Source organism: Brevibacillus invocatus (assembly GCF_003710915.1).
In the GTDB taxonomy this organism is placed as follows: Bacteria; Bacillota; Bacilli; order Brevibacillales; family Brevibacillaceae; genus Brevibacillus; species Brevibacillus invocatus.
On the sequence record NZ_RHHR01000009.1, the window covers coordinates 115,343 to 172,446 of the forward strand.

General features: G+C 50.9%; 54 protein-coding genes, 1 pseudogene and 1 riboswitch (2 of these 56 running past the window's edge). Of the genes and pseudogenes, 13 read left to right on the forward strand and 42 right to left on the reverse strand.

Going from position 1 to position 57,104, the window contains the following annotated elements:
* The 10 genes from EDM52_RS05195 to EDM52_RS05235 all read right to left on the reverse strand — a co-directional run.
* Nucleotides 1-82 carry the 5' portion of an S-layer homology domain-containing protein gene (locus EDM52_RS05195; RefSeq protein ID WP_122907974.1) on the reverse strand. 809 nt of this gene lie to the left of the window's left edge, so only the first 82 of its 891 coding nucleotides appear in the window; its start codon is at nt 80-82; its stop codon lies off the left edge, out of view.
* A gap of 16 nt (nt 83-98) precedes the next feature.
* Nucleotides 99-485, reverse strand: coding sequence for a thioredoxin family protein (locus EDM52_RS05200; RefSeq protein WP_245996528.1), 387 nt, complete (start codon nt 483-485; stop codon nt 99-101).
* Nucleotides 486-635: 150 nt separating this feature from the next.
* Nucleotides 636-1,163: a YwgA family protein gene (locus EDM52_RS05205; RefSeq protein ID WP_057134147.1), complete on the reverse strand. Its 528-nt coding sequence runs from the start codon at nt 1,161-1,163 to the stop codon at nt 636-638.
* A complete protein-coding gene (locus tag EDM52_RS05210; protein WP_122907975.1) occupies nt 1,126-2,451 on the reverse strand; it encodes an HD domain-containing protein in 1,326 nt (441 codons plus the stop codon). Before EDM52_RS05210 ends, EDM52_RS05205 begins: the two co-directional genes overlap by 38 nt.
* Nucleotides 2,452-2,629: 178 nt before the next feature.
* On the reverse strand, nt 2,630-5,740 hold the full coding sequence (locus tag EDM52_RS05215) for an efflux RND transporter permease subunit (protein ID WP_122907976.1): 3,111 nt from the start codon (nt 5,738-5,740) through the stop codon (nt 2,630-2,632).
* Complete coding sequence (locus EDM52_RS05220) at nt 5,737-6,972, reverse strand: efflux RND transporter periplasmic adaptor subunit (protein ID WP_122907977.1); 1,236 nt, start codon at nt 6,970-6,972, stop codon at nt 5,737-5,739. Before EDM52_RS05220 ends, EDM52_RS05215 begins: the two co-directional genes overlap by 4 nt.
* A gap of 36 nt (nt 6,973-7,008) precedes the next feature.
* Nucleotides 7,009-7,641, reverse strand: coding sequence for a TetR/AcrR family transcriptional regulator (locus EDM52_RS05225; protein WP_245996529.1), 633 nt, complete (start codon nt 7,639-7,641; stop codon nt 7,009-7,011).
* Between the two features lie 148 nt (nt 7,642-7,789).
* On the reverse strand, nt 7,790-8,746 hold the full coding sequence (locus EDM52_RS05230) for an RluA family pseudouridine synthase (RefSeq protein ID WP_122908126.1): 957 nt from the start codon (nt 8,744-8,746) through the stop codon (nt 7,790-7,792).
* Nucleotides 8,747-8,860: 114 nt separating this feature from the next.
* Entirely contained in the window at nt 8,861-9,031 is a 171-nt protein-coding gene (locus EDM52_RS24505) for a hypothetical protein (protein WP_183184839.1), read from the reverse strand.
* A 361-nt stretch (nt 9,032-9,392) separates the two neighbouring features.
* Nucleotides 9,393-10,505: an aminopeptidase gene (locus tag EDM52_RS05235; RefSeq protein ID WP_122907978.1), complete on the reverse strand. Its 1,113-nt coding sequence runs from the start codon at nt 10,503-10,505 to the stop codon at nt 9,393-9,395.
* Nucleotides 10,506-11,106: 601 nt separating this feature from the next.
* On the opposite strand from EDM52_RS05235, the gene EDM52_RS05240 reads away from it, so the two are divergent.
* Entirely contained in the window at nt 11,107-12,345 is a 1,239-nt protein-coding gene (locus EDM52_RS05240) for an MDR family MFS transporter (protein WP_122907979.1), read from the forward strand.
* Nucleotides 12,346-12,646: 301 nt separating this feature from the next.
* Nucleotides 12,647-12,862 (forward strand): PLDc N-terminal domain-containing protein, encoded by a 216-nt coding sequence (locus EDM52_RS05250; protein ID WP_415783043.1) that lies wholly within the window; start codon nt 12,647-12,649, stop codon nt 12,860-12,862.
* Nucleotides 12,863-13,342: 480 nt separating this feature from the next.
* On the opposite strand, the gene EDM52_RS05260 is transcribed toward EDM52_RS05250, so the two are convergent.
* Nucleotides 13,343-16,000, reverse strand: a complete 2,658-nt coding sequence (locus tag EDM52_RS05260) for a DUF4855 domain-containing protein (protein ID WP_245996533.1) — start codon at nt 15,998-16,000, stop codon at nt 13,343-13,345.
* Nucleotides 16,001-16,033: 33 nt separating this feature from the next.
* Nucleotides 16,034-17,191: a THUMP domain-containing class I SAM-dependent RNA methyltransferase gene (locus EDM52_RS05265; RefSeq protein WP_122907982.1), complete on the reverse strand. Its 1,158-nt coding sequence runs from the start codon at nt 17,189-17,191 to the stop codon at nt 16,034-16,036.
* A 162-nt stretch (nt 17,192-17,353) separates the two neighbouring features.
* Between EDM52_RS05265 and EDM52_RS05270 the strand changes: the two are divergent.
* Nucleotides 17,354-18,053, forward strand: a pseudogene (locus EDM52_RS05270) (Fpg/Nei family DNA glycosylase).
* Between the two features lie 10 nt (nt 18,054-18,063).
* Here the strand turns inward: EDM52_RS05270 and EDM52_RS05275 are convergent.
* Nucleotides 18,064-18,987: a GNAT family N-acetyltransferase gene (locus tag EDM52_RS05275; RefSeq protein ID WP_245996537.1), complete on the reverse strand. Its 924-nt coding sequence runs from the start codon at nt 18,985-18,987 to the stop codon at nt 18,064-18,066.
* A 127-nt stretch (nt 18,988-19,114) separates the two neighbouring features.
* Between EDM52_RS05275 and EDM52_RS05280 the strand changes: the two genes are divergently transcribed.
* Nucleotides 19,115-19,507, forward strand: coding sequence for a 2Fe-2S iron-sulfur cluster-binding protein (locus EDM52_RS05280; RefSeq protein ID WP_122907983.1), 393 nt, complete (start codon nt 19,115-19,117; stop codon nt 19,505-19,507).
* A 13-nt stretch (nt 19,508-19,520) separates the two neighbouring features.
* A complete protein-coding gene (locus EDM52_RS05285) occupies nt 19,521-20,162 on the forward strand; it encodes a thiamine diphosphokinase (protein ID WP_122907984.1) in 642 nt (213 codons plus the stop codon).
* Between the two features lie 14 nt (nt 20,163-20,176).
* Here EDM52_RS05285 and EDM52_RS05290 read toward each other — a convergent pair whose 3' ends face one another.
* Nucleotides 20,177-20,854 carry a uracil-DNA glycosylase gene (locus EDM52_RS05290; protein WP_122907985.1) on the reverse strand — a complete coding sequence of 226 codons (678 nt, stop codon included), beginning with the start codon at nt 20,852-20,854 and terminating at the stop codon, nt 20,177-20,179.
* Nucleotides 20,855-21,113: 259 nt separating this feature from the next.
* Here EDM52_RS05290 and EDM52_RS05295 point away from each other — a divergent pair, with 259 nt between their 5' ends.
* A complete protein-coding gene (locus EDM52_RS05295; RefSeq protein WP_122907986.1) occupies nt 21,114-21,632 on the forward strand; it encodes a stalk domain-containing protein in 519 nt (172 codons plus the stop codon).
* 79 nt (nt 21,633-21,711) lie between these two features.
* On the opposite strand, the gene EDM52_RS05300 is transcribed toward EDM52_RS05295, so the two are convergent.
* Nucleotides 21,712-23,433 (reverse strand): GMC family oxidoreductase, encoded by a 1,722-nt coding sequence (locus EDM52_RS05300; protein ID WP_122907987.1) that lies wholly within the window; start codon nt 23,431-23,433, stop codon nt 21,712-21,714.
* A 12-nt stretch (nt 23,434-23,445) separates the two neighbouring features.
* Nucleotides 23,446-24,192, reverse strand: a complete 747-nt coding sequence (locus tag EDM52_RS05305) for a gluconate 2-dehydrogenase subunit 3 family protein (RefSeq protein ID WP_122907988.1) — start codon at nt 24,190-24,192, stop codon at nt 23,446-23,448.
* Nucleotides 24,193-24,344: 152 nt separating this feature from the next.
* On the opposite strand from EDM52_RS05305, the gene EDM52_RS05310 reads away from it, so the two are divergent.
* Nucleotides 24,345-25,052, forward strand: coding sequence for a hypothetical protein (locus EDM52_RS05310; RefSeq protein WP_122907989.1), 708 nt, complete (start codon nt 24,345-24,347; stop codon nt 25,050-25,052).
* Nucleotides 25,053-25,527: 475 nt separating this feature from the next.
* Here EDM52_RS05310 and EDM52_RS05315 read toward each other — a convergent pair whose 3' ends face one another.
* The 9 genes from EDM52_RS05315 to EDM52_RS05355 form a co-directional block, all read right to left on the reverse strand.
* On the reverse strand, nt 25,528-27,189 hold the full coding sequence (locus tag EDM52_RS05315; protein WP_122907990.1) for a glutamine--tRNA ligase/YqeY domain fusion protein: 1,662 nt from the start codon (nt 27,187-27,189) through the stop codon (nt 25,528-25,530).
* Between the two features lie 106 nt (nt 27,190-27,295).
* A complete protein-coding gene (locus EDM52_RS05320) occupies nt 27,296-27,895 on the reverse strand; it encodes an SET domain-containing protein (RefSeq protein WP_122907991.1) in 600 nt (199 codons plus the stop codon).
* Nucleotides 27,896-28,100: 205 nt separating this feature from the next.
* Entirely contained in the window at nt 28,101-28,820 is a 720-nt protein-coding gene (locus EDM52_RS05325) for a glycerophosphodiester phosphodiesterase (RefSeq protein WP_122907992.1), read from the reverse strand.
* A gap of 25 nt (nt 28,821-28,845) precedes the next feature.
* Nucleotides 28,846-30,186: an ABC transporter substrate-binding protein gene (locus tag EDM52_RS05330; protein WP_415783042.1), complete on the reverse strand. Its 1,341-nt coding sequence runs from the start codon at nt 30,184-30,186 to the stop codon at nt 28,846-28,848.
* Nucleotides 30,187-30,263: 77 nt separating this feature from the next.
* Nucleotides 30,264-31,091, reverse strand: a complete 828-nt coding sequence (locus EDM52_RS05335; RefSeq protein WP_122907993.1) for a carbohydrate ABC transporter permease — start codon at nt 31,089-31,091, stop codon at nt 30,264-30,266.
* 21 nt (nt 31,092-31,112) lie between these two features.
* Nucleotides 31,113-32,066: a carbohydrate ABC transporter permease gene (locus EDM52_RS05340; RefSeq protein WP_122907994.1), complete on the reverse strand. Its 954-nt coding sequence runs from the start codon at nt 32,064-32,066 to the stop codon at nt 31,113-31,115.
* On the reverse strand, nt 32,066-33,130 hold the full coding sequence (locus EDM52_RS05345; protein ID WP_122907995.1) for an ABC transporter ATP-binding protein: 1,065 nt from the start codon (nt 33,128-33,130) through the stop codon (nt 32,066-32,068). The genes EDM52_RS05340 and EDM52_RS05345 overlap by 1 nt, the downstream gene beginning before the upstream one ends.
* A 3-nt stretch (nt 33,131-33,133) precedes the next feature.
* The gene (locus tag EDM52_RS05350; protein WP_122907996.1) at nt 33,134-33,796 is read right to left on the reverse strand and encodes an HAD family hydrolase; all 663 of its coding nucleotides are present in this window, start codon (nt 33,794-33,796) and stop codon (nt 33,134-33,136) included.
* Entirely contained in the window at nt 33,774-33,989 is a 216-nt protein-coding gene (locus tag EDM52_RS05355) for a glycerol-3-phosphate responsive antiterminator (RefSeq protein ID WP_122907997.1), read from the reverse strand. The genes EDM52_RS05350 and EDM52_RS05355 overlap by 23 nt, the downstream gene beginning before the upstream one ends.
* A 240-nt stretch (nt 33,990-34,229) precedes the next feature.
* Between EDM52_RS05355 and EDM52_RS05360 the strand changes: the two genes are divergently transcribed.
* The 4 genes from EDM52_RS05360 to EDM52_RS05375 all read left to right on the forward strand — a co-directional run bounded on the left by EDM52_RS05360 (nt 34,230) and on the right by EDM52_RS05375 (nt 36,820).
* Complete coding sequence (locus tag EDM52_RS05360) at nt 34,230-34,601, forward strand: YojF family protein (protein ID WP_122907998.1); 372 nt, start codon at nt 34,230-34,232, stop codon at nt 34,599-34,601.
* Entirely contained in the window at nt 34,598-35,260 is a 663-nt protein-coding gene (bshB2, locus tag EDM52_RS05365) for a bacillithiol biosynthesis deacetylase BshB2 (protein ID WP_122907999.1), read from the forward strand. The genes EDM52_RS05360 and bshB2 overlap by 4 nt, the downstream gene beginning before the upstream one ends.
* Nucleotides 35,261-35,264: 4 nt before the next feature.
* Complete coding sequence (locus EDM52_RS05370) at nt 35,265-36,212, forward strand: helix-turn-helix transcriptional regulator (protein WP_122908000.1); 948 nt, start codon at nt 35,265-35,267, stop codon at nt 36,210-36,212.
* Between the two features lie 65 nt (nt 36,213-36,277).
* Nucleotides 36,278-36,820: a DinB family protein gene (locus tag EDM52_RS05375; RefSeq protein ID WP_122908130.1), complete on the forward strand. Its 543-nt coding sequence runs from the start codon at nt 36,278-36,280 to the stop codon at nt 36,818-36,820.
* Nucleotides 36,821-36,889: 69 nt separating this feature from the next.
* Here EDM52_RS05375 and EDM52_RS05380 read toward each other — a convergent pair whose 3' ends face one another.
* The 7 genes from EDM52_RS05380 to EDM52_RS05410 all read right to left on the reverse strand — a co-directional run bounded on the left by EDM52_RS05380 (nt 36,890) and on the right by EDM52_RS05410 (nt 44,803).
* A complete protein-coding gene (locus EDM52_RS05380) occupies nt 36,890-37,615 on the reverse strand; it encodes a nucleoside phosphorylase (protein WP_122908001.1) in 726 nt (241 codons plus the stop codon).
* Between the two features lies 1 nt (nt 37,616).
* Nucleotides 37,617-38,279, reverse strand: a complete 663-nt coding sequence (locus EDM52_RS05385) for a sulfite oxidase-like oxidoreductase (protein WP_122908002.1) — start codon at nt 38,277-38,279, stop codon at nt 37,617-37,619.
* A gap of 30 nt (nt 38,280-38,309) precedes the next feature.
* A complete protein-coding gene (locus EDM52_RS05390; protein WP_122908003.1) occupies nt 38,310-39,224 on the reverse strand; it encodes an ABC transporter permease in 915 nt (304 codons plus the stop codon).
* Nucleotides 39,211-40,281 carry an ABC transporter permease gene (locus EDM52_RS05395; RefSeq protein WP_122908004.1) on the reverse strand — a complete coding sequence of 357 codons (1,071 nt, stop codon included), beginning with the start codon at nt 40,279-40,281 and terminating at the stop codon, nt 39,211-39,213. The genes EDM52_RS05390 and EDM52_RS05395 overlap by 14 nt, the downstream gene beginning before the upstream one ends.
* A complete protein-coding gene (locus EDM52_RS05400) occupies nt 40,256-41,785 on the reverse strand; it encodes an ABC transporter ATP-binding protein (protein ID WP_122908005.1) in 1,530 nt (509 codons plus the stop codon). Before EDM52_RS05400 ends, EDM52_RS05395 begins: the two co-directional genes overlap by 26 nt.
* A 93-nt stretch (nt 41,786-41,878) precedes the next feature.
* A complete protein-coding gene (locus EDM52_RS05405) occupies nt 41,879-42,922 on the reverse strand; it encodes a BMP family protein (RefSeq protein ID WP_122908006.1) in 1,044 nt (347 codons plus the stop codon).
* Between the two features lie 201 nt (nt 42,923-43,123).
* Nucleotides 43,124-43,238, reverse strand: a riboswitch (SAM riboswitch).
* Between the two features lie 86 nt (nt 43,239-43,324).
* Nucleotides 43,325-44,803, reverse strand: coding sequence for a methyl-accepting chemotaxis protein (locus EDM52_RS05410; protein ID WP_122908007.1), 1,479 nt, complete (start codon nt 44,801-44,803; stop codon nt 43,325-43,327).
* A 215-nt stretch (nt 44,804-45,018) separates the two neighbouring features.
* Here EDM52_RS05410 and EDM52_RS05415 point away from each other — a divergent pair, with 215 nt between their 5' ends.
* Both EDM52_RS05415 and EDM52_RS05420 read left to right on the forward strand, forming a co-directional pair.
* Entirely contained in the window at nt 45,019-45,636 is a 618-nt protein-coding gene (locus EDM52_RS05415) for a DUF3298 and DUF4163 domain-containing protein (RefSeq protein ID WP_122908008.1), read from the forward strand.
* Nucleotides 45,637-45,719: 83 nt separating this feature from the next.
* The gene (locus EDM52_RS05420) at nt 45,720-47,360 is read left to right on the forward strand and encodes a M20/M25/M40 family metallo-hydrolase (RefSeq protein ID WP_122908009.1); all 1,641 of its coding nucleotides are present in this window, start codon (nt 45,720-45,722) and stop codon (nt 47,358-47,360) included.
* Between the two features lie 32 nt (nt 47,361-47,392).
* Here EDM52_RS05420 and cls read toward each other — a convergent pair whose 3' ends face one another.
* The 10 genes from cls to EDM52_RS05470 form a co-directional block, all read right to left on the reverse strand.
* Nucleotides 47,393-48,841 carry a cardiolipin synthase gene (gene cls / locus EDM52_RS05425; RefSeq protein ID WP_122908010.1) on the reverse strand — a complete coding sequence of 483 codons (1,449 nt, stop codon included), beginning with the start codon at nt 48,839-48,841 and terminating at the stop codon, nt 47,393-47,395.
* Nucleotides 48,842-49,008: 167 nt separating this feature from the next.
* Entirely contained in the window at nt 49,009-49,962 is a 954-nt protein-coding gene (locus EDM52_RS05430) for an aminopeptidase (RefSeq protein WP_122908011.1), read from the reverse strand.
* A gap of 136 nt (nt 49,963-50,098) precedes the next feature.
* A complete protein-coding gene (gene eutC / locus EDM52_RS05435; protein ID WP_122908012.1) occupies nt 50,099-50,992 on the reverse strand; it encodes an ethanolamine ammonia-lyase subunit EutC in 894 nt (297 codons plus the stop codon).
* Nucleotides 50,993-51,011: 19 nt separating this feature from the next.
* Nucleotides 51,012-52,373, reverse strand: coding sequence for an ethanolamine ammonia-lyase subunit EutB (locus tag EDM52_RS05440; RefSeq protein ID WP_122908013.1), 1,362 nt, complete (start codon nt 52,371-52,373; stop codon nt 51,012-51,014).
* Nucleotides 52,374-52,391: 18 nt separating this feature from the next.
* On the reverse strand, nt 52,392-53,852 hold the full coding sequence (locus EDM52_RS05445; protein ID WP_122908014.1) for an ethanolamine ammonia-lyase reactivating factor EutA: 1,461 nt from the start codon (nt 53,850-53,852) through the stop codon (nt 52,392-52,394).
* A gap of 134 nt (nt 53,853-53,986) precedes the next feature.
* Complete coding sequence (locus EDM52_RS05450) at nt 53,987-54,583, reverse strand: ANTAR domain-containing response regulator (protein WP_459562682.1); 597 nt, start codon at nt 54,581-54,583, stop codon at nt 53,987-53,989.
* On the reverse strand, nt 54,546-56,009 hold the full coding sequence (locus tag EDM52_RS05455) for a sensor histidine kinase (RefSeq protein WP_122908016.1): 1,464 nt from the start codon (nt 56,007-56,009) through the stop codon (nt 54,546-54,548). Before EDM52_RS05455 ends, EDM52_RS05450 begins: the two co-directional genes overlap by 38 nt.
* Nucleotides 56,010-56,084: 75 nt before the next feature.
* The gene (locus EDM52_RS05460) at nt 56,085-56,528 is read right to left on the reverse strand and encodes a EutP/PduV family microcompartment system protein (protein ID WP_122908017.1); all 444 of its coding nucleotides are present in this window, start codon (nt 56,526-56,528) and stop codon (nt 56,085-56,087) included.
* Nucleotides 56,525-56,866, reverse strand: coding sequence for an ethanolamine utilization microcompartment protein EutS (gene eutS / locus EDM52_RS05465; protein ID WP_122908018.1), 342 nt, complete (start codon nt 56,864-56,866; stop codon nt 56,525-56,527). Before eutS ends, EDM52_RS05460 begins: the two co-directional genes overlap by 4 nt.
* Before the next feature lie 3 nt (nt 56,867-56,869).
* Nucleotides 56,870-57,104, reverse strand: the 3' portion of a protein-coding gene (locus tag EDM52_RS05470; RefSeq protein ID WP_122908019.1) for a EutN/CcmL family microcompartment protein. 53 nt of this gene lie beyond the right edge of the window; only the last 235 of its 288 coding nucleotides appear in the window; its start codon lies off the right edge, out of view — the gene reads right to left on this strand; the stop codon is at nt 56,870-56,872.

Sequence of the window (57,104 nt, forward strand, 5' to 3'; positions counted from 1 at the left end):
CTTCAGAGATTGGTAGGATCATGGGTCCAACCATAAAAGCTGTGATCAGCATACTGGATAGAATGACATGCAGGCGTTTCATCTTCTGCACCTTCCTTTTAATTATTGGATACCGTCCCATTCCTCGATAAAAACGTTTCAAATGAATGCTCAGGAACATCCCCTTCCAATTTGTCAACGACCTCGCCTTCCCTCACCACAAACACCGTGGGCGTCACCACAGCCCCCATCTCCTGCGCAATCGCAAATTGATCATCCTGCAAGACATCCAATCGCTCGATCCCCCAGCCGGGATGTTCATTCAAAAATGCAGCAGACACTTTTTCAAAGGTAGGCTTGAAGCTGGAGCAATACCCGCAGCTGTCACTGTAGACATAGACGATTTTGTTCGGACTGGCGGCCCTGGCGCTCAACAGCACCGCAATCATCACACAAGCTGCTGCCAAAGAAATCACCCATAGCCACTTATGCTTGAAAATGGCCAAAACCCTTCACTCCCTCCAAAAGATAAGAACAGTGGTAGTGCCCCCTGCCTCCCTATTCTCTCTCTTTTGGTTGAGACAAAAAAAGACGTAGCAAACTGTGGTGAGTTTGTACGTCATGTATGGCAAATATTCATTTTCCTGCATTCACTTCTACATCAAAGGCGTACCAGCATCTTTGTTCATCAGAGCCTTCAGCTCTTCCACAAAATCCTGGCCTTTTGCGATTTCCTCTTCAGTATAGCGCTGCTTGCTTTTGAAGGTAAATATCTTTGCCTTCATCTCTTCATAAGGCAAGTGATGAAAATACAGAATGGTCGAAACAAGCTCCAGAAAACGGGAATTCTCCTCGTTCATCCTTTTGATCACTCGCTCCCCAAGACCAAAATCCACCTCGTGGAAGCGAAGAAACTCATGCCCGGAGTCATTCAAAGTATAGCGATACATGTGAATAGCACCCTTGCTCTCCATTTGCTCGTCCAATAGCCCCATATTGCACAGCTCGTCCACGCGCAGGGTCAATTCCTCTGAATAGGGTCCGTACATATGAAACTCGTAACGCTCGTCAAAATCCAGATTGAGATGCTTTCCTATGTACACCATCTTCTGCAATTTTTTTCGACCGCTCACTTCGCCCGCAATCTCAATCAGGCGAATAATCTTGGCGTGACGCCCCAACATTTTCCATCACTCCCAGACGTTCTCGAATCTTTTGGGAGAGGTCCCCCGGCAATGCCATCACTTTATCCATTGGAAAGTATAATTTGTAGTCAAAGCGCCGCTTTCCACTGATCGCCTGTACGATCTCCGACTTCGTAGACAGCTCTACAAGATCTCCCGAGGGCATCTGGAGCATGATCGGTATTCGCTCCTCCTCATCGCCGGCACGGTAAAAATCATAGGGCAGATCCGAGGTCGTGTCCACCTCCAAATAATAGGCAGGATCGATCCCGGCTTTCTCAAACAGCTCTTTTAATTCCGGAAGCAAATGAAAATCCCTCGAATTAAATTCGACGTATTTATACAGATTCCTGTCCAAAAATCGTGCGCAAAGATCTTTTAAAATCGGGTCCTTCTCCTTGCGCCACATCTGCATGTAAAACAGGATGACAGACTCGTCGAGGGCCAGATAGTCAGCCAATTCTACCTTGTCTTGCAGAAAGGGCAAAAGCATCAGTGGCTCTTGGTGAAACGCATAGCCTTGTTCGAACAAGACCTTGGCACGCTGAAAAATCTTGCGGAGCACGACTTCGCCGCTGCGTGTCACCGGATGAAAATAGACCTGCCAGTACATCTGGTAGCGCGACATGATGTAATCCTCAACTGCATGCATGCCGCTAAACTTGAAGACGATCCCGTCCTCTTGTGGACGCATGACGCGCAAAATCCGCTCAATCTCAAAATTCCCGTAATTGACTCCCGTATAATACGCATCCCGCAGCAAATAATCCATCCGATCGGCATCCAGCTGGCTGGAGATCAGACTGACGATCAGCTTGTTGTCATAGGTTTTCGCGATAACCTCTGCCAGCTTTTTGGGGAAGTCCTCATCGATCCGGCGCAAAATGCGATTGATCTGGGTATCCCCGAGCAAGATCGCCCGCGTCCAGTCCTCATGATGATAACGAAACACCTTTTCAAAGGAGTGAGAAAACGGCCCATGCCCTACATCGTGCAATAAAGCTGCACACAGGCAGAGCAGCTTCTCCTCGTACGTCAGATGAATGCGTCCCTCAAATGTATCGAGAATTCGACGCATCAGCTCGTAGACACCAAGAGAGTGGTTAAATCGACTGTGTTCGCCGCCGTGGAAGGTGAAAAAGCTGGTGCCCAGTTGCTTGATCCTGCGTAGCCGCTGAAACTCGGCGGAGTTGATCAAATCCCAAATATATTGATCCCTAACATGTACATAACGGTGAACAGGGTCTTTAAATACTTTCTCTTCTTCAAGTAGCAGGGGCTTTAGCATCTGGACACTCCTTTCTATTCCCTGATGTCTTACTCTTCCACTCTAGTAGATGCTCCTATCATACCACACCCCTTTCAAGTGCGAAAATGCACGGGTGAAGGAGATTCAAACAGGAAAAAAGCCCCCCATGATTGGAGGGCTCCAACAAATCTTTTACCTCTATCGGCTAACGTAAGGTCTACTCGAGCTCCATTCCCGGCCCGTATAAATCCGGACGCTTTGCCGCTTTTTTCGCCTGCCTTTTCAATTTCCGCTGCATGAGCACGGTGTAGAAAGAGGGAACGACAATCAACGTCAAAAGCGTAGAGAACAGCAGCCCTGAGATAATCGTGATAGCAAGGGGCTGGAACAGTACATCACCGGAAATGGCAAGGGGCGTCAAACCCGCAACCGCCGTCAGTGAGGTGAGCAGGATCGGACGCAGACGCGCTTCACCAGCCTGAATCACCGCTTGCTTCAATTCAGCTCCCGCATGGCGTGCTTCTTCGATGAACTCGATAAACACGATCCCGTTGCGAACCACAATTCCTGCCAGCGAGATGACTCCCATCATCGTCATAAACCCTAACGGTGTCTGGGTCACAAACAACCCGATCAGGCTGCCAGACACAGCCAGATACACCGTACTCATCACGAGAACAGGTATCGTCAGCGAGTAGAATTGCATCGCGATCAAAATGAGGATCAAAAACACGACCAAGACGGAGAGTTTGCCCATACTGATAAAAATATCCGTCTGCTCCGAGGTTTCTCCGCCGATCTCATAGCGGTAGCCCTCCGGCATTTCCAGTGATTGCAGAATCGGGGTAAGCTCTGTCATCACCTCTGTTGCCGTACGCCCCTTCAGCTCACTGGAAATCGTCACGCTGCGCGACAAATTACGATGAGGAATAGCCTGTGTGCTAAACGTTGGTTTCACTTCCGCCAATTGCGCGAGCGGGATCAATTCTCCGCGAGCATTGGCCACGCTTAGGCGCTGGAATAACAACGACGGGTCCTCTTCCTCTTTTTGCAAAAACAGCTTCATATCGATCAGTTCTGTACCGTCGTCAAATTGGCTGACGGTAAGCCCTTCGCTCACCAGACGAAGCGTTTGCGACAGCGTGTTGTAGTTGACCAGCTTTTGCTCCATGACGTCCTGATTCACGACAAACTCCAGCGCATAGCGCTCAATGCCGAAGTTATCCTGAACGTCGTAGGTTCCAGCAATTTTGGCTACCTGGTTCTTCACCTGCTCAGACAGCGAGCGCAGCGTTTCAAGGTCTTCCCCGTATACGCGAATCACAACCGGCTTGCCTACAGGCGGCCCCGCTTCCAATTCTTCCGGCAAGATACTGGCCTCCGGGTATATTTTTTTGAATTCCTCTGTCCACGGTTCCAGCATATCTTTCATTTTTACCTGCTTGTTGTCGTAGCGTACAACCAGCTGACCAATCGTAATACCGGTTCCCGCGTCCGTATCGCCACCAAACATTTTCGGCGCACTACCGCCCGCATAGGAAGCTACAGATTCAATACCCGGCTGCTTCATAATCCAGTCCGATACACTGCGAACGACCCGATCCGTTTCTTCAATGCTGTTCCCCACAGGAACGCGAATATTGACCAAAAACTGAGGGCGATCATCCTTGGGGAACAGCTCGATCGGCGTCAAAGGAATCAAGCCGTAGGCCGCTGTACCGATCAGAACACCGACCATCCCCGATAACAAAGGACGCTTCAGGATTCTTGGCATCATGCGTCCAGCGTACCATTTCGTCAGCAAAGCCAGTTCTTTTCCGAGCAGTCCAGGCGGCTTGCTGTAGCTGCTGCTATCCTTCTTGCGCCTTTGCTCATGCCACTGTCTAAAAATCGGGATGATGGTCAACGACATGACCATCGATGCCAACATCGTCAGTGAGATGATAGCTGGAACCGGGCGAATAAACTGCCCGACGTTGCCATCCAAAAACATCAGGGGAGCAAACGAAGCGATGGTCGCCAAGGTAGCGGTCACAATCGAAATCGATACTTCATTTGCACCTTTGACGGCTGCTTGCATCGGCGTTTCACCGAGAACAAATCTTCGTCGCTCAATGTTGTCGTTTACGACCACCGCGTCATCTACGAGAATTCCCAGCACGATAATCAGCGAAACAATCGAAATCATGTTGAGTGTAATGCCCAGCCCAGGCAAAAACATCATCCCGACTGCAAGGGAGATTGGAATGGCGAGAGCCACCACGAAAGATGTGACAAGGTTCAACCCAAGTGTACAAATCAGCAGCACCGCTGCTACTGCAATCATCATTTCTTTCGTCAGGTCGCCAAACAAGTCATCTACCCGTTCCTTCTGACTGTAAATGGAGTGTTTTTCTGCCCAGACTGGAAGTGATTTTTCCAGTGTTGCCATCATTTCGTCTACGTTCTTTTGCAGGGAAGGAACATCGCTGCCCGTCTCCGCATTGATGCTGATCGTAAGCGATGGCTTGCCATTGAAATAGGAGGTGGATTTGATCGACTCTGTCGTCAATCTCACGTTTCCGATATCCCTCAAATATACAGGAGAGCCGTCCGGAGCACGTGCAATCAAAATGCGGTTCAGCTCTTCGATATCAGCAAATTCCGCCAGCTTCAGCTGATAGGTGCGATTGTGGCTGGTCAAATCGCCGACCGGGACTCTTTCATTCTCCGCTTTGACAGCCATCATTACCTGACTCCAGTTGATTCCATACTGACTCAGCTTTTGGGTATCCACTTCGATCCTTACTTCCTGTTCTGGCAGGCCCATGATCGTCACATCGGCGACGTTGGGAATGGTTCGAAGCTGTCCTTTCCACGATTCCATCATGGAACGCAGGCTGTACAATTCCTCTGTCGTCTCCGCAGTTACCGCCAGGCTTTGGACAAAGGTACGGTTTAAATCGTCATTGATGATCGGCTGCTTTGCGTCAGCAGGCAAATCGGCTTCAGCGTCCTTCACCTTTTTTCTCAGCTCATCCCATTTTTGCTTGGGATCGACGTCGCTTTTGGTCTCTACCAGAATCGAAGAAACCCCAAGCATGGACGTGGAGGATATATAGTTGAGACCCTGGATTTCATTGATCTTCTCTTCCAGCTTTTTCGTGACTGTCTGCTCAACCTTTTCCGGCGAGGCTCCCGGATAGATCGTGGTGACCGTAGCTACATTGACGATGATGTCCGGCATCTCCTGTCTGGGCAGTTGAAAAAAGCTGAGAAAACCGACAAGCACGAGCATCACAAAAAACAGCAAGGTAATTTTGCGCTTGCGGACGATGTACTGGATCACTGCGGGGTACCTCCCATCGTCTCTACGGCATCACCGTCGAATAAACGGTCAACACCTTTGACGATCAACTGCTCTCCTTCCGTCAATCCACTGCGTATCTCCAGCTTGTTGCTGACGATTCGCCCAATTTCGACATTGGTTTTCACGGCCTTGCCGTCTTTGATCAGAAAAACATGTGCGTTATCCTTGCCTCTGCTGATCACAGACTCCACCGGAACGTAGATGCCCGCTGCCACATCGATAGGTTTGATCGCCTTTACCACCTGACCGGCAAACCAGTCATGTGCCGGGTTTTCGATCTGCACCTCGACCCCGATGGTTCCTGTGCTCTTGTTGGTGGTTGGGTAAATGTTGACCACTTTCCCGTCTCTTTTTTGCCCATACAAGTCAAAGGTAATGACCTCTCCTACCTTCCAATTGGCTATTTCCCGGTCTGGTACAGGCAGTACAACTTTCAACTGATCGATGTTGCCCACCTGGTAGATGGGCGTTCCCGGGCTAACCAGATTGCCTGCCGATGAGAGCTTGGCGAGAATGGTTCCATGGATGGGAGAGTGAAGATTGGTTTTAGCCAACGTATTCGATGCCGTTTCCTGGGAGACAACAGCATGCTGATAGCTGGCCTGACTCAGATTCTTATCCTCTGCTCTCGCTCCCTGCGTGATCATCGAGTACGCTTGCTTGGCATTCTCCAGGTCTTTTTGTGCGATACTCAAGCGATTTTGCATATTTTCAAAATCACTTTTGGAAATTGCCTTTTCCTGATAGAGCTTTTCAATCCGCTGGAAATCCTCCTGAGCCTGTTCGAAGGCAATTGTCGCTTTTTCTACCACCAACACCGCCTGCGTCACCTCTTGCTCACGAGCGCCATTCTGCACCTTGTTCATGCTTGCTGCACTTTGCTGAACAACAGCGTTGGAAGCAGCTACCTGCAGCTCGTAATCCTTGTCGTTGACACGTGCCAGCAGATCGCCTGCCTTCACATTGTCGCCTTCGTTTCGCTCCAGCTCTACAATGCGTCCCCCTACCTCAAAAGAAACCAGCGCTTCTTCTTTCGGCTGCAAAGTGGCTGATAGCTCGGATACTTGCTGCAGCTGCTCCTTTTTCACCGCTTTGACGACAACTGACTTGGTTTCTTTTTGAAGGAAAGCTGTCTCCTGGGAGTTGCTGCATGCTGTAGTTGCCAGAATTCCAACCATGACAATAGGTATAAGCCAACGTGCTTTTTTCATGGTACACTCCGCTCCTTTTTCAGGTCCATTTTCTATTTAGGTACGGTTCAAAATGCCACCTAGCATGATATCCGTCGTTTCCACAAACAGCTCTTCCTCTGTTACCTTCAGGTCAAACTCAATATGTAATCGATACTTGGCCATAAAAGCGTGAAAGAAAGTGGAGATGAACATAGCGGATACGGACCAGGTGTTGAGAGACAGCGGCAGATGTCCCTGCTCTTGAAAACCCTTCAGCTTGATGTCCAATAGCTCGATGGCAGAGAGGGGCAGGTTGCTGAACAGCTTGCATACTTCCGGATAGTTGTCGCATTCCATCAGGCTGATCATGATCAGTTCTTTTCGATCCACCATCAGCTGATAATACGTACGGCCGTAATCAATCAGCATTTCCCTCAGCTGGCCAAAGTCGCCTTGGAGGCTATTTTCGAGTGGCTTACGCACGTCCAGCATCTCGGACAATAGCTCGACCACAATCCCCTTTTTGTTGGTAAAATGGCGGAAAATCGTCACCTCATTCACGCCTGCCAGCTCGGAAATCTTGCGCGTCGTCGCTCCTTTAAACCCTTTTTGGGCCATCAACTGGCTCGCAGCTGCCAGGATGCGCTGACGTGTTTCCAGTTCTTCACCTTTCCCTTCCAGAGAAACCTGTTTCTTCTGGTCCTCCAACAAACTTCACCTCTTTTTCATGCAAGTACTTACTTTCATCTGAAATTTCCAGAATCAGTATATATCTTTACGCGATGCGTGTAAACACTTGCATGCATATTCCGGTAATTTTTTCACGTGCTTTCAAAAAAAACAGGACTGAATGGGATCAGTCCTGCCTTGCTTCCTGATGAAATTCTGCTTGAATCAGACGTTGCATATCGGGTGGTAAAGGCGCCTCTACCCGGACTTCTTCTTTGGTTAGGGGGTGTTGAAAGGTCAACACCGAGGCATGCAAAGCCTGGCGCCGCATTAAGCCCCTTTTCCCTTCGTATAGGGTATCTCCAGCAAGCGGGTGACCCAAATATTGAAAATGAACGCGAATCTGATGGGTCCGCCCCGTTTCCAGCCAGACTCTGACCAGACTCATGTCCTCCGTCCGGTCTTTGACCGCATAGTGAGTGACAGCAGCATCTCCCCGTTCGGTTACACGTCTTTTCGTGGGGTGTTGAGGATCCCTTCCAATCGGGGCGTCAATCGTGCCCCGGTCTGACTCGACACAACCCATGACGACGGTGAGATATTCGCGATGAATACCACCTTCTCGCAGCAGTCGGTCTGCCAGTTGATGACCGTAGCTGCTTTTGGCGATCAGTATGGCTCCCGTCGTCTCTTTATCCAATCGATGTACCGGATGCACGCTGGTCGACTCCCCTTTTTGCTGAAAAAGAGCTGCCAATGCGTGCACCAATGTATCGTTTTGTTCTGGTTTCAACGGATGCACCATCATTCCTGCCGGCTTGTTGGCAATCAACAGATGGTCGTCCTCAAACAAGATCTCGATCGGTGGAAAAGTGATCACAGGCATGGCGGTTGACTCAATACCAGCAGGCTTCCCGTGGTCGGGTGCAGCCTGCTTTTCCACCACGCGTACCGCAACCTCATCGCCCACTTTTACCTCTCGCTTCAAAAAGGGTTGCTTGCGGTTCAGCAGGATGCCTTTGCTCCTCGTCAGGCGCTGCAGCATCCGACCTGACACGTTCAATTTTTGGCGTACAATCTGCTCGACCGTCATTCCTGCATCTTCTTGTGTAACGATATATTCCAACCAGTCTTTGCGGCTCACGTCTAATCCCTCTGTTCCTTCAATGTAGATGTGACCGCCAAGCTTGTCATCAACGGTCATGACTTCTGACTCTATTGTAGCAAAAGAGCGCAGCAGCATGCTATTTTTCACCTGCTAGTGACTCAAGTAAATATCTTGAAGGGCGCGATCAAAGGATGTAACAGCTTCGCATTGCCCCATCTCCAGCAATTGGGTGACATGCCCTTCGTCAGCGAAAAATTCGATTCCCCACAACCGTCCTGCCACAAAAACATGCAATTTGTCTTTCCATCCCAAGCGGATCATCGGAACAACCTCCTCGACTTATTTTTTAAACTTATTTGTATAATAAGTATATGGTATGGATTGGTATTTTGTAAACATTTTTGTTTATTAAATTAGAAAACTTGGCTACGCCAAGCTTTTGGCGGAGCCTTAGTTGCACTTATACTATCTTCGGCTAATCTTTTTAGCGCTTTAGCGCACTTAAACTTTCCGATAGTATAAAAAAACCCTGATCTTCGTCAGGATCTGTTCTTGCCATACTTTACTTGAGCACGTGAAGCGGTACCTGAATAAACAAAGAAGTTGGCCATTTGGCTTTGGGAAAAGGAAAAAAACCACCATGCTAAGCATGATGGCTGTTCTTTACAGTATTTTGATTCCCTTATCCCTTCAGCTTGTCAGGATTGAGTCCTTCCAGCTCCGGCAGGACAAACAGACCGTCCTTGCGAATCAACACGTCGTCAAACCAGATCTCTCCGCCGCCGTACTCAGGACGCTGGATATTGACTATATCCCAGTGAATCTGGCTCCGGTTGCCGTTGTCTGCATTGTCGTAGGCGCGCCCCGGTGTAAAATGGAAGCTGCCTGCGATCTTCTCATCGAACAGGGTGTCATTCATCGGATGCAGGATATACGGGTGCACACCAATCGCAAACTCACCGATATAGCGCGCTCCTTCGTCGCTGTCGAGAATTTGATTCAGCTTCTCGGTGTTGTTGGCAGTCGCTTCCACGATTTTGCCCTCTGCGAAAGTAAGCCGCACATTTTCAAACTTGGTGCCCATATAGCTGGTCGCTGTGTTAAATGTAATCGTCCCGTTCACCGAATCACGTACCGGGGCTGTGAAGATCTCGCCATCCGGAATATTGCGAAGTCCGGAGCAGATCACGTTGGGAATATCCTTGATGGAGAAAGCCAGATCCGTTCCCACTCCGACCAGTCGCACCTTGTCTGTCCGATCCATCAGCGCTTTCAGAGGTAAAAAGGCTTCATGCATCTTCTTGTAATCCACGGAGCATACATCAAAATAAAAGTCTTCAAACGCCGCTGAAGACATGTTGGCGCTCTGTGCCATTGCGGCGGTCGGGTAATTGAGCAGCGTCCAGCGACAGTTGTTGATCAGGTAGTCATTCAGCTCCTGCATCACCTTTTGATGGGCACGTCTGCGCTCTACCGGAACATCGGACATTTCGCTGTCATTAGCCGGGCCATTGATCGCGATATACGTATGAACGTCCTTGAACATAGGCTCTTCCCATTTGGCAAGAACTTCAGCACGCTCGCCACTCGCACCCATCATCAGCTCTCTCTGGATGGTTAGATCGATAATTCGGACAAATGGAAAGGCTCCTTTGGCGTAAGCCTGTTTCACCAGTTCTTTTGCAAGCGCATGCCCTTCCCCGCGCACTTCGATCAACAAGCTTTCTTTTTCCTGCAAACGAACAGAGTGGCTCAATAGATTCTCAGCCAGTTTGGCAATGCGTGGATCCTGCATATGATCTCCCCCACGTTCCATAGTATTATTAAAAAATATTTTACTGAAATGTTTCCGACTTTTCAATTGTAAAATCGTTTCATCATTCTTTGCTTTCGAAAAAGATTGAAATTTTACTTGCATAAATTGCTATTTGTGGAGTATTCTAATCAACAAGAGTTGACTGTGAAATTAAATTTTAAAAAAGACAGGAGCTGTAACTATGGTTATCTCTGCAGTTTATATGGCTTAGGTAGGGTCTCTTCCCAGAGGCACTGCCTCTGAATGAATACCCTTATACCCTATAGCTAGACTACTGCAGGATGCCTGAACCGCTTCTGTCTTTTTCCCGATATGTTGTGGGAGACGCCAAGGGTGAAGTAGCTCGTTTTTATACCGTGTATAAAAGCAGCTCTTTGTCGCCTTTCTATGGTTGTCTTTGTGACCCACAAAAATCTGATATCGTCGAAAAGCGCAAGCGATGAGAGCTTCAGCCTCTCCCGTTTGCGCTTTTTTTGATGAAAAGGTCAGCACCTCTTACATCGACGTTAGCCCGAATGAGCTTTTCGGTTTCAGGCTACCTGCAGACATTGAAACAGGATGGAATGGAGGAATTCGTGTCATGCAATGGCGTTCGTGGGATTTAAATTTAAAGGTGCGACTGTTCGGTGAACTGATTACGCATACGTTTTTTTGGATGTACTTTCCGTTTATGGCTTTGTTGTTCAGTGATTCATTCGGGAAGGATGTCGCAGGAATCCTGCTGATGATCCCTCCCCTGCTAGGCATATTCTCCAACCTTTTCGCCGGGTATCTGGCTGACCGGATCGGACGAAAACCGACCATGCTGATCTCGCTATTCGTATCTTCCAGCATGTTTGCCTTGTTTGCCTTTTCATGGTCGCCGTGGATAGACTACCTGGCGTTTATCGGAATCGGCGTAGCAGGCTCTCTCTATTGGCCAGCAAGCTCTGCAATGGTCGCTGATTTGACGACCGAAGAAGATCGTCGCGTCGTGTTCGCAACCTTTTATACCGCGATGAACATCGGTGTAGTCGCTGGACCCGTACTGGGCTCGTTCTTCTTTGTTCATTACCGTACAGAATTGCTGATCGCCTGTATGATCATTGAGTTTTTATTTGCGATTACGGTCTTATTCCTGATCAAGGAAACCTTGCCTGCCCACACACGGGAAGAAAAAGCAAAGGAAGGCTTCTCGATCAAAAAGCAATTCCGGAGCTACGTCGTCATTTTCCGAGACAAGGTCTTTGCTCTTTATACGTTGGCTGGTGTTTTCGTTGCGATTGCCTTTATGCAGCTCGACCTGTATATGGCCTTGTATGTAAAAGAAAATGTGATGCAGCAGCCTCTTTTGTCTTGGGGTGACTGGTCCTTCCAGGTTGGCGGTACCAGCGCGTTTGGCTGGCTGATGGGGCTCAATGGCTTGCTTGTGGTTCTGTTTACACTCCCTGTCACGAACTGGTTCCAGCATTGGAGTGACCGGAACAGCCTTGTCGCATCCTCTGTCCTGTACGGCTTTGGCATGTTCATGATGGCATTCACTTCGAATATCTGGCTGTTGTTCGGCTGTATGGTGATTCTGACGCTGGGTGAGCTGATCCGCACACCTGTTGCGCAGAGCTTCGTCAGCAAATACGCGCCGGAAGATGCACGCGGTCAGTACATGGGTGCTTCCTCCCTGCAGTTTTCCATCGGACGATTTATCGCTCCCTTGACGATTGGATTCTCTGCTTGGATGCCGCCAGTTGGTGTGTTTGGGATTATCCTCGGCGTCTCGCTCTTGAGTGCTTGTGTGTATATGTACATGTTCCGCTTGATTCCTGCCAATCAGGAGAGCTAATCTCTCCTGCCGCTGGAACTTATCTGACTTTTATTCGTAGGAATAGATAACCAGTTTAAGGAGGGAGCGCCAATGCGTTACAAAGCGGGAGGTACCACCCTTACATGCCCTTGCTGCCAAAATGATACCTTTGACAAGGATAAACGGCAGTTAAATTCGAGAGGAGCTACTTTCATGGGGCTGGATTGGGCAAATAAAGTAGCGACGATTCTGGTTTGCACACGCTGTTCGTATATCTCCTGGTTCATGGTCGAACCGATGGAGCATTCGCAATCATAATAGAGAATCGAAGGTGATCCACATGATGGAAATGGGTGGTGGTGGCGTATTTTTCGCTTTTTTCCCGATCCTGCTCTTTTTGCTTGTTAACGTCGTCAACATATTCATCAGTATCTGGGCCTATCGCGATTCCCGGAAACGGGGCAACAGCAAGGAATTTTCTTTGATTGTCCTGGTTGCATTACTGTTTTTCCCGATTATTGGACTGATTGTTTATCTGGTTATTCGGAAGGATTAAGGCAGGTATAGACATCATCACCCTCCATTTTTCTTGACGTTTGGGAATAATCCCGTATATGTTTCTATCGAGCAAGAAAAGCTATTGGAGGTGTTTTGATGTACTTCCTAAGGATTCACTTGCCTCGTATCTTACTTTCATTGATTTTCATCGGTGCGGGATTTAACGGTTGGGTCGTGATTCTTGGTTTTGATCCCATTTTTCCTACCAGCCCCGATCCTGGCGATTTTTGCACCCATTGTCGTAAACATTCTGCTTTTTCACATCTTTGATGACCCTTCCTTATTGCCCTTGGCGATCGTTGTCTCTTGGTTGGAGGCGTATTTGCTCTGGATATACAAGGGCCACTTCAAAGGATTGCTCGATAGAAAAGGAAAGTATCCTATGTAGCTGTGCGACCTCTCACGAGAGGGGATTTCTATCGTCACCAAAAAGAGCCTGTTCCCCACACGGAGAATCAGGCTCTTTCCTATTATCTTACTACGGCATCACGTTATCATCCATAAATTCTACCCGGTCATAGCGTCCACGCATCCACTTGTAGGTGTCATCATAGATGGCACGGATCGCTTCGTCCTTGCTGCGGACAGCGTTGAGCAGCGTTTTGGAGCCGTAATAATAAGCGTGTACATTATTTTTGTCCATTCCCGCTTTGTGGGTAGCGGTCAACTGGTTGTAGTAGAGCTGGTAGAACTTCGGATCGTTGTACATTTTGTGGTCGCCTTCGATCTCGATATCCATCCCGTACTTCTGCACAGCGTCCAGCACACCCTCGATCCGTTCGATGGTGACAGGCTTGTCGCTGTAGTAGTTGGGCTGCAGGAAAGCGCGGTCGAAATAGAGACTTTTCCACTCTTCCACACCTGGCGCCCCAAAGTACGGAATCCAATAGAAGCGAAGGGCTTCATCATGAACCATGCTCGCGGTGCTGCGAATCAGCTCCCGTTCTTTTGGGGCACTATCTTCAATCAGCTCGTGGAACCAGTAGATGCCATCGAGATGCAGATAGCTGTAGCCCGCTTTGTTCCAGCGCTTCTGCAGCTCATCGAAATACCATTCAACGGCCTTTTTGCGGTTTTCAAAAGCCATCTGCTCACCGATTCCGGCAGGGTTGAACGAGAGCGACTTCGTTTCCCCTGGCAGTACACCAAAATCCTTCTGGTTAGCATTGGGATACGGAATCGCCAAAACCACATTTTCCTTCGTAGGCGTGCTGTACAAGGTTCCTCGCAAACGATTGTATTCGCGCATGGCACTGTTCAAGGCATCCAGCTGTCTGCCCATGCGGAACAGATCGTTGAGATAGCTATTCCAGCTGTCTCGAGTGGCTGGCATGGTTTGGTACGGCAACAGCAGCACAGTGTCAAACATCTGGTCGCGCATATAGCCATCCTGCGTCAAATAACCGACCATTGGCAGGAAGTCTTCCTGGGTCCAGGTTCCCAGATCATCATGCATGCCGGTGTAAGCAAGCAGCATATTTTCAACGGGGCGTCTGGTCTGTTCGTTATCGATGGGCTGTGTCAGGTTGAGCGGTGGAAGCAAGACTACGCCATCCGCACTCCCTGCCGCTGCATCCTTCGCCCATACCTCCAGCTGGCGGGCAAAGACGAATACCTTCACTGGAAAGGTAACCCGTACATAGCGCGCTTCCAGCTCGGGCAGCGTCACAGCGAGCGTGCGCGTCACCATTTTTTCCTCGGAAGCTGGAACGTCGTGGAGGGCTTTCCCCGCGTAGGACCATGACTTGCCATCCTGGGATACCTCAACCTCCATCGATGGCGGCAAAGTAATCCCTGAGGTTTTGCGTTGCTGGAAGGTGAGGGTGACACGTTCGACCGCCTTGCCCTCTGGCAGTGCTACGGTGGCCTTGCGCCCGTACTGACGGTTGAAGCCTGTCCATTCCTCGGAGACAGCAGACAAACCGCCAACTGGTCCTGGATATTGCTTCTCTACTTCACTAAAATAGTTGTCGGCAGGACCCACGGTTTTCACCGATGTGAAGCTTTCCGGCGCAATATTGACCAAACCTGCTTCCTCTGCCGGAGCAGCCTCTTCCGTAGCCTGTTCTTCCTCCGACTCCCGCGTTCCGGTGACTTCAGTTGCTGCTTCTGGCTTTTGCTGCTCTTCTTTTTCCTGTGGCTCATCAGGAGCAGATACGGCTGCTTGCGTGATCTGTACCGGAATCGTCACCGTATGAAAGCCGAGCGTGACCGTCACATTGCCTGTCCCGACAGTCGGCCCCGCTACGAAGGTGCCATCCGGCATGATCGCACCGAGCTCCGGTCTGTCAAACGCAAAAACAGGGGTGAACGGAAGCTTCTCTCCGTCCTGACTTTTCACAACCAAACGCTCGCTGCTTCCCGCCATGACGTTTAGGCGGTCTGTATTCAATGCAAACTTCGCGTTTTCTGCCTGTTGATACCTCGCATCCAATACGCGCTCTGCGATCACAGCTGCTTCTGCACGTGTAACGATTCCGAGGGGACGAAACGAGCTACTTGCCCCAGTCATCCAACGCTGGTTGGTCACCGTGACGATCGCGTCTTTTGCGTAATCTGCGATCTCCTCAGCATCCTCATAGGTCACGGTACTGGAGGCTGGTGCTGGCTTGATCGAACCCGCTTTCATCAGACGTGTCAAAATTACAGCCAACTCCTGACGAGTAAGCGGATCTGCTCCGCCGAGCTGGTTGTCCGGTCTGCCTTTCAGCACTTCAAGCTCTGCCAATGTGTACACGTACGGAGCGTACGGACTGTCCAACGGCACGTCCTCGTACAACGCTTCGTCTGTACTTTTCGGTTGCATCCCGATGACCTTGCTCAAGAGAACCGCTACATCCTGGCGAGAGATCGGATTTTGCGGGTAAAACTGATCCTCCCCCACACCGCTGATCAAAGAAAGAGAGGCCAACCGGTTGATCGCTTCCTTGGCGTAGCTGTTCTCCACATCCTTGAAGACGATAGGCTGTTCACTCGCAACAGCTTGTGCCTCTACCTCTTCCGTCTGTACTTCCTCTTGTCCCGTTTGTTTTGCCGTACCCTCCGCCGAAATAGGTGCCGCTACCGTCAACAGCATCACCAGTGCCAGACAGGCTGCCACGAATCGGCTTGAATATGCATGATGCCTTTTCCTCACTTTACTCTCTCCTCCCACAAACCCTTCTCTCGCTTATTCGGTTGGGGCAACCACAGATGGACGAGGGGGTCTTGGTCCAAAAAACTGATAGTAGTCTACTTTGATATTCCCGTTGTACAGCTTTCTTTTTTTGCTGGCCTGACGTCCAAAGTGCTCTTCGAACTGCTCGTCCGACGTAATGATGTAGAAGGACCAGGTATCCAGCTCAGCAAAGGTCTTACCCATTTCGCCGTACAGCCTGCTTACCTGCTTCCATTCGCCCAAACGTTCCCCATATGGCGGATTGCAGATCAGATAGCCGTATTTACGCTTGGAGCGAATATCCCGGACGTCCATGCGTTGAAAGTGAATCTGATCGTCTACACCTGCTTCTTCTGCGTTGCGGCGCGCGATCTTCAGAATCTCATCATCCACGTCTGTTCCGATAATCTCCAGCTTTTGATCATAGCGGGCCAAATCATGCGTCTCTGCGCGTGCTTCACGCCACACGGTCTTGGGAATGACCGGCCAGCTCTCGGATACAAATTCACGGTTCATCCCCGGCGCAATGTTTTGGCCGATCAATGCCGCTTCGATCGGAATCGTCCCGGAACCGCAGAACGGGTCCATGAACACGCGATCCGGCTTCCAGCGCGACAAAAGGATCATCGCCGCAGCCATCGTCTCCTTCAAGGGAGCGGTCCCAATCAAGCCGCGATAACCGCGCTTGTGCAAGCCAGGACCAGAGGTATCGATAGTCAGGGTTGCGATATCCTTGTGCAAAGCGACCTCGATCTTGTACATCGGTCCCTTCTCTTCGAACCACTCTGTCTTGTAGGTCCGCTTCAAGCTTTCTACGACAGCTTTTTTCACGATGGCCTGACAATCCGGCACACTGTACAGCGTCGATTTTACAGACTTGCCTTCTACCGGAAAAGTCGCGTCTTCCGTAATCCAATCCGCCCAAGGCAGCGCCTTTGTCTTCTCAAAAAGCTCGTCAAACGTGGTCGCTTTGAACTCCCCTATCTTTAGACGCACGCGATCCGCGGTTCGTAACCACAAATTGGTGCGGGCGATGGCAGAAATATCAGCAGAGAAGCAAACTTTCCCATTTTCCACTTCTACCTGGCTGTATCCCAGTGCTTTTACTTCCTCGGCAACTACCGATTCCAATCCAAACGTCGCCGTAGCGATCAAATCAACTTTTTGCATGCCATTTTCTCCCGTCCGTACAAATTCCTTGGGTCATACCCTTATACTATATTACCCGATTTGCTTGTGGGGTTGGTAATCCTATGTAAAAAGACGCAAAGATGGCATGGCTCGCTACATGGATGGAGAGCCTACCCATAAAAACCTGCGGGAGGATGACACATGCCAGAACTGCCTGAAATGGAAACATATCGCAAATTGCTGGAGGAAAGGATCACGGGGAAAGCATCTGCTGTTTGAATGGGAGTCCGGCCATGTCCTGCTGCTTCATCTCATGCTTGGCGGTTTTCTTTATTGGGGAACCACAGAGGACAAGCTCGATCGCAGCGCACAGGTGACGCTTTCCTTCGCTTCTCACATTCTCTACTTCCACGGATTGCGTCTCGGCTACTTGCATCTATTGACGCCGGAACAAGTGACTGAACGATTGGCTGACCTGGGGCCTGAACCGATCGCACCGGCTTTTACCTTCTCCCAGTTCACACAGCTTTTGGACAAAAAAAGAAGCCTGCTTAAAACGGCTCTCGTGGACCAGCACTGGGTAGCCGGGATCGGCAACTGCTATGCAGACGAAATCTGTTTTCATGCCGGTGTATTGCCCACGAGGCAAATTCCTGCTCTTACTTCCGACGAAAGAATACGACTGTACCACGCCATCCAAGCTGTTCTGCAGGAAGCGATGCAGTTTGGCGGGTACATGGAACCTCCGCTGTATCGCCATGATGCGCTGACCGGCGGCTACAACGAGCGCTGCCGCGTATACGACAGAGAAGGAGAGCCCTGCCCGCGATGCGGCAACACCATCGCGAAAAGCATGCTCTCCTCCCGTAAAGTTTTTGCCTGCACGCGTTGCCAGAAGTAAACGCTCGTTCTCAACCCTTCACTTCTGCACCTTGTTCAAGCTTTTTGACCATGTATACCTGCTCAGTTTCGGATGGACCAAAGCCTGCACTCTCCAAGACACCCAGGAGCAGCTGCTCCTTAGATGGCAGGTTGAAGGTTGTACGGCGGCAATCCAGCTCATGGGGAGCATATAGCTGGTTCAGCGCCAGGCGAAGGATGTTCTCTGCATCCGGGTGATCAGGCATGGCCACGCATTGCCGCAAAGCGATCACGGTTACCTTACCTTCTTCGTTCAGCATGCGTTTGTACATGGCATATCCCACTGTCTGACCCTCATGGTCATCGATCAAAATGACCTCCGCATCACGCAGGCTCATCCACTGGTTTTGCCAAGGCGCATCCGCTTGGTAGAAAGAGAGCTGCGCTGCCTCCTGAGCGATGCCCGTCCGCACGCGATAGGATTCTGCATGCTTGACCCTAAAAGCGTCTGCTGGCAAAGCACCTGTATGCTGCCAAAAGAGCAATTGATCGATTACATCGTAGCCGAGTTGTTGATACAGGGCGATTGCTTTTTCATTTTTGCTGATCGCCTCCAAGGTGGCGTCTTCAACACCTGCTTCCTGATAAAGCTCCAATGTTGCTTGCATGAGCTGACGTCCCACACCCTGACGCCGATATTCGGTTGCCACACCTGTACCGCCGTTCCAGGCTATTTTACGACCGTTGATCGTGCGCAGGCCGCTTGCTACCAGTCCAATCGGCTCATCACCATCGTACGCCACGACAGACAGAGAAATCGTATAGCCCTCTGCCCCCAAACGCTGCACAATGTTCTCTTCTGTCATCGAGACAGGGAAAAAATAACCTTCGAATCCTCTGTTCCAGGCTTTGGTGATTTCAGCAATCGTACAATCACTCATCCGCTTAATGGTAATCAAGGTATCACCTTCCATCGATTTTGGTAAAATAATTTTAATCGATAAAATCATAAAATTCAATCATTTATGTATGTGCTGCCCTGACTGTCCCTTCACCCTTTGGCATGATAAGATGGTAAAAATTCGTTTTTGGGAGGTGCCTATGCGCAAAGGACTTACTGTAGGCTCGCTCATCCCTGGAAAGTCTAGAACCGTTGCTTCTGAGCTGCCATCGCACCATGACAAAACGGCCCCCGTCGCGAAAACAAACGATAACCCACGGATGGTACGCCTCAAACAGCGCAATCAGGAGCATTCGATACCTTTCGTACCGGGCGCAACGCTACTCGATGCGGCTCTTCAACAAAAGGAAGCGCTCGATTACAAATGCAAACAGGGACATTGCGGCAAATGTACCGTACAAGTCATTTCCGGCATCAGCCTGCTGGGCTCTCCTACTGAACAGGAACGGACTAAACTGGGAAGCAAAATTGCGATGGGCTATCGTTTGGCTTGTCAGACTACTTTTGCTACCCCCTACAACGATAAGAGATAAGGATGGCTTTTGCATGACATCAAAACGCATTTTGCTATTTGCAGGCGGTAATCTGGGAGAGTGGGCAATCCGTCATATACAGGAACATGACGTGCTCGTCGGGGTGGACAGAGGGGCCTGGTTTCTCATTGAGAACGGCATCTCCCCCCACCTTTCCATCGGAGATTTTGACTCCGTCACACAAGAAGAAAAAGATCAGATCAAGTCAAGCAGCCAACAGATGACTGACTGTGACCCGATCATGAAGGATTTGACGGATACGGAGATGGCTCTTCATTGGGCCATAAACCAAGAGCCGGACGAGATTCTGATGATCGGCGTATTAGGCTCTCGTTTCGACCACACCTTGGCCAACGTTCACCTGCTGGCTAAAGGACTGCATGCCCGGATCAGCTGCCGAATCATCGACGCCTTCAACGAAATCCGGCTGATTACAGACGCTTGCACCGTCAGTCAGGATGATTTTGCCCATCTCTCGTTATTGCCCCTCAGTCAAGAAGTCACGGGCATTACCTTGGAGGGCTTTCAATATCCGTTGGAAAATGCCACTCTGCGCATCGGTGACACGCTGGGCATCAGCAATATCCTGATCGAGCCAATTGGACGAATCTCCCTGAAGACCGGGCAGCTTCTCGTGATCCGAAGCAAAGACTGAACATCCTCTCTGCCTTACGGATTGAGCGGCAGCTGCCAGTCGATTGGGGTCATGCCTTGGGCACGGAGGAACTCATTGGTTCGTGAAAAAGGGCGGCTCCCCAAGAAGCCCCGATGCGCAGAAAACGGACTTGGATGCGGCGATTCGATGATCAGATGCTTTTTTCGATCAATAAAGGAGGCTTTCTCCTGCGCGTGCTTTCCCCAGAGGATAAACACCAGAGGAGTCTCCCGTTCATTCAACCGATGAATTACTTGGTCGGTGAATATCTCCCACCCCAGTCCTTTGTGGGAGTTCGGATTGCCGTCTCGCACCGTGAGGACCGTATTGAGCAGCATCACGCCTTGCCTGGCCCAGTGGATCAGGTACCCGTGAGCAGGAATCGTGCAATTCAGGTCGCTCTGCAGCTCCTTGTAGATATTTTGCAAGGAAGGCGGAGGCTTGATCCCCGGCTTTACAGAAAAGCTGAGTCCGTGTGCTTGTCCTGGGCCATGATAAGGGTCCTGTCCCAGAATCACCACCTTGGCTTGCTCGTAGCCAGTCAAATGGAGGGCGTTGAAAATATCGAACATGTCCGGATAGACAGTCTGATTCTGATATTCTTCTTTTAAGGTTTGTCGCAGCTTCACGTAGTACGGCTTGGTGAACTCTTCAGCCAGTACCGTAGCCCAATCATTTTTTAATTTCGACATTTCTCGATCTCCTAATCTCTTCATCTCTCTACTCCTCATGATACCGTTGATCCAGACAGGATAAAAGTATCTTTACGCATACCTGCTTTTCTAGGACTTTTCCCTCAACAAGCCCGCTTCTCTATCGTTTTTAGGCTAATCTCCCTAGTACCCTCGTTTGATAGCTGACTTCGGCGATTTTTGCCATAATGTTCATAGTACAAAAGTCGACAAATGCTGACTTGGCAGATCGACGGGTTACGGGGAGAGATTCGCACTTATGAAATGGGATATGAAATCATTACTAGGGGGCATCGTCATCGGGTCGGTGCTCTTTTCAGGGATTGCTATGGCAGCTCCTATTTTTCCCGATGTATCGGAAGCAAAACAAACACCTTTTACCTACTACTTTGAAGGTGTTCCCAAATCGCCTGCCAGCGATGTCCAAGGCATCATGTACAAAAACTCCGTCTACGTACCGATTCGTTTCGTGGCAGAGAATCTGAACAAACCGGTCATTTACGATGCGCGCACGAGATCCATCTACATCGGCAAGCTGCCAGCAGGCAAAATGTACTCCAAGCTGGAAGCCATCGAGCTGGTCAAAGGCAAGTTCGCTGGAAGCATCACACCAGCCCATGTAGTCGAGTACAGCCACGATGACGATAAAGGGCATTACGTCATCCATGTCTATCAAACCCACATCAACAACTTCCAGTCGGGTGACAGCTACACCAGCACCTACGGCTGGTTCGTCGTCAATCCGAATAGCGGAGAGATCAGATCCTTGTTGCAGTAAAAAAAAGCAGCGAACCCTCACCATGGGTCGCTGCTTTTTCTGTGTGATTGGCACTTCACTTACCCTGATTCAAGCGAGCTTACACCAACAAACCGCCGCCACTCTTGCTGTACTTCAAAATTCCCTCTGCCGCGCGATACGACAGCGCCCCCATTGTCCCGGTCGGATTGTAACCGCTGTTGTGGGCAAAGGCAGAAGCACCGACTACAAACACATTCTCAGCGTCCCACATTTGCAGGTAATGGTTGACCGCAGACGTCTCCGTTGATGCGCCCATGATGACGCCACCGGTATTATGCGTGGACTGGTAGGGCGTGATGTCATACGGCCCGAGCTTCCGGTTGATTTCGATCTTGTCTGTGGCACCCATCGCCTTGATAATCTCCCCGCATTTGTCCGCACAGTACTGAGCCAATTGCCTGTCCTGTTCTTCGAAGTCATAGGTAATGCGAATAAGTGGGTCACCAAATACGTCCTTGTAAGTAGGGTCCAGATCCAGAAAATGATGCCGGAATGGCATGGAGGCACCTTGTGCACCTACTGATAGTACACGGGTATAGTATTTGATGGATGCCGCTTTGAATTCTTTCCCCCAGCTTGGCGTGCCAGCAGGTACCTTGTTATTTGCGATGGGACGCTGGCCCGTCTGGGAAATGGCGATATTGGCTCCGTGAATAAAATTCAGATCAGAGTGATCGAAGTTGTCACCATTGAAATCGTCAATACTCATTCCCAATGCTCCAGCGCCAGCGAACACGTTGAATTCCCTGTCGTCAAAAAAGCCGACAGCACCGCCGCGAATCACCTGATACGCATAGTTCTTTCCAATGACCCCTTTTCCTGTATTCGGATCATAGGGACGTCCCAGTTTGGACAGCAGCAACAGACGTGAATTGTTGAACACATAACTGGTCAGTACCACAATGTCTGCTGGCTGTTCAATCTCTTCACCCGTCGTCACGTCGGTATACATGACCCCAGTGGCCTTGTTGCCGCTGTGCAGAATCCGGCGTACGTGCGAATGGGTGCGAATCTCAAATTTCCCCGACTTTTTGGCAATAGGGATAACCGTAACGACGGGGTCTGCCTTGGCGCCATACTCACAGCCAAAACGCTCGCAAAATCCGCAGTACTGGCACGCGGCACGGGAAACCCCGTCCGGATTGGTATACGCTTCCGACAGGTTGGCCGACGGCATCATAAAGGGATTCAGTTTCAATTTTTTCGTCGCTTCACCAAACATTCTCAAGGCAGGAGTCGTCTTCATCGGCGGAACAGGGTACGGCTTTGAACGCTTGCCGCCCAGCGGGTTCTCCTCCCCGGCAATGCCAGCCATTTGCTCAAACCGATCGAAATAAGGCTCCAGCTCATCATAGGTGATGCCCCAATCCTGAATGGTCATCCCGTCCGGAATCTTCTTTTCTCCATATCGTTCGATGGTCTTGCTGCGAATCTCAAAATCGTACGGCAGGAATCGAAAGGTTTGTCCATTCCAGTGAACGCCGGAACCACCCAAACCCGTTCCCAGCAAGAAAGACCCGTATGATCGCATCGGCAATGCCCGGACGTTGGTCTTGCTGCGAAACGTGATGGTCTCTTTGGACAAATCCTGCATCATTTCGTAACGCAGGGCATACCGGAGCTCATCGTGCACCATGAAGTAATCTTCCGTTTTTCGCTCCTTGCCACGCTCCAAGCCAACCACATTCAATCCCTGCTTGGTCAGTTCAGAGGCGATAATGCCTCCCCCCCATCCTACGCCTACCACGACCACGTCTACCTTCGGCAATTTTCTCGCCATCCTTGACACCCCTTATCCGTGTTGATGATCACGCAAGCTCAATGGCTCCATTTTGGCGAATTCATCCTGCTCGATAATCTGCGTATACGCCATCTGATTTCCTGGGAATTTTTTCATTCTCCAGCCGTCCATGTTTTTGTTGCCCCCGTACAGAGGGTCAGCATATACGCCTTCAAGCGTGGTGGCTCGAAGCATGGCAAAAAAAGCACTGGCTGAGATCGTGGTGAGCTTCACCTCGTCTGTTTCAAATGCTTTGAGCACTGTATCCTGCTGCTCTGGCGTCAACTCGTAGAATCGAGCGTTGTGCAAGCTGTTGCTGTAGTTGTTCATTTCTTGAATGCCAATATCAAAAATCTCACGCCGCTTCAATCGGCCCTGATATCCCTGGGTAACTTCACCGGGATAAAACGGACCTTGCATATAGTCGCGGGCGTTAAAACCCCATTCACCAGCCAATTGGTGATCGATGAAATACGCAGCGCCCAGCGCTTTGGCCCCAGGTCCAAGCTCATCCTCCGGGTAAATGCGTTCACAAGCCGCATCCACGACCTTGAATTGCTCCGGAGAGAAATACATCAGCGCTTGATTGAAATCGGCTGTCGGAGCAGGCGTTTCACCAGGCTGTTGTGGTGCCTGTTGTTTTCCCAGCAAGCTCCCTGCTACTCCACCTACGACCAATCCACCAAGAACCAGTCCGGAATTTTTCAAGAAGCTTCTGCGCGATACAGGCTGTTCTTTACGATCATGCTGTTCCAACACTACCACCTCCAGTTGTCTCTATTCTTCTTTTTGTGCATATTTTCGACAGGATAAACAGATACTGAGCAAAATTTTCCAAACAACTGAACCACTGTGAAGATGAGGTCGGTTTTTGGGAAAGCATCAGGTAGAACTCACTGGAGGGATCATTTATGAAACGCATACCCAACTGGGTAGGAACTGGTAGTATAGGTTTACTTCTGCTCCTGACTGCTTGCAATAACAACCAGGCTACACCACCACAGCAGCCTCAGACACAATCGATGAATCACGCAGCGCATATGGGACAGCATGCAGATACTGTGATCCCCAGTGTTGATCGTGACAAGCGGCTGACGACCAACAACTACGGAACGACTTTTAGCGGGATGGGCACATCAGTCTACAGCAACATTGGCAGCTCCAATCTGCACGGAGGAGGACCCTCCACCAGCCTGGAAGCACGCCTCCAAGCAGCCGGCATCCACGGTGTGCAAACGCTGATCCTCAACGATGTCATTCTGGTCTGCCCGACTTCTGCCAACACCACTTCCATTAATCAAATGGACCCGATGCAATCCCATCTTCTCTCCAGTTTTTCGGGCAGCTCTGCTCGCGGTGGCGAAAATGGCAGCGGAACTGCGGGAACTGCTGGAACTGCTGGAACCCTGGGAGCGAGCGACCGCAATCATACGCTCACACAAGCACGTACTCAGATCGAAAGAATTTACGGCTCAGAAGCTAAGGTTTGGACCATTACTTCCAGCAAAGGCATACAAGCATTTGAACAAGTAAAAAAACAAATGCGTGACAACAAAAAGGACGAAAATATGGTTGGGCAGATCAGCAATCTCCTGCGTGAAGCAAAGCACCAGCCATAAAACATTAGAAAACTTGGCTACGCCAAGCTTTTGGCGGAGCCTTAGTTGCACTTATACTATCTTCCGCTAATCTTTTTAGCGCTTTAGCGCACTTAAACTTTCCGATAGTATAAAAAAACCTCTACCGAAGCCTCCTCAGTGAGGAGCGACCGCGTTTTGCGGAAAGTTTTTATGCGCTCCAGAATTTATAAGCGACGCTTATAAATTCCTATACGTTGAAAAAGGGACAAGGCATCTGCGCTTGTCCCTTTTATTTGTCATAAAAAATGATCAGGTCAAATCATGAAAAAAACGCAAAATCTCATCGATCGTCTCGCGTGGGCCCGTCACCATCAGCACTTGTCCCCTCTTTTTCCCAGCGTTTTACCTGCTCAAAAACGGAATGTCTCACAATCCCACTCCCTCCAATCGAAAACACGCCGCCGTGCACGAAATCTCATGCACAAGCAGCGTGTCTACACAAGCTTTATGAGGATTATGCTTTTGGAAGTTCAAACGAGCTTTTCAGGGAAACAATCCGGTTAAAGACCAGCTTGTCCGCGGTTGTATGCTTCGTATCTACGTTGAAGTACCCATGACGGAAAAACTGGAACTTGTCTTGTGGCTTTGCTTCCTTCATGTTCGGCTCCACAAAGCCTTGCACGATTTCCAGCGAGTTCGGATTGATGTTGTCCAAAAACGTGCCTTCCTGATCTTCTTCCTCGTCCAAAATCAATGGCTCGTACAGACGGAATTCCGCAGGAACCGCTTGTGTCGCTTCCACCCAGTGGATGGTTCCTTTTACCTTGCGCCCAGTAAAGCCGCTGCCGCTCTTGGTTTCCGGGTCATAAGTGCAGTGAATTTCCACAACGTTGCCTGCCTCATCCTTGATCACATCATTGCACTTGATGAAATAGGCGTGCTTCAGTCGAACTTCATTGCCTGGGAACAGACGGAAGTACTTGCTTGGCGGATTTTCCATGAAATCATCCTGCTCGATGTAAATCTCGCGGGAGAACGGAATTTGTCTCATGCCCATTTCCTCGTTCTCCGGATTGATTTCCGCGTCCAGCATTTCCACTTGCCCTTCTGGGTAGTTCGTGATGACCACCTTCAACGGGTTGAGTACGGCCATCGTACGAGGGGCCTTCAGCTTGAGATCCTCGCGAATGAAGTGCTCCAGCATTTTGGAATCAACTGTACTGTTGCTGCGGGCAACCCCGATTTCACGGGCAAATGTACGAATCGCTTCCGCTGTGTAGCCCCGTCTGCGAAGACCTGCGATGGTAGGCATCCGTGGATCGTCCCAGCCATCTACTACATTTTCGTCGACCAATAGCTTCAGCTTCCGCTTGCTCATCACGGTATTGTTCAGGTTCAGCCGGGCAAATTCGTATTGATGCGGTTCACTCTCCATCTCGCACTCCCGGATCACCCAATCATAAAGCGGACGGTGATCTTCGAACTCAAGTGAACAGAGGGAGTGCGTGACACCTTCAATCGCATCCCCCAGCGGATGGGCAAAATCGTACATCGGATAGATGCACCAGGCATCGCCCGTATTGTGATGATGCGTGTGCGAGATACGGTAGAGAACCGGATCACGCATATTGTAGTTGGGAGAGGTCATGTCGATCTTGGCGCGAAGAACCTTTTCTCCGTCCTTGAACTCGCCTTTGCGCATCCGGTCGAACAGGTCCAGGTTTTCCTCCACAGAACGGTTGCGAAACGGACTGTCCACGCCTGGCTCTGTCAATGTGCCACGCAGCTTCCGCATCTCTTCTGCGGAGAGATCATCTACGTATGCTTTTCCTTTTTTAATCAGGAGCACCGCTCGGTTGTACATTTCCTCGAAGTAGTTGGAGGCAAAAAACAGCCCGTCCCATTCGAATCCAAGCCACTTCACGTCTTCTTTGATCGCCTCTACAAATTCGATATCTTCCTTGGCGGGATTGGTATCGTCAAAGCGAAGATTCGTTCTTCCATTGAACTCGTCCGCCAGCTCAAAGTTCAGGCAAATCGCCTTTGCATGTCCAATATGAAGGTATCCATTCGGCTCTGGTGGGAACCGGGTAATGACTTCACTGACCTTTCCGTTTTCCAGGTCTTCAATCACGATATTTCGGATAAAAGAGGATGACGCTACCTTGTTTTCCAACTGAAATCAACCTTTCCCTTCACCTTTACACTCCATAATACTTTATTCGGCACGCATAGTTCAACAAAATAGGGCCGTTATCCGGCCCGATTTATTCCCGCTATTCCTACTTCCGCCATTCCGGCTGGCAGTAGAGATGGAGAATAGAATCAATTTCCGCATGCTCCTCTACGATCGCCCGGATCTTCTCCTGATGCTCGGGACGGATCAAATGCTTGAGCGGCTGCTCTACTTTTGGAAAATGTCGGAACGCTGACGCTGCGATGCGATCCCACAGCTGGTAATAACGAAGCAAATCGTCGGGCATTACCCGAGAGCGGGTCGTACCCTCTTCAGGCAAACATTCAAACGGTTCATCCAAATTTAGCGTTCCGTAATCGTCCGTCAGTTCTTCGCCTGGCATAATATCCCTCGCTGCCAGCTCGATATCGTACATCGTCCCCACACAGGTCGCATGAAAGCTGTGATTGACATATCTGGCTTTATCCCAGCAGAGAATGTATTGGCCCAACTGATTCTTAAAGGAGTACTTGTGTACATCCTGTTTTCGCAATGGGTCCAGTCTTTCCACGAAAGACGGCTCCAATACCTGGTCCAGATCATCCAACGCCCAGACGATGGTCCCTTTGGGAATGAATCGGGTAGCAAACACACCGTAGCCAATCTCATCATTGATGTACCGAAGCTCTGTATCGGGATGCATCATGAACATTTCACTCCTTGGCCACTTTGCCTGTAGTTTTTATCATCATAAGCAAATGGCGCTCAGGAGGTGTATGAAAGTCGAGTAAATCCAGCCTAATACTACGGATTAACCAGCAACTGGTTCGCCGGCGACAGACCAGCAGATCGTAACCCGAGGAAAAAGAAAAGCCGCCGGACTTCCCGCTCCGACGGCTTTTTCCTATTTTCTAAACAAGCTCCAGCATGCGATCAGGATGGTTCGTACATACCTGTACTTCAGGATGCCACGACATGACGATTTGCATATCTCTTGGCTCGTCGATCGTCCAAGCGATCACCTTGTAGCCTTTTTCCAGCGCCTCGCAAGCGAGCTCTCGGGTCAAATACGGATAGCCCATAGACAGGATATTGGCGCCCGCTGCCTCCAGCTGCTCCAGCATGAGAACAGGACGTCCCAACACAATCAAACCTGTCACAACCTGAGCATCCAGCTGGCGGACCTGGCGAATCAGATCGTGGTCAAAGGAAGTGATGTACACCTCATCCTTCATCTCATAGCGCTCCAACAGCTCCAACACTTTCTCTGCTATGCCTGGGTACATGTCACTGGTCGCCTTCAGCTCGATATTGAGCGTGCATCGACCTTTGACAGCTTGCAGAGCTTCTTCCAGCGTAGGAATGCGCTCTCCTGCAAATTTTTCGTCAAACCAGATCCCTGCGTCCAGCTGACGCAGTTCTTCCAGTGTGTGATCCATCACGAGACCGCTTCCTGAGGTCGTCCGATCCAGCGTAAAATCATGGATGAGAACAGGAACGCCATCACGGGAAAGCTGAACATCAATTTCCATCCCACCGATAGCCGGTTCAGCCAGGGCCAAACGAATCGCTGCCATCGTATTCTCCGGTGCTTTTCCAGACCAGCCGCGATGTGCCATGCAAATGTTCATCTTGATCGCTCCTCATGCTTTCACGTTATTTTTTCAGCAGCTTTTGCCCTTTTTCATCCGCTTTTTGCAGCGCTTCTTCTACTGTCGCCTGACCCATCACTGCACGTTGAAGCTCGGTCATGATCACTTCCTGCAATTCTTTATAGCCAGGAACCATCGGACGCGGGGAAGCGTACTCCAATTGCTTGACCGCTACCTGGAAGTTCGGTTCTTTTTCATAAGCCGCTTTCATCTCCGCAGATTCCACCGCTTCTGTCGTTACAGGCATATAGCCGGATTCCAGGGAGAATGGTACCGTTTGGGCCGTGTCTGTCATCCAGTTGATAAATTCCCAGGATGCTTTTTTCTCTTCATCGGAAGATTTTGCCAGTACAACCAGGTTGGCCCCACCAGTTGGCGCTCCGTAATTCTTATTCGCTGGCAGGAAAGCAGCCCCTACTTCAAATTTCGCATTTTCCTTCAGTCCTCGCAAGTCACCCGTAGAAGTGAAAATCATCCCTACCTGACCGTTCAGGAAGTCTTGCTTCGCTACATCCCAAGCATTGTACTTTTCACCAGGAGGTGCTTTCATAATTCCTTCTTTCAGCATACTTGTCCAGAAGGCGATCGGTGCTTTCCCTTGTTCACTATTGATCGCCAAAGCTTTGTTGTCTTCCGTCAAAATGCTGCCGCCGCTTTGGAACACGAGCGCTTCGTAGAACCAGATATCGATCGCAGTCGAGAAGCCGTAGGTGCTCGTTTTGTCCCCTTCCTTCTTGGTCAGGGCCTTGGAGAATTCACGCAGCTCTTCCCATGTTTTCGGGCCTTCCGGATCCAGACCTGCTGCTTTCAACATGTCGCGGTTCAGATAAAGCAAAGGTGTCGAGCGGTTAAAGGGGATCGCGTACAGCTTATCCTTCCAGTACGAGTTTCCGAGCAGGCCGGGAATGTACTTGCTCTCCGCACCATTCGTGTACGGACCCAAATCCTCCAATACCTTCGCGTCGGCAAAAGCACCGATGGAACCTACCTCTACCATCGTGACGTCAGGCTGGTTGCCGGCCGATACCGCCGCCAGTACCTTGGAGTGGTTTTCGTAGTAGTTTCCTTGGTAAGCAGCCTTCACCACAATATCCTTATGCGTTTCGTTAAACTTCTTTACCATTTCCTGAATCATTTCCCCGTTGCGTCCGCCAAGCGCATACCAGAAATCGATTTCCACGGGCTTGTCGCTTGCCGGTTGGGCGCTTGCTGTAGTTTGCGCAGGAGCAGCCGTATTCGTCGTACCCTGATTGCCCCCACTTGCTTGTTGATTGGTGCCGCAGCCAGCCAAAATGGCCGTCACACTCAGTACACATGCTACCATTGATGCTTGGAACTTTTTCACGAAAATTTCCTCCTTTTTCATGGCGAAACCTCTGCATGTTTTTATGTGCTCGCGAACAGCTTTGACTGCCCGCGTTCTTACTTGGATTGGTAGACAAATGCGTTGATGATATGACGTTGTGCGAAGAAGAACACGACCAGAATCGGGAATACCAGCATCATGTTCCCTGCCATGATCACATTCCACTGCTTGCCTCCTTCAGCTGCTTTGAGCATCGAGATTCCGATGGGAAGCGTTCTGACGCTGTCGCTATTGGTCATGATCAACGGCCAGAAGTAATCGTTCCAGTGATAGATGAAGCTGAACAGACCGAACGTAACCAGCACGGGCTTGGCGAGCGGCACCATGATCGTCCACATGATTTTCCACTCGGAAGCATTGTCCAGACGTGCTGCCTCGATCACCTCATCTGGAACCTGCATGAAGGACTGCCGAAGCAGGAAGATTCCGAATGCACTCGCTCCAAAAGGCAGGATCAGCGCCCACAGCGTGTCGACCAACCCCCAGTGACTCATCTGTACATAGACCGGCAAAAAGATTACTTGCGATGGAATCATCAGCGCGATCAGGCTGAGGCCGAACAGGGCGTTTTTTCCTTTGAAGCGATACCGGGCAAATGCATATGCTGCCGGCACTCCGATCAGAAACTGCAGGATGAGCGTTCCTACAGCTACGACCAAGCTGTTCCACACATAGGTGAGAAACGGCCCAGAACTCCAGGCTTTGCGGAAATTCTCGACCTGCCAGGATTCTGGCCACCAACTAGGCGGAAACTGGTACACTTCCGGCATCGTTTTAAAAGCAGTCAGAAACATCCACAAAAACGGGAAGACGAATACGAGTCCTACGCCGATCAACAAGATCCACTCCACCATTTTCAAGGTGGTTCTTCCTACGTGTCCCATACGCTCATCTCCTTTCCTGATTTATTGATAGTGAACGCGTTTACCCATTACCCGGAAATGCAGGAAGGTCAGGATTCCGACCAGCCCCAGCAGGATGACAGAAGCCGCTGAAGCAGCACCGCCGTTGTAGAAGTCCATTCCTTGCTCGTAGATGTAGAACACCAGCATGTTTGTGCTATTGATAGGTCCGCCTTGGGTCATGACGTAAATCGTGTCGAACACCTGAAACGAAGAGACCGTATTGATTACCAGCAGGAAAAACAGCGTGGGCGAAAGCATCGGGATGGTGATTCGCGTCAACGTTCTCCACCAGGGAGATTGATCCAGGTCAGCGGCTTCATAGATGTCTCGCGGAATGCTTTGCATCCCTGCAATGAAGACGAGCGTGTTGTAGCCGACTCCCTTCCAGATGCTGACGAGAATCAGCGATATCATCGCACTCTTGGTCTCAGCCAGCCACGTGTAGCCAGGCAAGCCGACCATTTCCAGCAAGGCGTTCAACAGTCCATACTGCGGGTCCATGAGCCACATCCACAGCATCGCGACAGACACGAGCGAGATGATATGAGGACTGAAGACAGCCGCCTGTATCACGCCGTAGACCTTCGCTTTTTTGTTGAGCCATAGCGCCAGCAAAAAGGAAAGCAAGATGCCTAAAACGACGGTCGAAACGGTGTACACGAGAGAGTTCCATAGGACCTGATGGAAGTCTGACTCCGCCAGTAATGCGCTGTAATTTTCAAATCCGACCCAGTCCATTTCCTCCAGATTCAATAAGGTCCAGTCAAAAAAGGAAAGGTAGATGACATAGGCGATCGGAAACAGAAAGAACAGAAAGAAAAAGGTCAGGGCTGGAGCTACATACAGATAGGGACGAAGGCGCTCCATCCAGGCCTGCGTGACGCCTGCTCGTACCTGCTGCTTCGTCGGATTGCTTATACCCGAAATTTGCGGAGCGGCTACTGCTTTTCGCATCAAACCATCCCTCCAGCCAGCGTGGGAGCAGGCTTCCCTTCCCGGCGCTGTACGCGATTGCCGCTATCACGGTCGAATTCATAGATATGGGAGTAAGGCACACAAACTTGTACACTCGTTTGCAGCTCTACGGTCTGATCGGTGTCCATCTTGACCACAACGCGACCTTTCCCGGTCTCCACGTAGTAGAGAGAGTCCGCACCCAAAATTTCACGGGAGACAATGCTGCCGCGCAGCGTAATCATCTCATTGGTCGATACAGTTGTGACGGCATCGGACATGATCAAAGCCTTTTCCGGACGAAATCCCCAGAGCGTCTGGCTGTCATTCTCCGACGGGATGATGTTCATGGCAGGAGATCCTATGAACTGGGCAACGAATAGATTTTCCGGCTCCTGATACAGATCCATCGGTGCTGCCACCTGCATGATGTTTCCTTCGCTCATCACGACAATCTGATCACCCATCGTCATCGCTTCCACCTGATCATGCGTCACGTAAATGAAGGTGCTGCCCAGTTGTTTATGCAGGCTGGTCAGCTCCACGCGCATCTGGTTGCGCAGCTTGGCGTCCAGATTGGACAGCGGTTCGTCCATCAAGAACACCTTTGGTTTTTTCACCATCGCTCGCGCCAGTGCCACACGCTGACGCTGTCCACCTGAGAGCTGGGATGGCTTGCGTTTGAGATACGGGGTCAAACCTACGATTTCCGCGATCTCCTCGACCAATATCTTGCAATCCTTCTTGGAGGTTCCGCGATTGCGCAAACCATAGGCAATGTTGTCGTACACATTCATCGTGGGATAGAGAGCATAGTTTTGAAAAACCATCGCGACATCCCGTTTCCCTGGTGGCAGCTGATTGACCACCTGATCGCCAATCTGGATTTCCCCGCTCGTCACACTTTCCAGGCCGGCAATCATCCGAAGCGTGGTCGACTTCCCGCAGCCAGATGGTCCTACCAGAACGGTAAAGGAACCGTCCGGAATGACCAGATTCACTCCTTTTACCACCGTTTGATTCTGAAAGCCTTTGGTAATCTGGTTCAGTTCCACTCGTGCCATCCCTTATCTCCCTCCTTTGGTTTGGACAGTCAAAAGTTCGGCAACAAACGTGCGAAAATCAGGATAACGGTACGTAGGGATCACATATTTCCACTCTTCACATCCGTACCATTCCAATACCACGGAAGGCACATCTGCTTCCCAGGCAGCGACTACATCATAATGGCTGTCTCCGATCATCATCGCCTGCTCAGGCTGTTTGCCCATCAGCGTCAAGGCACGCAGTACAGGCTCTGCAGAAGGCTTGCCGCGCATGACATCATCTACCGCCACCACGACATCGAAATAAGAATCGATGCCCGCCAGCTCCAGACCTGCTACTGCAAATTCGCGCTGTTTGTTGGTCACTACACCAAGCTGATATCCAGAAGCCTTCAGCTGCTCCAATCCCTCTTTGACTCCGGGAAACAGTTTGGTATGACGAGCAAGGTTTTCCCGTACGTATGCAAAATAGAGATTCAATACATCCTGTTTGTTCATTTCCCCGGCAGATTCCGCTACAACTGCAAGAAAATCGTCAAAGGATTCTCCAAAGCGTCCGAGCAGATCTTCACGGCTGAACTTGCCAGGTGCGTACCTTTCTGCCGTGAAGGCCACGGCTGCAATCACTGCGTCTCGACTGTCCAGCAATGTACCATCCAAATCAAACAACAGGGCTTGGGACATGGTGTACATTCTCCTTCCATAAAGTGGGGGATCCCACAGAAACTGCGATGGCTCCGCTGTTTAAGGCAATATGCATTTGATCTCGTGTTCGAAGCAGGCCACCGGCTATAATCGGGGTGTCCAGCACCCTTCTGTACTCTTCGATCATTTCGGGCAACAAGGCTGGCATCAGCTCGACAGCAAAAAACCCCATGACATGTCGTTGCCAAAGAACTTCCGAGGAAAGTGCTTGGTAAAGATGTCAGGGGTTTCTCCATGTCTCCACCCTTTTGGGAACATTCACTTGTTACTTCATATGGTAGCTGGCGTACGTTAAGAGGACGTGAAGGAGATGTAAACAAACCTCGTTGGTTTTGTAAAGTGCCGTTTCATCTTCTTTTTCTCATGCGAAGAGATAAAATAGGAATATCGACGTTATGCTAGGAGGGAAATCATGCAGCCGATCTCGCCTGAAAAGGTACAGCCACTATTGACTCAGTTTTTCAATCGCGATGTTTATCTCCATCTGGAAACAACCAATGGCTCCTACGCCGTTCTGCGGGGAGAAAAAACGATTTCTGTCGGTTCTTTTGTGCGCAATGTGGTAGTGCGCTTTGAGCGCGGCATGATCACCGGAAACGGCCCTTATCGTGTCGGCCTGAAGATGGAGCATGGCTGGATCTATGCGGAGGGTCTCACGGATTGGGAGCCTGACAGCTCGGAGCACTGTTTGCTGCTGGCTGGTCACGATGAAGAAGGCCGTCTGACCATTGCCTTCCAACTCAGCGTCACGCCATTCGGCGCGGAAAGCGGGGAAAACGCATGAAGCCACGTGTACTGCTAGTCTTTCCTCACCCAGACGATGAGACGTTTAGCTTGGGCGGAACCATTATCATGCATGCCCAAGCCGGGGCCACGATTACTTATCTATGTGGAACACTGGGAGAAATGGGACGCCAGATGGGCAGTCCGATCACAGCCAACCGAGAGACATTGCCGCAAATTCGCAAGCGGGAGCTGCAGGAGGCATGCCGGCATCTGGGCATAACCGATCTGCGTCTGCTGGGATACCATGACAAAACCGTAGAATTCGAAGACAGACAAGCGATGGCAGACAGGATTTTTCAGGTCGTGCAGGAGATTCAAGCGACAGTCGTCTACACGTATTACCCCGGACATTCGGTTCATCCCGACCACGAGGCGATGGCGGAAGCGACGATCGAGGCACTCCAACGCATTCCTTTGAATGAGCGCCCCACCCTTTACTGTGTTGCCTTTTCCAGTAACCATCTGCAGGTACTGGGCGAGCCAGATGTCGTCGTGGATATTGCCCACGTGGCAGACGGCAAGCTGAATGCCATCAAAGCACACTATACCCAGTCAGCTCGAACACTTGAAAAATACTTGGAAGACGCAAACAATCCGAATGCAGAGCTAAGCCGCTTTTTGAAAACAGAACGGTATTATACGTATCGCTGGACGTAGGGATATGAACAAAACAGACCGGATGTTAGCAATCGTGCTTGAGTTGCAGCGTAAGGAGCTGCTGCGCGCGGAGGATTTGGCAGCGATTTTCGAAACGAGCGTCCGCACCATCTACCGGGATATTCAGGCATTAAGTGAATCAGGCGTTCCGATCATAGGAGCGACTGGAATCGGTTATTCCCTTGTGGACGGCTATTTTTTGCCACCTGTCAACTTCACGGCGGAGGAAGCGGTGACCTTGCTGATCGGCACTGATTGGATCGAACAGCATTTTGATGCCGGATACGGTGCCAAGGCGCAATCATCCCAGAAAAAGATAGAGGCGATTCTTCCCCAAAGTGCGCGTGAAGAAGTCGAACGTATTCGTTCCACGATGAAGCTAGTCACCGCCAACGGCTACCAAATCTCAGACGACGAGCTGAGATTTATGGAGCTGATTCGTAGCGCTCTGATCGAAAAGCGCAAGGTGAGCTTTCATTATGTAAAAAGCCTGCCTGAAGCAGACGGGAATCGCCACAGCTTCCGGGTCGTAGCGCCTTATGGGCTGGTTCTCGTCCAAGGTACATGGACGCTTCTCGCTCATTGTGATCTGCGCAACGAGCTTCGCCATTTCCGTTTGTCTCGAATGAAAGAACTCACCCTGCTACAGGAAGAGTATCGTCTTCCGGATGATTTCCATTTGAAGCAATACAAACCGCCTGATGACCGGAATATCCAGGTGCGCATCCTCGCAGATACAAGCATCCGCGATAAAATGATGGAAAGCAGAAACTTCTTTATGGAGAAGATCGAGGAGCATCCTGATGGGCTGCTCGTCAGCCTGCGCGTTCGTCACCCCGAAGATTTGTTGAAATGGGTGCTCGGCTGGGGTGGGGATGTCGTGGTCCTCGAGCCGGATTCCCTGCGCAAGTTCGTTCGTGAAGAAGCCCAAAAAATGCTGGAACGCTACTGACATACCGGTGTCAGTAGTGTTTTTTTATACTGGGGCTACCAAAGCAAAAGGAGCTGGCAGTGATGATGAATACACGCGAAATCATAAAGCAAGTGGCTGAGCACTCAGATCTATACCTCCGTGAGGTCGAAGCGCTTTCCATAGAGCGATTGACATGGAAGGAAAGGGACGAGGACTGGTCGCTTGGACAGATGTATTGGCATCTGATCAATACCGCGCTGTACATGCAACTGAGTAACGTAGAAACCTGCATCTCAAAAGAACAACACCCCGCTGTTTTGAATGCTGGAAAATCCGAGGTGGGTGAAACCGTATTTTCCCAAGGAGCCATTCCTCCCATCCGCATTCAGGTTCCAGCGTCACCTCAATATACGCCTCTGCAACCAGAGAGCAAAGAGCAGATCGTCAAAGGCTTCCAGACGGTGCTGCAACGTATGGAGGAAACAGCGCCGCGATTGGATGCCCGTACATCTCTCCATAAAGTGATGCATCCCGGATTCGGTGCGCTGGATGCTAGGGAATGGTTTGCGTTGATTGAAATGCACTACCGTCATCATTTCTTGCAGCAGGAACGGTTGAAAAACGCCTGGACAAGTTTGCAAGCATGAAAGTAGAAAAAAGCCGAAGACCTTCCTCTTGGGAGGTTCTTCGGCTTTTTCGTTCTTCATTCTACCTGATCATATCTCAACCTGAATCACCGCATCGAGTGCAATCGATGCCTCTGCTTCAATCGCTTTGGCCATTTCCTCTGTATGTGGGTTGTAGCTTTCCAAAAGGTCTGCATCCGCGTAGCCGTCTATCGCAAGAATCGAGCCTGCTTTTACACCTCTGAGCGCACAGATCACGAACAGCGCGGAATTTTCCATCTCCACAGCCAGTACACCTGCTTTTTGATACAGCTTGTGCGGGAATTCCAGCACGCCGTTGTAAAAAACATCCAGAGTTAGCGTGATGCCTTCTGCCACCTTGAGATTGGCCTCATGCTTATTCGCCGCCTGTGCCAGTGCTTCGACCACATGGCGGTCCGCCACTGCCGGGAATCCTGCTGGCACCAGTTGGCTGGTTAATCCGTCCTGACGAGCCACCGATGAGCTGATCACCAGACTGCCAGGCGTTATCTCCTTCTGGTACGAACCAGCCGTACCCACGCGAATCATCACCTGTGCGCCGCCCTTTGCCAGTTCCTCGAAGCAGACTGCCGCCCCAGGCGAACCTACGCCATGACTGACTACGGCTACTTCGACGCCTTTCCATGTCCCGGCATAGCTGTGATATTCCCGGTTTTCCCCGACACTGCGATAATCCGTCAGCTTGGACGCAATCAGCGCTGCTCTTTTCGGATCGCCGCAAACGATAATACGCTTGGGTAGTTGCTCTGGATCTACTTTCAGATTGGTCAGCATCTTAATCAAACTCCTTTTTCTCCCACTCGTCTTCTGGAATCGGCAGGGCTTCACCGGAGAAGCGCTCCTCCAGGAATGGATCTCCGTTCATATGAAAGCCGTTTTGTTCCCAGAAGCCAGGCTTGTTTTCCGTGATGAATTCGATCCCGCGCAGCCATTTCACACTTTTCCAGAAGTACAGATGCGGAACGACCAGGCGCAAGGGCCAGCCGTGCTTGTCAGTAAGCGGTTCTCCCTCGAATGAATGAGCCAGCAGGACATCATCCCGATCCAGATCGCTCAGAGCCAGATTGGCAGTATAGTCGTGATCGCCGTGAAGCATCACGTATGAGCTGTGTGGCGTAATTCCGATGGCCTGCATGAATTCGCGAAAGCCCACGCCTGTAAACGCATTGTCAAAACGCGACCAGCGCGTGACGCAGTGAATGTCGCGCGTCACGGTCTTCTGCGGCATCGCCAATATATCAGCGTAACGCAGGGTTACTTCCCGGTCCACTTCCCCAAACACACGCAGTGTCCATTGCTCCATGTCGTATTCCGGGACATCCCCTTCATGCAAAATAGGGAATCGCTCCGTCAGTACTTGCCCAGGCGGCAATCGTCTTGCCAGCGCCGGGTCTACTGCTGGAACCTTCATTCGTTTGATGCGATCTGCTTTGTTCATGCTGTTCCTTCCTCCTTTTTCCTGTCACGATCAACGAGCGCTTTGCTGATTGCTGCTGGCTCCTCCGTTCTTGTCTTTCAGGAAGAACATCGCCACAATCGTCAGAACATACGGCAGCATGGACGTAAATTGTGTCGGCAACGAAAAGCCTTGCAGGCGTATGCTAAGTGCATCCATAAAACCAAACAACAAGCTCGATGCCAGGATGCCGAGTGGATGGGACTGTCCCATCATCATGGCTACCAGCGCGATAAAGCCGCGACCAGCCGTCATCCCTTCCGTAAACATCGTCACCTGTCCCAGGGAAAGCTGTGCGCCTGCTACACCGCAGAGGACGCCGCAAAGAAGAATCGCCATCACCTGCAAACGAGTTGTTTTCAACCCCAGACTGCGCGCTGCGACCGGGTTCATTCCCACCGCGAGAACGCGGAAGCCGGTAACGGTACGATAAAAGAAGATATAGAGCAGAATCGACGCCAGGAACGCCAGATAGACCAATGGCGAGTGACCGGAAACGATTTCCCCCAAGACTGGGATATCGTGAATGAGCGGGATCTCCAGACGCGGCAGGCCAGCCATGTCCTTGTCGTAGAAAGCTCCCTTCACATCAAAGACTGCACGCAGGGCAAAGGTCGTAAGTCCCAATGCCAAAAAGTTGATGGCCACACCAACGACAATCTCATTCGCCTTCAACCCAATCGTCATGTAGGAAAATAACAGAGAGAACAGCACGCTGGCCGCAGCCGCGAACAAAACCGCCAGAAACAAACTCCCGGTAAAATGATTCCCGACGATCGCGGCAAATGCGCCAACCAGCACCAGACCTTCCAAGCCGACGTTAAAAATACCGACACGTGAGCAGAGCGCTCCGCCCAGAGCAGCCAACAAAATCGGCGTCACCATGCGGATCGTCGAACTAACGAGGGACCAATCAAGCCACTCCATGCGATTCTCCCCCTTTCTTCTTCCGCTGTTTCCACCAGCTGTAGCTGAATCTTGCGGAAATGAACAGGATAAGCACCGCTTGAATCACGCTCGCCAGCTCCAACGGAACCTCGGTATTCCTCTCCACGCCCATCGCCCCTGTCTGAAAGGCAGCGAGCAGAATCGACGTAAAAATCACTCCGATCGGATTGGAATTCGCGAGCAAGGTCGCCATCAGTCCTGTCCAAGCGAAATTGGGTACGGTCAAGGCTCCATCTACAAAGCGGTAATGAGCGCCGAGCACCTCTACTGTCCCCGCCAACCCCGCAAACGCGCCGCTGGCAAACATTCCGGTCAGCATGACCTTGATTCGGTGAATCCCACCGTACTGGGCAAAAAACGGGTTGTGACCGAGCATTTTCACTTCATAGCCAAACGGTGTAAAACGAATGACCCAAAACAACAGCAATGCTGCTACAATCGCGATGATAAAGCCGCTATGCACACTCATTCCCGCGAACAGCTTAGGCAGCCACGCGCCTTTCTCCAGCATGACGGTCTGAGCCAGTGCAGCGGAACCGCTTTTATCCTGAAAGGGATCGCTGACCAGATAGCTGGCAAACAACACCGCGATATAGTTCAGCAATAACGTGGAAATCAACAAAGGAATGCGGAATTTGGCTTCCATGTACCCGGCCATGAGCGACCACAGACCGCCAGCCACAATCCCGGTAACCAACGCTGCCAGTATCTTCACGATTCCCGGTGCAGGCAGGTAGATCGCTACCAGTGTCGCGCTGATAGCCCCGAGAACCATCTGGCCCTCTGCCCCCAGGTTAAAAACCCCTGCACGGAAAGCCAGGGCAAGACCGAGAGCGATCAGCATAATCGGCGTTGCACGAGCCAATGTGGAAGAAAAGAAATAAAAATTACCGAAAGCCCCTTTCCACATTTCCTGATACGTGCCGATAATCGACTCCCCTACTGCAGCAATCACCAGCGCCCCGGTTAGCAAGCCGATGATGACGGCCAAAAGCGGTTGAACCAGTGACTTACACAGCTCTTTGACTGCTACCATGAACGCTTCCTCCTGCCATCAGCACGCTGATTTTTTCTTCTGTCGCCTCTGCACGGGACAGCTCTCCTGCGATCCGTCCCTTGTACATGACCAGGATTCTGTCGGATAAAGCCATGATTTCCGAAAGCTCTGAAGAAACGAGCAGAATACCGTCTCCGCTGTTTCTCTTTTCAATCAAAGCTTGATGGATGTACTCCATCGCGCCAATATCGACACCACGTGTCGGTTCTGCGGCCATCAAAAACGGGGTCTCGTGCCCCAGCTCTCGAGCGACGATCAGCTTTTGCAGGTTACCCCCAGAGAGATTGCCTGCCTGTTCATTCAATTGCTTGGAACCCGTCTTGATCGCAAACCGGTTGACCCATTCCTGTACGACCCGGCGGAAGGCATCACGTAAAATCACTCCGCGACGATAGTAAGCCGGTTTTCGCTGGTAGCCCATCAGTGCGTTTTCTTCCACGCTCTCCTGCTTCGCGGTCCCCCATAAATAACGGTCTTCCGGGATGTGGGAAAGTCCTGTTTCACGTACCTTGGCTACCGATTGATTGGTCACATCAACACCCGACAATCGGATGGTACCATCCTGGATGTTCCGAAGGCCGCTAATCGCTTGCAGCAACTCGGACTGTCCATTGCCAGAAACCCCGGCAATCCCCACAATTTCTCCGTGATGAACGGTGAAGCTCACCTGGTCCAACAGCGACTGTTTATCGCGGACCGTCAGATTTTCCACCTGCAGCAAAGGCTTGCCATCCAGCGGGAGCCTTTCACTCAATTGCTGCAGCTCCCGTCCGACCATCAGGCGTGCCAGATCGTCCACATTGGTCTGATCCTTGGCTACGCTCCCTGTCACCTTTCCTCCGCGCAGCACGGTGATTCGATCGGCTACTTCCATCACTTCCTGGAGCTTGTGCGTGATCAATATAACGCTTTTCCCGCTCTCCGCGAGATTACGGATAGTTTGCAGCAAGTCTTTTACCTCAAGTGGTGTCAAAACTGCTGTCGGTTCATCCAAAACGATGATGTCTGCGCCCTGGTACAATACCTTAAGAATCTCCACCCGCTGTTGCTCTCCAATCGAGCAATTCGCGACAAGAGCCTGCGGGTTTACAGGAATGCGGTACTGCTTACTCAGTTCGCGCACCTTGGCTGCCGCATCTTTGCGCAGAAAAAAGCCGCTCTTCCTAGGCTCGTAGCCAATTACGATATTTTCTGCCACACTGAACTCGCCAAACAACATGAAGTGCTGATGAACCATGCCAATCCCATGCTGGATCGCGTCGTTCGGACCGCGAAAGGCAACCGGTTTTCCATTCAGCACAATTTCCCCAGATGTGGGCTGTTCCATCCCGTACAGCATCCGCATCAACGTCGTCTTTCCCGCCCCGTTCTCTCCGACGATAGCGTGTACTTCACCTGCACCAAGTGTGATCGACACCTTGTCGTTGGCAGTAAAATCGCCGTACTTCTTGGTCATTTCCCTCATTTCTAATCGGTGGGCCATCGCGATCCCCTCCTTTTGTCATTTCCTCTCCCCATACAACAGCAGACCGACTACAACCGTAGTCGGTCACGCCATTTTCACTGAGCTGTTCGATTAGAACGATTCAGGCACTTTGCGCGTACCCGCCACGATTTCTTCGTTGATTGCCTTTACCTTGTCTACAACCTCTTGTCCGATGAAGGCATGCAGTGGGGTTGCACTGTCGTGTGTGATATAGGTTACGCCCACGCCTTTTTCTTTCAAACCATAGGTAACTACTCCAGGCTGGAATGTACCTTCTACAAAAGATTTCACGGTTTCATAAGCCGCTGCATCTGTACCTTTCAGTTGGGACAATACGATGTGCTCCGGATCGATCACAGTACGGTCTACGTCTTGACCTGCGGTATAGAAGCCTTTTTCCTTGGCTGCTTCAAAAACGCCCAGGTCACCTACAGCAGCAGCGCCGTTGATGAAGTCAGCACCTTGAGAAGCTTGCAGCAATGCCAGCTCCTTCGCCTTTGCCGGGTCGGTGAAGCTGCCCACGTAGTTGACGATGAATTCAGCATTTGGATTGGTTGCTTTCAGGCCTTCAGAAAAACCGCCTGTCCATTTCTTTAACAAAGGGATGTCCATCGCTACGACCATACCTACTTTGTTTGTTTTTGTCGCCAGACCAGCAGCAGCACCCATCAGATAGGCTGCTTCCTGCTCGCGGAAAGTTACGCTGCGAACGTTTGGCAGGTCGATCACGGTATCAATGATCGCGAAGTTGCGATCAGGGTTTTCAGCTGCCACTTTTTTCAGGGCATCCTCGGATTCAAAGGAGGATGTGATGATCAGGTCATATTGTTCAGCTACAGCCACGCGCAGATTTTCTTCAATCGCGCCGTAGTCGGTCGATTCGATCGTTTTCAGTTCAGCACCTAATTCTTCAGCTGCTTTTTTGGCACCATCGTCCATTTGCTGGAAGAATGGGTTTACCCCGATTTTCTCAGGCAGGACCAAAGCGATGCGTTTTTTCACTGCTGGTTCTTCCTTTTGTTCCGCTGGAGCTTGTCCAGAGGCTTGTCCATTGTCTGCCGGTGCATTTCCGCCACCAGCGCAACCTGTTGCCAAAACGGCGAATGTCGTTAAAGCCAACCATAACTTCTTCATGATGTCTCCCTCTCTCACACAAATTCTTTCGCGTTTTTGATCTCTAATAGGTAATGTACGTTTTTTTCGGCAAAAAAACAACAGTATATGCGTATATTTTCATAAAATATACTAAAAACGTTCGTGTATTCCACCTCTCTCCTTTCAACAAACAAAAAAACTCTTCCTTTTGGGAAGAGTTCGCAGCTATCGCTATCCTCTTCCTCATCTGTCAAAATCCACATTTTGGATTTTGCAGGAATTGGCACCTTGCTGTACATGGTACAGTGGTTGCCGGGCTTCATCGGGCCAGTCCCTCCGCCGCTCTTGATAAGGTAGGTGAATCTATTCGGTTGATACGGATTTAGTTTAACAGACTCTTTGAAAAACGTAAATTATTTTCATCTGGGAATACAGTTTGCGTTATTCCTTGGTTTGGAAGGATTGCTGCAGGCTGTGGGAAAGCTTGTTCAGCTCGCCCAACTCATCTGTTATCTCGCGAACCTTGTACTGCTGGTTCTCCGCGGTTGCGAACAACTCTTCCAGATTGGCTACGGATTCTTCGGTTACGGCGGTAATGGTAGACATCTCGGCTGCCACTTCGCCAGAACGGCTTTTTACCAGGTCCATACTCGTGCGAACATGCTCCGTGGCAGACAGGAACGTTTCCATTCCTGCTCGTACCGCTTCGATCGCAGCGACCGTCTGTACCGCTAGCTCTTTTCCTTTTGCAACCGAGGTTTCCCCATTGCTCATATGGTAGACGGCGTTCTGACTCTCCTGATGAAGTGATTGCAGGATTTGGGTAATTTCCTGTGTAGCAGTGGCACTTTCCTCTGCCAGCTTGCGTACCTCGTCCGCGACTACGGCAAAGCCGCGTCCATGCTCACCAGCACGAGCCGACTCGATCGCGGCATTGAGTGCCAGCAGGTTGGTTTGCGATGCGATCTGATTAATGGCTCCGACGATTTCCTCTACACGGTTGGCTTGACGATTCAACTGGTTGATCGTCGCAGAAGCTACATGAACGGCTTGCACGATCTGCTCCATCTGGGTGGACAGCTCATTCATTCTCGCTACGCTTTCGACCAGACGTCTGTTGTTTTGATCCGCCTCGGTCTTCATCATGTTTGCTTTCTCGGTCACCGATACGATTTCCTGGTCGATCTGCTGGACTTCCTCCTCGATCTTCACGGTGGAGTTCGCCTGTGCCTCCATGCCAGTCGCGACTTCCTTGAAGGCGATCATCATATCATCTGTATTTTGTCGGGTTCCCTCAGCGTGCCCGTGTACGTATTGCGAAGTGCGGTCCAACTGTTCCGTCATCAGCTGGATTTGCTCCAGCATCTCTACCAAACGCTGCTCCTTCTCCTCTGCTTCCTGTCTCGCTGCATTCGCTTGCCTCAAAGAAGCTTGTCCAGCCAGACACAAATACGTGAGTGCAATCATCATTACGAAGATCGCGACGACGCGCACGATCAGATTTACTTCAGAGAAATCACCGCTGAACAGATCGTACTGTCTCGTGTAAAAACCGACTCCCGTAGCGATGGCTTGCGTAATGCCGGCAAACACCACCAGCTTCCAATCCAGATAGGCAGCCAAAAATCCCAATACAATAAAAGCAAGAAACGAGACTTCTTCATAAGGGGTAAAGTGATCGAATGAAATCGCATAAAACATAAGTCCAATAGCTACTAGGTAACGAATGATTCGGCTGTCCTTACGAATGAAATAATACGGCGATACAATCAGGGTCACCAGCAGTCCCAGTGAAGTAACGAGCCAGAAGTTCACATCCATTTGATACGCGATCAAGCCTGCCATCCAGAGATGATTCCACAAAATAAAAATCATAAATCCTTCTTTGTTTGTCAGGGTGTTTCGCACTAACTGAATCATGATTCCCCCCCTTTTCCCTCTTACATGTGGTTTTCTTCCCCATTATAGAACGTATGAAACGCAAAATTCATGCGAACTTGTGAAGAATTTGATAAAGAATAGAAATATTTCCAATAAAATAATCACGGCTTTTACGGACCACTTATTCCAGAGCTGAATAGGCTGACAGGAAACAGAACGTACACAATGAATCCAAAAGGAAGGAACAGATAAACATGGAGCGAAATCAACTGCCCGTCAGTGTCCTGACGCGAACCATAACGCGCCCCCATACGCGGATTTACTATCCACAATTGACCGGTCTGTCCAATCAACAGGCTGAGCAGCAGATTAACAAATCATTGCTGCAAACCGTCAATGGACTGATCCATGAACAGGAACGCGTTCAGATACAGGGAAATACACAGATGCAGGGAAGCTACGAGATCAAAACCAATGAACGAGGCATTTTCAGCGTTACCATGAGCAACTTTGCTTACACGCCGCCGATGGCTCATCCCATGACGTTTCTCGGCTCGCTGACAGCCGATGTACAGACAGGCAAGATCTACAATTTGCGCGAGTTGTTCAAGCCCGGCAGTGATTACGTGAGAATCTTATCTGAAAACATCAAGAAGCAGATCCAGCAAAGACAAATTCCTACCTTGAACCCCTTTACCACGATCTCGCCCGAACAAGACTTTTATGTCGCAGACAAATCGCTGGTCATTTACTTCCAGCTCTATGAATTAAGCCCATACTATGTCGGCTTTCCGATGTTCCCCATCTCTGTGTACGACATCGAAGCCATTGTCGCGGACAATAGCCCGCTCAGCATCCTGTCAGCAGACTGACGATCCGTGAAATCCAGGCAGGATATCCGATTTCAAGAGGGAATATTAGACACCACTATCCTACAAAAACGGGGGCCCTACTCATGAAAAAATGGCAGACCAAGGATCAGCTAATCCATCTCTTGTGCGGGCTAGTCCAAATTCCCAGCGTTACAGGCTCTACAGCGGAAAAGCTCCTGCCCACCTATCTGATCGAGCAGTTGAACACCCTGCCCTATTTCCAGCGAAACCCCGGTCACGTCCGGGCAATGCCTACAGACGATGGCCGCCACTTCGTCACCGCACTGGTCAAAAAAGAAGGCGCACGGGACACCGTCATTCTCATCAGCCATTTTGATGTTGTCGACGTAGAGGACTATGGCTCCTGGAAAACGCATGCTTTTGACCCTGAACAGCTTACTTCTCTCTTCCAAGCCCAGCAGCAAGAGCTGCCTTCTGCCGTACAGCGTGATATGGAGACGGGAAACTGGCTTTTCGGACGCGGTACGATGGATATGAAATGCGGCCTCGCCCTGCACATGTCGATGGTGGAAAAGGCTTGTGCTGGCGAGTTTGATGGCAATATCCTGCTCTTGACTGTCCCCGACGAAGAAGTCAACTCCGTCGGAATGCGCGCGGCTGTCCCGGTATTGCTGGAGCTGGCGCAGGAATTTGATTTGCATTACAAGACCGTGCTGAATTCCGAGCCGATGTTCCCCCGTTTCCCCGGCGATCAGAACAAGTATATCTACACCGGTTCCATCGGCAAAGTTCTCCCCGGCTTTCTGTGCTATGGCAAAGAGACGCATGTTGGCGAGCCATTCGCTGGACTGAACGGAAATCTCATGGCCTCTCAGCTGACGTGTGAGCTGGAGCTGAACACCGCTTTTTGTGAGATCGTAGACGGTGAAGCTACTGCTCCGCCTACCAATCTGATACAAAAGGATCTCAAAAAAGAATACTCGGTCCAGATTCCCCATCGCGCGGTCACCCTGTTCAATCTCTTCTTGCTGGAAAAAAAGATGGAGGATGTCGTGGAAAGCTTGCTGGAAGCAGCCACCAACGCAGCTGAGAAAATCAAGCAGGCATACGCCAAGCAGGCCGATCTGTTTGCACAGAACAGTCCATTCACGCCTCGCCCTCTGTCTATCCAGGTCATGACCTATGAAGCACTGCATGCCTACGCGCTTCGTACACATGGCGAAGAAAAGGTGGAGCAGATACTGGGCAGCGTTTTAGCCGAGCGGGGAAGGATGGATGACCGCGACATGACGATTGAGCTGGTGGATCAACTGGCGGCCTTGTGCAAGGAGCTTTCGCCCATGATCATTCTGTTTTTCGCTCCCCCATTCTACCCGGCCGTTTCTTCGCGCCAGCACCCTGTGACTCAGCGAACGGTTGCAGAAATGGAGGCCTATGCACAAGCTCACCACCAGATCGCGTTGATCAGGCAAAGCTACTTCGGCGGCATTTCAGACCTGAGCTACGCAGGCTTGCAGTATCCGGCATCCTCCATGCAGCCGCTCATTCACAATATGCCGATGTGGGACAAAGGCTACTCCATTCCCATGCAGGCTCTGGAAGCTTTTGATGTGCCTGTCTTGAATCTGGGTCCAGTCGGTCGGGATGCTCATCAATGGACGGAAAGACTTGATGTGGACTACGCCTTTGGAACATTGCACGAGATGCTTCAGCACTGTATCCATACACTTCTGAAGGAAGCAAAAACCAGCGAGGTTTCTTAACCTGCTGGTTTTTGCACGCCATTTTCAACTGATTATAATATCGGGGAAAGCAAGCGGGTCAACGACTCTTTGATCCGCATGTGAATCGGTCTGTTCATGTATTCCGCCATGGTCAGTTCCTTGGAATTCTCGAGGTCTCGAAGGAAAAGCTCCTCCAGCTGCTCGGCCATCCCCGTATCGTAGAGAAAAGCATTCGTCTCAAAATTGAGCTTGAAGCTGCGAATATCTACATTGGCTGTTCCGACCGAAGCGATCTGCGTATCCACAACCAGTGTCTTGGCATGCATAAAGCCTTTTTCATACAGGTAACAGCGTACACCGCTCTTCAGCATTTCCCCCAGATAAGAGTGCGTGGCCCAAAACACCATCTTGGAATCGGGAATACCAGGAACCATCAACCGGACATCTACCCCAGACATGGCTGCCATCTTCATCGCTGTCAGGATACTCTCGTCAGGCACGAAGTAAGGGGTCTGTAGGTAAATCTTTTTGCGTGCCTTGTAGATCATTTTCAGATAAGCATGCTTGATCTGCTGCTTCTCGGAATTCGGACCGCTAGACACGATCTGAACACCTACCCCATTCGCCAGCTCGCCGATCACCGGAAAATAGACAGGGGATTCCTGCATCCGCTTTGGCGAAGACAAATTCCAATCCAGGAAAAAGCGAGCTTGCAGCATGTAGACAGCGTTTCCTTGTATCTGCAAGTGCGTGTCTCGCCAATACCCGAGATACTTGCTCTTGCCCAGGTATTCATCCCCGATGTTGAAACCGCCAATATAGCCGATCTTGCCGTCGATGATGGTCAGCTTTCGATGGTTGCGAAAATTAACCCGGAAATTGACAAACGGGATGCTCGACGGGAAAAAAGCGGCTACTTCTCCTCCTGCCGCAACCAAGGGACGAAAGACGCGCGAGGATAGCGCTGCCGAACCTACAGCATCGTACAGGACGCGCACTTCTACCCCTTGAGCCGCCTTGGCAGCAAGCAATTGCACCAGGCGCTTGCCCAATTCGTCATTGCGAAAGATGTAGTACAGCAGGTGAACATGGTGCCGGGCCTTTTCAATATCCTCGAGCATGGTATCAAACAAAGGCTCCCCTTCAGCAAAAACCTGTACGGCATTGTCCTGAGTGTAATAAGCCCCGTCGCTGACAACATTCATATAGATCATGTCCCGATGCCGTTCCATTGCCGGGTCATGAACCGGAAAATCGCCACTCTCCAAAAGCAGCTTCTGCTTGTCTACTGCCGCTCGAAAATGGGAAAACTCGCCTTCCTGCAGCCGATACAGCTTCTTTTTGCTCAGCTTATGTCCCAATATCAAATACACAATAAACCCGACGCCCGGCAAAAACAGAAGAACAATCAGCCAAGCCCAGGTAGCCGCGATATTGCGTCGCTCCATAAAAATTAAAACTGCAGCCAAGATCAGATTGACTACAGAAATGATAGCAAAGACTTGCTCCAGCAAATGCATCACACCACATCCGAGTTTTGTTTCTATTATTTTACACGAAACGCAAGAGGGAATCATCTCACCTCTTCCCCGTACGTTAAGAAAACGTCTAATTAGTCCTTATCCAAGCAGGAGCCACCGTGTTTTCACGAAAAAAACCCGGTCTGTGAACCAGGCTTTTAACACCATTACTGGTATGGCAGGTCGATAAGCTGACCCTTTTTCATAATCAATCGGTCATCCAAATAAACGTCTGGCGCTTTCACCACGAGATCGATGTGTACGCCTGCTGCAATCGTTCCGCCAAAAGTGTTGTTGCTGCCAAACGCCACATGAATGGTCCCGTACACCTTTTCGTCCTCCAGAACAACACCCGTGATTCTGGCCTTGTCATTGGTTCCGATCCCGAATTCACCGAGGTGCCTGCCATCCTGCTCACCCAGTATGTGCAGCAAGCGTTCACCCGATTCTCCTTCTGTCCCGGTAATCCGACCGTTTTGTATGGTTAACAAAAGGGGTGTATCTATTTTTCCGATGCCGGAGATGGAGCCATCGACTACGATCTGACCCTCTGCCGTCCCTTCCACGGGTGCAATGTACGCTTCACCGGAAGGAAGGTTGCCAGACTCGCCCGGATTGACATACATGCCCGTGCTGGGTACTCCTTTTCGATCCGCGATGGAGAAGGTCAAGCTCTTGCCCTCTTTCTCGATCCGTACGCTGCTCGCTGCACTCAGGAGCTCCGTCACCTTTTCTGTCAAACTTCTCACCTGGACATAGTCTGCCGTAATGGCTCCCTCAAGAAACATATCAGCGGTAATACTCGGCATGGTGGCCAATCTGGCTCCATTCGCCGCAGCTTCCTTGCGCGCTTTGGTATGGGTCAAGGAATGCTCGGTCACACATACGACCACTGCGGAGCTTTTCATGGCCTCCGCAATAGCCTTTGGCGGCTCCTGCCCTGATTTTTCCCGCTTCTGCATCACCATCAAGACGGCTTCGGCACCAAGCTGTCTGCCCGCTTCCCACAGTGCCTCTCCCAATTCCCGCTTCACATCGTCTGCCACTACCAAAAAGGTCTCTCCTGCTTGCAATGCCATGCATTGGGTCAAGATTCGCTTGCTGGTCTCGATCAAGTTCATTGGATATTCTCCTTTGTCACGTCATTTCCAGAACAATCCTACCGCAATCTTTCCCCTTCATTTTACTCTGGGAACATAGGACGGACAATGAAAACAACGAAACCGCCCAGACCTGCATGGACGGTTTCCTATTGAATTATAAGACCAGCTTTACTCCGCTCGCTTTTTGCTCCAGCATTTTGCTCAGGATCGTGCCGATGTGAGCACCTGCCTCGATCGGGGAAGTGCCCTGTCGATGAATATTGGAGATGACGGTACGTTCTGACTCTACCATTCCCTTGCGTGGACGATAGCACATGTACGCACTCATCGAATGAGCGGTCACCAGGCCCGGTCGCTCACCGATCAGGAGCACCAGCACCTCGGGCTGCAGCAGTTCTCCAATATGGTCCATGCTGGCTACCCTGCCACCTTTTACAAAGAATGATGTTCCGCATGTAAGCCCGTAGCTTTTCAGGGAATCCATCAAGGATGGGAGAACGTCGCGCAAATTGGCGTCGACAGCACTGGCGCTCAGCCCATCCGATACCACGATCTGCACCTGTGGTCTCTTTTGGCAGCGTTCCTGCAACAGGCGCACGCCTTCATCATTCAGGATGCGCCCCATATCCGGACGCTTCAAATAATTTTCCGTATTGTCGTACTGCGTCTCCACCGTAAAAAGGGAAAACTCATCGAGCAAAGGCTGACTGACCTCGCCATACACGGCGTCCACAGCAGCCGCGTGATCACGCCTTAGCTGAAGCATGGTTTTCGTCAACGGCCTGACACCCGTACGCCACACCCCGATACGCGCAGGGGTGCTGTCCAACAGCTCCACAAGACCCTCCTGCCATTTAGGATGGGGAACTTGGGCCATTCTCACAGGTTCTTCCGCTACAACAGGCTGCTCCTCACCGGCTGTCTCGTGAGCCGCTGCTTCGTCATGCTTCTGCTCTTTTGGATGACCGGTTTGCCGGGCCATTTCAGTGAGCTTTTTCTGCAGTTCAGCCACTACCTTGTCTACCAGCATATCCAGTTGCTGTTCCATCCTGGTTCACCTCCCCCTCTTACATGAAGATCGTCGGATCGCCTGCGATCGCGGTCAGCTTGCCATTTTCCATGATCCCCATCTTCTCCAGCCACTTTTCAAAGGCAGGGGCCGGACGTAAGCCGAGCACTTCACGAAAAGCAGCAATGTCGTGGAAGCTCGTCGACTGATAGTTGAGCATGACATCATCGGCCATCGCTACTCCGATGACGAAATTGACCCCTGCTGCTGAGAGCAGCACACCCAGATTGTCCATGTCATTTTGGTCTACCTTCATGTGGTTGGTGTAGCAAACATCGCATCCCATCGGCAAGCCGTGCATTTTGCCCATGTAATGGTCCTCCAGACCAGCGCGGATGACCTGTCTGCTGTCGTACAAGTACTCGGGACCGATAAAGCCGACTACCGTATTGACGATGAACGGCTTGTATTTTCTGGCCAATCCGTAGCAACGCGATTCCATCGTCAGCTGATCGACCCCAAAATGCGCCTCTGCTGAAAGCTCCGAGCCTTGCCCGGTCTCAAAGTACCAGTAGTTCGGCCCTGTCGCCGTCCCTTCCTTGCGAATCAGCTCGTCGGCTTCATCCAGCAGGGCGACATCGATGCCAAATGCGCGATTTCCCTCTTCACTTCCGGCCAGGCTTTGGAAGATCAGATCGGCTGGAGCTCCCTGCCGAATCGCCCTCATCTGGGTCGTGACATGAGCCAGTACACAATTTTGTGTAGGGATGTCCCATTTGTTCATCACTTCTTTGGTCATCAGCAGAATGTCCTTCACGCTATCTGCGGTGTCGATGACAGGATTGATGCCGATCACTGCGTCACCACTTCCGTAGCTCAGCCCCTCGTAGATCGCTGCTTTAATGCCCTGGACATTGTCTGCCGGGTGGTTGGGCTGGACCCTTGCCGCCAGTACACCCGCCTGACCGATTGCGATGTTGCAATGCGAGATGTTGCGAATCTTCGCAGCAGCTGTGACCAGATCGAGATTGCTCATCAGCTTGGCACTTGCCGCAATCATCTCACTGCTCAGCCCGCGGCTGATTCGCTTGAGCTCGCTATCGCCAGCACGATGACTCAAAATATATTCACGCAGCTCGGCTACACTCCAGTTTTTGACTTCCTGGTAAATCTTTTCGTTGATACCCGCTTCAATCACCCGAGATACCTCGTCTTCTTCTGCCGGCACTAGCGGGTGGTTGCGAATATCGGCCAAAGTCAGATCTGCCAGCACCTGCTTGGCGGCCACTCGTTCGCGGGAGTCCGCAGCCGCAATACCCGCCAGCTGATCGCCAGACTTCTCTTCATTCGCTTTGGCAAAGACCTCCTTCAGATCGCGGAACTGATAGGTTTGACCCAGCACTGTCGTTTTCAAGTTCATGTCATCCACCCCTCCTTTTTACGCCTGTTCATCGAATGCAAGCGTTTTTACGACAACGGGAATGATCGTCCCGGATATCGGTTCACCCAAATCAATGTAATCACCATATTCCACACGTACTTGATCAATACAGATAATCTCAGGCACTCCCTTGCACCGCAGTGACAGCGCCTGCCCCAAAGCCTTGGCCATATCCGTTTCACAGACGACGACCATCGTCCTGCTCCTGGGGAAAATCGTTGTATATTGTTCAGAGAGCTCCTGCGACAAGAGCTGCAGCCAAGCATAGGAGCAGTAGCCGATGCCTGACAGGGCAAGCGCAAAGGGGATGCCACCTGACTCCCCAAACAGACGCTGTCCCAGCTCGTACACGTTCCTCACTTCCTGACCCAGTCGCAGCGGCTCATTCATATGCTCTTGGGTCAATTCCAGCTTTAAGATCGGGATGTTTTTGATCGGTAAAAGCTCAGGCTTGATATGCACCGTGGAGCCGCTAATCTCCGTGCTCTGCATCCCTGCTCCGATAACAGTCGCCCGCACTGTCTGCTCCGGCTCTGTCCAGCGAAACGCAACCTTCCCCTGCTCCCTTTCGTGCCGCAGCATTTGACCCAGCAGGGGGCCAAAATCACCGTATCGACTCACTTCTGCTATATTTTCTACCTGCGGAGTACGCATCAACTCGCCAACCCCGCCTGAGATGGACAGCTCCTCAATCGGGAGTACCTCTTGCAGATGCCCTCCTGTTACGAGCAACCCGGATACTTTCCTCTCTTTGCCACTGAGATAATCCAGCATGCTCCGTCCCATCTGTCGGGCTACTTCCTCGATTTGCGTAAAGGTGACGGTCTGACCTATCTGCACATACAAATTTTTCGCTGCAAGCCACGAGCCGATATGGGGAGAAACATACTGAATTCTCCCCTGCTCATCGAGCCGTATCAAGCGGCCCCCGACGTGAAACGTAACTGTTGCAATCGCCCTTCCCCTGTAAAAGAAAGCGGCGTTTGCGGTCCCTCCACCGATATCTACATTGACGATATTGCCTTGAATGGATTGGGAACGCTTTTGTGCTCCTGCTCCTTTTCCAGCCAAAACGCCTTCGAGGTCAGCTCCCGCTGTCGCGACAACAAAATCACCCGATCGTTCAGCCAGCAGGTGCAAAATATGCTGCGCGTTCTTTTTACTCGCTGTTTCACCCGTAATGATCACTGCTCCCGACTTGATCTCGGACAGGCTGATCTCGGCCTTTTTATACTCATCCCTCAAAATGGCTCCGATCCTCTCTGCATCAACCTCATCTGCCCCAAGGAGAGGGGTGGCATGGACTGGACTGGCATAGAGCAGCTGCCTTTCCACGATCTGAAAGCGCGGCAACGAAAAGGTACTGGACATGCGTCCCAGCCTCAGCCTGCTGACGATCATTTTGGTCGTACTGGTTCCCACGTCAATTCCGACGCTTTTAATCCATTGCTCCTCCATAGCCCCCTCCTTGAAGCTGTGACCTTCAGAAATACGAAAAGATGCCTGAACAACCGAATACACGCGCATTCGGAATCGTTCAAGCACCTTTGCCTGGGTTGCTGTTCACTTGTCGCTCTCACTTGCCTTGTGTTCTAAGCGAGAGGCTCTATCTTGTGCTCACCTGCCAATATTTCCTGGGCAAGCTTTACCAGCGGCACGCGTCGTTGCATGCTTACTTGCTGCATCCAGCGGTAGGCAGCGCCTTCTTCCAGCGAAAGGCTTCCCATCAGCTTTCCTTTTGCCTTTTCTACGGCTTTGCGATCCTCGATTTTTTGCTTTAGCTCGTCAATATCCCGTTTGAGCGCCACTTCCTTTTCCTTCTGGCTGAGCGCGATCTCCACTGCAGGTATCAAGTCCTCCTCCGAGATCGGCTTCACCAGATAAGCGGTCACCCCCGCCTTGCGTGCATCCTGGATCAGCTCCTTCTGACTGTACGCCGTCAGCAGGAGAATCGAGCTGTCCGAAAAGGAGCGGATGATTTGGCTGGCCTTGACGCCATTTAGTATGGGCATTTTCACATCCATGATGATCAAGTCAGGCTTGTGGCGATGAGCCAACGAAACTGCCTCTTCGCCATTTTTGGCCTCCGCGACAACCAGATATCCCTCGTTTTCCAGCATCTCGCGCAAATCCATGCGAATGATGGGTTCATCATCCACTACGATAATCTTGGGCTGTGTCATCTGCATCCTCCTTATGAATCGGATAGAGAATGGTAACCTCCGTGCCATTGCCTGTATTTCGGAAGTGGATCGTGCCCTCGAGGTCTTCTCGGACGAGCGTATCCACGATCTTCAATCCTAAATGTCCCTTTTCCAAAACGTGCTGCATGTCTGCCATGCCAATGCCGTTATCCGTCACGGACAGGCTGACAAAGTCCTCCTTGGGAACAAGCTCGAGCGCGATCACACCCTCTTGCATTTCAGCGAATGCGTGGATCATGCAATTTTGCACCAGCTCTGTCACAATCAAGGCAAACGAGGTGGCCTTGTTCGAAGGTAAATAGACCGATTCGCCCGTCACCACCACCTGGATCGCTTGCTCCGAACGCCTCATGGAAGAGACGATAATTTTCGATATTTTCGTCAGAATTTCTTTGAAATCAATTTTTTCTAGCCCATCGTGGGCCAAGTACTCATGTATGATAGCGATGCTGTTTATGCGATTGATGCTTTCCCGATATACCTTTTCGATCTCCTGTGAAGTCGAACGCCTCATTTGCAGGCGCAAAAGGCTGGATATCGTCTGCAAATTGTTTTTGACCCGGTGATGAATCTCTTTGATCACCGCTGATTTGATCATCAGCTGCTTCTCTTTTTCACGGATATCCGAGATGTCCCGCAGCAGGATGATACCCCCGATAATGTCAGGCTTGCGCGCGGAAGATACGGCCTTCATCATGATGTAAGTACGACCTTTGGACAGCTCTTCCTGAATAAAACCGCCGTGTCGGACGAAGTACTCCGGAGAGACGCGCCAAGCAAAAATATCCTCGATGCGCACTCCTTTTTCCGGTGACCCGTAGCCGATCTGATGCAGCAGTTCATGCGCTCTTTCATTGGCATACGTAATGGTTCCCGTCTGGTCAAACAAGATCATGCCCTCATGCAGAAGCGATGTGATCGGCATGTCTGGCACAGCGAATTGTATCAGGGTTTCACTCAGATGCTCTGTCGTTTCCTTGAGCATTTCCACGTTCTTTTCCTGTTCCACCTGCTTGGAAATATCCTGTTCCGTGATCAGCGTGCCAATCGTGCTGCCCGCTTGATTTTTGATGGGAACCACGCTTTGCCGCATTACGACCTGTTCCTGGGAGACACCCCGCGAACTGATCACCGGTTTTCCCGTCGTCAGGCAATACATGACGGCCGGCTCATTCACTGCCGTCGCCAATTGTCCCACGACCGAACCGCTGTACAAGGACTTCGCGGTAGAGGGAGAGGCTTGAGCAACCACCAGTGCCGAGCTATGGTCAGTTGTCGAGCAATCGATAAACATATCCGCTTGTGACAAGTCAGCAAAGATCTGCAGCTTCGCGGCCAGATCCTCCAAGATTTGAATATCCTCTTCACACAGCGTGGTAGCTGAAAGACAAAGTTCCCGCAAGGATTGCATATGTACCTCTCTTCATCGCAATGTGATATTGTCGTAATTTTCCCACAAATATCCCTTCCCGAAAAGAGGTTGGTTTTACCGTTTCAATTGCTCCTGCAAAAAAGTTCGTAATTCCTCTATTCCTTCGTTCGTATACGCCGAGGTTGGAAAGATCCTCACCTCGCCAATCGACTGGCGCAGGAATTCCTCCGCTCGCTGCTGATCTGCCGCTGGATGGTCCACTTTGGTGATCACCCCTACACATTCCTGGGGAAAGCCTTGAGCAAATCCCGGCGGAAAGTAGTTTCTGTCACGTGTGGCATCCTGCACCATCACGATCAGCGCCGCTTCCAACGCGGTCGCCATCAGCGTGCGGTAAAACATCGGATTTTCACTGTACTCGCCAGGCGTATCGATCGCCCAGTCCCAATATTCCAAGGCTTGCGTCTTCCTTGCCGGCTGCTCATCGCCAAAGAGTGCTTTGATCAGCGAGGACTTTCCCGCTTCAATCGCACCGATGATCATCACACGCTTGCTCATGACTTCGTGACCAGGGCGGGGGTGAAGCGCAGCTTTTCATGCAGGACGCGGTTCACAGCTTCAACGGCCATTTCTACTGCGGAAACATCCCCAACGACAATCAGCGAGCCTGTGAAGCGATCCAGGAAGCCGAGCTCGACATCTGCTGCCTTGGTAGCAATGTCAGCGGCAATAATCGCCGTCTCTGTCGGAGTCAAGGTAAGGATTCCGATCGCTCCCGCTTCTTTGATGCCCAGCTTGGTGTAGAGCATCTCATCCGGATTGGCGATGACGTGTGCGAGTGTCACCTGTTTTCCCGGAACGAACTCCTGGATTACCCGTGAACGTTCCTGTTCCATTCCCTAATCCTCCTCTTCTGCTGCTCCCGGCACTTCGTATGAGTCGACGATTCCGACGATCACCGCATCGATGGGAACACTGTTGTTCGAAAAGAGAATGCGCGCTGGGGTACCGCGAGAAACGATTACCTGCTCCCCGATCCCGGCACCGATCCGATCTGCTGCAATAACCGTTTGCCCGCCTTCCCGGCCACGCCAGTCGACGGGCTGCACCACCATCAGCTTCAAATTTTCCATG

What these genes read in the sequence shown, in the direction of transcription:
- EDM52_RS05205 (WP_057134147.1), bottom strand. Translation starts at nt 1,163, where the DNA reads ATGTTGGGGCGTCACGCCAAGATTATTCGCCTGATTGAGATTGCGGGC.
- EDM52_RS05210 (WP_122907975.1), bottom strand. Translation starts at nt 2,451, where the DNA reads ATGCTAAAGCCCCTGCTACTTGAAGAAGAGAAAGTATTTAAAGACCCT.
- EDM52_RS05220 (WP_122907977.1), bottom strand. Translation starts at nt 6,972, where the DNA reads ATGAAAAAAGCACGTTGGCTTATACCTATTGTCATGGTTGGAATTCTG.
- EDM52_RS24505 (WP_183184839.1), bottom strand. Translation starts at nt 9,031, where the DNA reads ATGATCCGCTTGGGATGGAAAGACAAATTGCATGTTTTTGTGGCAGGA.
- EDM52_RS05235 (WP_122907978.1), bottom strand. Translation starts at nt 10,505, where the DNA reads ATGCAGGATCCACGCATTGCCAAACTGGCTGAGAATCTATTGAGCCAC.
- EDM52_RS05240 (WP_122907979.1), top strand. Translation starts at nt 11,107, where the DNA reads ATGCAATGGCGTTCGTGGGATTTAAATTTAAAGGTGCGACTGTTCGGT.
- EDM52_RS05250 (WP_415783043.1), top strand. Translation starts at nt 12,647, where the DNA reads ATGATGGAAATGGGTGGTGGTGGCGTATTTTTCGCTTTTTTCCCGATC.
- EDM52_RS05265 (WP_122907982.1), bottom strand. Translation starts at nt 17,191, where the DNA reads ATGCAAAAAGTTGATTTGATCGCTACGGCGACGTTTGGATTGGAATCG.
- EDM52_RS05275 (WP_245996537.1), bottom strand. Translation starts at nt 18,987, where the DNA reads ATGGAAGGTGATACCTTGATTACCATTAAGCGGATGAGTGATTGTACG.
- EDM52_RS05280 (WP_122907983.1), top strand. Translation starts at nt 19,115, where the DNA reads ATGCGCAAAGGACTTACTGTAGGCTCGCTCATCCCTGGAAAGTCTAGA.
- EDM52_RS05285 (WP_122907984.1), top strand. Translation starts at nt 19,521, where the DNA reads ATGACATCAAAACGCATTTTGCTATTTGCAGGCGGTAATCTGGGAGAG.
- EDM52_RS05290 (WP_122907985.1), bottom strand. Translation starts at nt 20,854, where the DNA reads ATGTCGAAATTAAAAAATGATTGGGCTACGGTACTGGCTGAAGAGTTC.
- EDM52_RS05295 (WP_122907986.1), top strand. Translation starts at nt 21,114, where the DNA reads ATGAAATGGGATATGAAATCATTACTAGGGGGCATCGTCATCGGGTCG.
- EDM52_RS05300 (WP_122907987.1), bottom strand. Translation starts at nt 23,433, where the DNA reads ATGGCGAGAAAATTGCCGAAGGTAGACGTGGTCGTGGTAGGCGTAGGA.
- EDM52_RS05310 (WP_122907989.1), top strand. Translation starts at nt 24,345, where the DNA reads ATGAAACGCATACCCAACTGGGTAGGAACTGGTAGTATAGGTTTACTT.
- EDM52_RS05320 (WP_122907991.1), bottom strand. Translation starts at nt 27,895, where the DNA reads ATGATGCATCCCGATACAGAGCTTCGGTACATCAATGATGAGATTGGC.
- EDM52_RS05325 (WP_122907992.1), bottom strand. Translation starts at nt 28,820, where the DNA reads ATGAACATTTGCATGGCACATCGCGGCTGGTCTGGAAAAGCACCGGAG.
- EDM52_RS05335 (WP_122907993.1), bottom strand. Translation starts at nt 31,091, where the DNA reads ATGGGACACGTAGGAAGAACCACCTTGAAAATGGTGGAGTGGATCTTG.
- EDM52_RS05340 (WP_122907994.1), bottom strand. Translation starts at nt 32,066, where the DNA reads ATGCGAAAAGCAGTAGCCGCTCCGCAAATTTCGGGTATAAGCAATCCG.
- EDM52_RS05345 (WP_122907995.1), bottom strand. Translation starts at nt 33,130, where the DNA reads ATGGCACGAGTGGAACTGAACCAGATTACCAAAGGCTTTCAGAATCAA.
- EDM52_RS05350 (WP_122907996.1), bottom strand. Translation starts at nt 33,796, where the DNA reads ATGTCCCAAGCCCTGTTGTTTGATTTGGATGGTACATTGCTGGACAGT.
- EDM52_RS05355 (WP_122907997.1), bottom strand. Translation starts at nt 33,989, where the DNA reads ATGGGGTTTTTTGCTGTCGAGCTGATGCCAGCCTTGTTGCCCGAAATG.
- EDM52_RS05360 (WP_122907998.1), top strand. Translation starts at nt 34,230, where the DNA reads ATGCAGCCGATCTCGCCTGAAAAGGTACAGCCACTATTGACTCAGTTT.
- bshB2 (WP_122907999.1), top strand. Translation starts at nt 34,598, where the DNA reads ATGAAGCCACGTGTACTGCTAGTCTTTCCTCACCCAGACGATGAGACG.
- EDM52_RS05370 (WP_122908000.1), top strand. Translation starts at nt 35,265, where the DNA reads ATGAACAAAACAGACCGGATGTTAGCAATCGTGCTTGAGTTGCAGCGT.
- EDM52_RS05375 (WP_122908130.1), top strand. Translation starts at nt 36,278, where the DNA reads ATGAATACACGCGAAATCATAAAGCAAGTGGCTGAGCACTCAGATCTA.
- EDM52_RS05380 (WP_122908001.1), bottom strand. Translation starts at nt 37,615, where the DNA reads ATGCTGACCAATCTGAAAGTAGATCCAGAGCAACTACCCAAGCGTATT.
- EDM52_RS05385 (WP_122908002.1), bottom strand. Translation starts at nt 38,279, where the DNA reads ATGAACAAAGCAGATCGCATCAAACGAATGAAGGTTCCAGCAGTAGAC.
- EDM52_RS05390 (WP_122908003.1), bottom strand. Translation starts at nt 39,224, where the DNA reads ATGGAGTGGCTTGATTGGTCCCTCGTTAGTTCGACGATCCGCATGGTG.
- EDM52_RS05395 (WP_122908004.1), bottom strand. Translation starts at nt 40,281, where the DNA reads ATGGTAGCAGTCAAAGAGCTGTGTAAGTCACTGGTTCAACCGCTTTTG.
- EDM52_RS05400 (WP_122908005.1), bottom strand. Translation starts at nt 41,785, where the DNA reads ATGGCCCACCGATTAGAAATGAGGGAAATGACCAAGAAGTACGGCGAT.
- EDM52_RS05405 (WP_122908006.1), bottom strand. Translation starts at nt 42,922, where the DNA reads ATGAAGAAGTTATGGTTGGCTTTAACGACATTCGCCGTTTTGGCAACA.
- EDM52_RS05410 (WP_122908007.1), bottom strand. Translation starts at nt 44,803, where the DNA reads ATGATTCAGTTAGTGCGAAACACCCTGACAAACAAAGAAGGATTTATG.
- EDM52_RS05415 (WP_122908008.1), top strand. Translation starts at nt 45,019, where the DNA reads ATGGAGCGAAATCAACTGCCCGTCAGTGTCCTGACGCGAACCATAACG.
- EDM52_RS05420 (WP_122908009.1), top strand. Translation starts at nt 45,720, where the DNA reads ATGAAAAAATGGCAGACCAAGGATCAGCTAATCCATCTCTTGTGCGGG.
- cls (WP_122908010.1), bottom strand. Translation starts at nt 48,841, where the DNA reads ATGCATTTGCTGGAGCAAGTCTTTGCTATCATTTCTGTAGTCAATCTG.
- EDM52_RS05430 (WP_122908011.1), bottom strand. Translation starts at nt 49,962, where the DNA reads ATGAACTTGATCGAGACCAGCAAGCGAATCTTGACCCAATGCATGGCA.
- eutC (WP_122908012.1), bottom strand. Translation starts at nt 50,992, where the DNA reads ATGGAACAGCAACTGGATATGCTGGTAGACAAGGTAGTGGCTGAACTG.
- EDM52_RS05440 (WP_122908013.1), bottom strand. Translation starts at nt 52,373, where the DNA reads ATGAACTTGAAAACGACAGTGCTGGGTCAAACCTATCAGTTCCGCGAT.
- EDM52_RS05445 (WP_122908014.1), bottom strand. Translation starts at nt 53,852, where the DNA reads ATGGAGGAGCAATGGATTAAAAGCGTCGGAATTGACGTGGGAACCAGT.
- EDM52_RS05450 (WP_459562682.1), bottom strand. Translation starts at nt 54,583, where the DNA reads ATGCAGATGACACAGCCCAAGATTATCGTAGTGGATGATGAACCCATC.
- EDM52_RS05455 (WP_122908016.1), bottom strand. Translation starts at nt 56,009, where the DNA reads ATGCAATCCTTGCGGGAACTTTGTCTTTCAGCTACCACGCTGTGTGAA.
- EDM52_RS05460 (WP_122908017.1), bottom strand. Translation starts at nt 56,528, where the DNA reads ATGAGCAAGCGTGTGATGATCATCGGTGCGATTGAAGCGGGAAAGTCC.
- eutS (WP_122908018.1), bottom strand. Translation starts at nt 56,866, where the DNA reads ATGGAACAGGAACGTTCACGGGTAATCCAGGAGTTCGTTCCGGGAAAA.